34 protein-coding genes are annotated in these 49,786 nt (G+C 69.4%); 23 read left to right on the plus strand and 11 right to left on the minus strand.

Annotated features, from left to right (window positions below; genetic code table 11):
- Positions 1 to 161 precede the first annotated feature (161 nt).
- Together J2850_RS30150 and norR are read right to left on the minus strand one after the other, a co-directional pair.
- Positions 162 to 431: a hypothetical protein gene (locus J2850_RS30150; protein WP_209990886.1), complete on the minus strand. Its 270-nt coding sequence runs from the start codon at positions 429 to 431 to the stop codon at positions 162 to 164.
- Positions 428 to 2,059 carry a nitric oxide reductase transcriptional regulator NorR gene (gene norR, locus J2850_RS30155; RefSeq protein ID WP_209990888.1) on the minus strand — a complete coding sequence of 544 codons (1,632 nt, stop codon included), beginning with the start codon at positions 2,057 to 2,059 and terminating at the stop codon, positions 428 to 430. The genes J2850_RS30150 and norR overlap by 4 nt, the downstream gene beginning before the upstream one ends.
- Before the next feature lie 133 nt (positions 2,060 to 2,192).
- Here norR and hmpA point away from each other — a divergent pair, with 133 nt between their 5' ends.
- From hmpA to J2850_RS30175, 4 genes are all read left to right on the plus strand, one after another.
- On the plus strand, positions 2,193 to 3,368 hold the full coding sequence (gene hmpA / locus J2850_RS30160) for an NO-inducible flavohemoprotein (protein WP_209990890.1): 1,176 nt from the start codon (positions 2,193 to 2,195) through the stop codon (positions 3,366 to 3,368).
- Between the two features lie 575 nt (positions 3,369 to 3,943).
- The gene (locus tag J2850_RS30165; RefSeq protein ID WP_209990892.1) at positions 3,944 to 6,148 is read left to right on the plus strand and encodes a methyl-accepting chemotaxis protein; all 2,205 of its coding nucleotides are present in this window, start codon (positions 3,944 to 3,946) and stop codon (positions 6,146 to 6,148) included.
- A 172-nt stretch (positions 6,149 to 6,320) separates the two neighbouring features.
- A complete protein-coding gene (locus tag J2850_RS30170; protein WP_209990894.1) occupies positions 6,321 to 7,226 on the plus strand; it encodes a MurR/RpiR family transcriptional regulator in 906 nt (301 codons plus the stop codon).
- Positions 7,226 to 7,879 carry a bifunctional 4-hydroxy-2-oxoglutarate aldolase/2-dehydro-3-deoxy-phosphogluconate aldolase gene (locus J2850_RS30175; RefSeq protein WP_209990897.1) on the plus strand — a complete coding sequence of 218 codons (654 nt, stop codon included), beginning with the start codon at positions 7,226 to 7,228 and terminating at the stop codon, positions 7,877 to 7,879. The genes J2850_RS30170 and J2850_RS30175 overlap by 1 nt, the downstream gene beginning before the upstream one ends.
- A 77-nt stretch (positions 7,880 to 7,956) precedes the next feature.
- On the opposite strand, the gene J2850_RS30180 is transcribed toward J2850_RS30175, so the two are convergent.
- Positions 7,957 to 11,439: an ATP-binding protein gene (locus tag J2850_RS30180; RefSeq protein ID WP_209990899.1), complete on the minus strand. Its 3,483-nt coding sequence runs from the start codon at positions 11,437 to 11,439 to the stop codon at positions 7,957 to 7,959.
- Between the two features lie 126 nt (positions 11,440 to 11,565).
- On the opposite strand from J2850_RS30180, the gene J2850_RS30185 reads away from it, so the two are divergent.
- From J2850_RS30185 to J2850_RS30195, 3 genes are all read left to right on the plus strand, one after another.
- Positions 11,566 to 12,645, plus strand: coding sequence for a transporter substrate-binding domain-containing protein (locus J2850_RS30185; RefSeq protein ID WP_246513761.1), 1,080 nt, complete (start codon positions 11,566 to 11,568; stop codon positions 12,643 to 12,645).
- A 235-nt stretch (positions 12,646 to 12,880) separates the two neighbouring features.
- Positions 12,881 to 14,599: an MFS transporter gene (locus tag J2850_RS30190; RefSeq protein WP_209990902.1), complete on the plus strand. Its 1,719-nt coding sequence runs from the start codon at positions 12,881 to 12,883 to the stop codon at positions 14,597 to 14,599.
- A 181-nt stretch (positions 14,600 to 14,780) separates the two neighbouring features.
- Positions 14,781 to 18,275 (plus strand): hybrid sensor histidine kinase/response regulator, encoded by a 3,495-nt coding sequence (locus J2850_RS30195; RefSeq protein WP_209990904.1) that lies wholly within the window; start codon positions 14,781 to 14,783, stop codon positions 18,273 to 18,275.
- Between the two features lie 142 nt (positions 18,276 to 18,417).
- On the opposite strand, the gene J2850_RS30200 is transcribed toward J2850_RS30195, so the two are convergent.
- The 3 genes from J2850_RS30200 to gltA form a co-directional block, all read right to left on the minus strand.
- Positions 18,418 to 19,068 carry a response regulator gene (locus tag J2850_RS30200; protein ID WP_209990907.1) on the minus strand — a complete coding sequence of 217 codons (651 nt, stop codon included), beginning with the start codon at positions 19,066 to 19,068 and terminating at the stop codon, positions 18,418 to 18,420.
- Between the two features lie 127 nt (positions 19,069 to 19,195).
- Positions 19,196 to 20,209, minus strand: coding sequence for an NUDIX hydrolase (locus J2850_RS30205; RefSeq protein ID WP_209990909.1), 1,014 nt, complete (start codon positions 20,207 to 20,209; stop codon positions 19,196 to 19,198).
- A 169-nt stretch (positions 20,210 to 20,378) separates the two neighbouring features.
- Complete coding sequence (gene gltA / locus J2850_RS30210) at positions 20,379 to 21,710, minus strand: citrate synthase (RefSeq protein WP_209990911.1); 1,332 nt, start codon at positions 21,708 to 21,710, stop codon at positions 20,379 to 20,381.
- Between the two features lie 217 nt (positions 21,711 to 21,927).
- On the opposite strand from gltA, the gene J2850_RS30215 reads away from it, so the two are divergent.
- On the plus strand, positions 21,928 to 22,179 hold the full coding sequence (locus tag J2850_RS30215) for a hypothetical protein (RefSeq protein ID WP_209990912.1): 252 nt from the start codon (positions 21,928 to 21,930) through the stop codon (positions 22,177 to 22,179).
- Positions 22,180 to 22,241: 62 nt separating this feature from the next.
- Here J2850_RS30215 and J2850_RS30220 read toward each other — a convergent pair whose 3' ends face one another.
- Together J2850_RS30220 and J2850_RS30225 are read right to left on the minus strand one after the other, a co-directional pair.
- Positions 22,242 to 25,706, minus strand: coding sequence for a response regulator (locus J2850_RS30220; protein ID WP_209990914.1), 3,465 nt, complete (start codon positions 25,704 to 25,706; stop codon positions 22,242 to 22,244).
- Complete coding sequence (locus J2850_RS30225; RefSeq protein WP_209990916.1) at positions 25,703 to 27,172, minus strand: sigma-54-dependent transcriptional regulator; 1,470 nt, start codon at positions 27,170 to 27,172, stop codon at positions 25,703 to 25,705. Before J2850_RS30225 ends, J2850_RS30220 begins: the two co-directional genes overlap by 4 nt.
- A 295-nt stretch (positions 27,173 to 27,467) precedes the next feature.
- Between J2850_RS30225 and J2850_RS30230 the strand changes: the two genes are divergently transcribed.
- The 4 genes from J2850_RS30230 (at position 27,468) to J2850_RS30245 (ending at position 32,756) form a co-directional block, all read left to right on the plus strand.
- The gene (locus tag J2850_RS30230) at positions 27,468 to 27,638 is read left to right on the plus strand and encodes a hypothetical protein (RefSeq protein WP_209990918.1); all 171 of its coding nucleotides are present in this window, start codon (positions 27,468 to 27,470) and stop codon (positions 27,636 to 27,638) included.
- 190 nt (positions 27,639 to 27,828) lie between these two features.
- Entirely contained in the window at positions 27,829 to 29,178 is a 1,350-nt protein-coding gene (locus J2850_RS30235; protein WP_209990920.1) for a radical SAM/SPASM domain-containing protein, read from the plus strand.
- Between the two features lie 65 nt (positions 29,179 to 29,243).
- On the plus strand, positions 29,244 to 30,854 hold the full coding sequence (locus J2850_RS30240) for a S53 family peptidase (protein WP_209990922.1): 1,611 nt from the start codon (positions 29,244 to 29,246) through the stop codon (positions 30,852 to 30,854).
- 114 nt (positions 30,855 to 30,968) lie between these two features.
- Positions 30,969 to 32,756, plus strand: coding sequence for a RiPP maturation radical SAM C-methyltransferase (locus J2850_RS30245; RefSeq protein ID WP_209990924.1), 1,788 nt, complete (start codon positions 30,969 to 30,971; stop codon positions 32,754 to 32,756).
- A gap of 75 nt (positions 32,757 to 32,831) precedes the next feature.
- Here J2850_RS30245 and J2850_RS30250 read toward each other — a convergent pair whose 3' ends face one another.
- Entirely contained in the window at positions 32,832 to 33,602 is a 771-nt protein-coding gene (locus tag J2850_RS30250) for an FCD domain-containing protein (protein WP_209990926.1), read from the minus strand.
- A gap of 490 nt (positions 33,603 to 34,092) precedes the next feature.
- On the opposite strand from J2850_RS30250, the gene J2850_RS30255 reads away from it, so the two are divergent.
- The 6 genes from J2850_RS30255 (at position 34,093) to J2850_RS30285 (ending at position 42,052) form a co-directional block, all read left to right on the plus strand.
- Positions 34,093 to 35,769 carry an L-lactate permease gene (locus J2850_RS30255; RefSeq protein ID WP_209990928.1) on the plus strand — a complete coding sequence of 559 codons (1,677 nt, stop codon included), beginning with the start codon at positions 34,093 to 34,095 and terminating at the stop codon, positions 35,767 to 35,769.
- 104 nt (positions 35,770 to 35,873) lie between these two features.
- Complete coding sequence (locus tag J2850_RS30260; RefSeq protein ID WP_209990930.1) at positions 35,874 to 38,732, plus strand: FAD-binding and (Fe-S)-binding domain-containing protein; 2,859 nt, start codon at positions 35,874 to 35,876, stop codon at positions 38,730 to 38,732.
- Between the two features lie 76 nt (positions 38,733 to 38,808).
- Positions 38,809 to 39,567, plus strand: a complete 759-nt coding sequence (locus J2850_RS30265; RefSeq protein ID WP_209990931.1) for a (Fe-S)-binding protein — start codon at positions 38,809 to 38,811, stop codon at positions 39,565 to 39,567.
- Positions 39,557 to 40,981: a LutB/LldF family L-lactate oxidation iron-sulfur protein gene (locus J2850_RS30270; RefSeq protein WP_209990934.1), complete on the plus strand. Its 1,425-nt coding sequence runs from the start codon at positions 39,557 to 39,559 to the stop codon at positions 40,979 to 40,981. The genes J2850_RS30265 and J2850_RS30270 overlap by 11 nt, the downstream gene beginning before the upstream one ends.
- Positions 40,974 to 41,798, plus strand: coding sequence for a LutC/YkgG family protein (locus J2850_RS31955; RefSeq protein WP_246513762.1), 825 nt, complete (start codon positions 40,974 to 40,976; stop codon positions 41,796 to 41,798). The genes J2850_RS30270 and J2850_RS31955 overlap by 8 nt, the downstream gene beginning before the upstream one ends.
- Positions 41,795 to 42,052 carry a hypothetical protein gene (locus tag J2850_RS30285; RefSeq protein WP_209990936.1) on the plus strand — a complete coding sequence of 86 codons (258 nt, stop codon included), beginning with the start codon at positions 41,795 to 41,797 and terminating at the stop codon, positions 42,050 to 42,052. Before J2850_RS31955 ends, J2850_RS30285 begins: the two co-directional genes overlap by 4 nt.
- On the opposite strand, the gene J2850_RS30290 is transcribed toward J2850_RS30285, so the two are convergent.
- Complete coding sequence (locus tag J2850_RS30290) at positions 41,995 to 43,296, minus strand: D-amino acid dehydrogenase (RefSeq protein ID WP_209990939.1); 1,302 nt, start codon at positions 43,294 to 43,296, stop codon at positions 41,995 to 41,997. The two genes, J2850_RS30285 and J2850_RS30290, sit on opposite strands and share 58 nt — an antisense overlap.
- 288 nt (positions 43,297 to 43,584) lie before the next feature.
- On the opposite strand from J2850_RS30290, the gene J2850_RS30295 reads away from it, so the two are divergent.
- Together J2850_RS30295 and J2850_RS30300 are read left to right on the plus strand one after the other, a co-directional pair.
- A complete protein-coding gene (locus tag J2850_RS30295; RefSeq protein ID WP_209990941.1) occupies positions 43,585 to 45,126 on the plus strand; it encodes a sigma 54-interacting transcriptional regulator in 1,542 nt (513 codons plus the stop codon).
- A gap of 129 nt (positions 45,127 to 45,255) precedes the next feature.
- Complete coding sequence (locus J2850_RS30300; protein ID WP_209990943.1) at positions 45,256 to 46,131, plus strand: 3-hydroxybutyryl-CoA dehydrogenase; 876 nt, start codon at positions 45,256 to 45,258, stop codon at positions 46,129 to 46,131.
- On the opposite strand, the gene J2850_RS30305 is transcribed toward J2850_RS30300, so the two are convergent.
- Positions 46,110 to 46,307 (minus strand): hypothetical protein, encoded by a 198-nt coding sequence (locus J2850_RS30305; protein WP_209990944.1) that lies wholly within the window; start codon positions 46,305 to 46,307, stop codon positions 46,110 to 46,112. The genes J2850_RS30300 and J2850_RS30305 overlap by 22 nt on opposite strands.
- A gap of 352 nt (positions 46,308 to 46,659) precedes the next feature.
- Here J2850_RS30305 and J2850_RS31960 point away from each other — a divergent pair, with 352 nt between their 5' ends.
- From J2850_RS31960 to J2850_RS30315, 3 genes are all read left to right on the plus strand, one after another.
- Positions 46,660 to 46,806: a cation transporting ATPase C-terminal domain-containing protein gene (locus tag J2850_RS31960; RefSeq protein ID WP_246513763.1), complete on the plus strand. Its 147-nt coding sequence runs from the start codon at positions 46,660 to 46,662 to the stop codon at positions 46,804 to 46,806.
- A gap of 9 nt (positions 46,807 to 46,815) precedes the next feature.
- Entirely contained in the window at positions 46,816 to 47,268 is a 453-nt protein-coding gene (locus tag J2850_RS30310) for a cation transporting ATPase C-terminal domain-containing protein (RefSeq protein ID WP_246513764.1), read from the plus strand.
- 251 nt (positions 47,269 to 47,519) lie between these two features.
- Positions 47,520 to 49,214 carry a methyl-accepting chemotaxis protein gene (locus J2850_RS30315; protein WP_209990947.1) on the plus strand — a complete coding sequence of 565 codons (1,695 nt, stop codon included), beginning with the start codon at positions 47,520 to 47,522 and terminating at the stop codon, positions 49,212 to 49,214.
- Positions 49,215 to 49,786: the final 572 nt, after the last annotated feature.

The following is a 49,786-nucleotide window of genomic DNA, read 5'->3' on the forward strand; positions in this document are numbered from 1 at the left end:
GTGGTTGGGGCGCCGTGGTGCGGGCGCGGGGGTTGTGGCTGGGGGGGGGGCGCGCCCCCCCCGGGGGGGGGGGGGCGGGGGGGGGGGGGGGGGGCGGGGGGCGGCGGGCGGGGGGGGGGGGGGGGGGGGGGGGGCGGGGCCCCCCCCCCCCCCACCGCACGCTAACCGCAGGCCCGCTCCACGTCGCGGCTGGTCAGGTGCAGGCTGTCCCCGGCATCCAGGCCCCGCCGCCTGATCTTCTCCGCCGCCGCGCGGTCGAAGGCGTCGCGCCGGGCAACGGCATGCGCGAGGCAGTCTTCCGGCGCCGGATCCCGCCGCCCCAGCAGGGCACGGAACGCCAGGCGGTGAACCGCACACCAGCCGCCGTGCCCGGCCGGGCGGAAGACCAGCGCGTCGATATCGGACCGCCAGACCGGGCCGTCCGCCGTCATTCCCGCAGCCCCAGCCGCCGGGCGAGGCGGAACAGGTTGCTGCGGTCGAGCCCGAGCGAACGGGCCGCCTGCGCCCAGTTGCCGCCATGGCGCTGCAGCCGGTCCTGGATCAGCCGCCGCTGCACCTCCTCCGTCGCCTCGCGCAGAGGCAGCACGCCGGGCAACGGCACCAGCGGCGGCGGCTCCGCAGCCGGGGTTGCCACGGCAGCCTCCCCGTCTTCGAGGCCGAGGTCGACCGGCGTCAGGGTCAGGACGCCGCCGTCGGGCGGGCGGGCGACGCGGGCACGGATGGCGCCACGGCCGATGGCGTGCTCCAATTCGCGCACGTTGCCCGGCCAGGGATAGACGAGCATGCACCGCTCCGCCCCGGCCGAAAGACGCAGGTTGCGCAGGCCCAGCCTGGCGCGGTTCCGCTCCAGGAACAGGCCGGCCAGCCGCAGGACATCGGCACCGCGGTCGCGCAGCGGCGGCACGCGCAACGGATAGACGCTGAGCCGGTGATAGACGTCGGCACGGAAGCGTCCCTCCCGGACCTCCGTCGCCAGGTCGCGGTTGGTCGCGGCGACGACCCGCACGTCGACGGTGATGTTGCGGTCGGAGCCGACCCGCTGGATTTCGCCGTTCTGCAGGGCACGCAGCATCTTGGCCTGGGCCGCGGCCGGCAATTCGCCGACCTCGTCCAGGAACAGGGTGCCGCCGTCGGCCAGTTCGAACTTGCCGCGCCGGTCGGCCAGCGCGCCGGAGAAGGCGCCGCGCACATGCCCGAACAGCTCGCTCTCCACCAAGGCCTCGGGCAGGGCGGCGCAGTTCACCTGTACCAGCGGCCCGGCCGAACGCCCCGACCGGGCATGCAGCCGGTGCGCCACCAGTTCCTTGCCGACCCCCGTCTCGCCCAGCACCAGCACGACGAGATCGCTGGCGGCCACCGTATCGATCTCGGCCAGCAGGGCCGCCATCGCCGGGCTCGCGCCGGGAGGGGCGAGCATGTCCGCCCCCGCCCGGGGATCGGCCGGCTGCTGCTCCGCCTGATGGTCGAAGGCCGGTGGCCGCATCGTCGCCTGCCGCACCGCCGCCGCCCGGCTTTCCACCGTGGCGGCCAGCGCCTCGGCCAGCCGTGCCCACGCGGCGATCGCCTCCTCCCAGCCGTCGAAGCGGCCAGCGTTCAGCGCGTCCAGCGTCAGGACCCCCCAGGGCCGGCCGTCCACCGCCAGCGGCGCCCCGATGCAGTCATGGACATGCAGGCGGTCGCCCTGGTCGGGGATCAGCCCGTCATAGGGATCGGGCAGGTCGCAGTCCGCCGGAAAGCGCAACGGACCGGCTGCCCCCCCGGCGATTGCCCGCAGGCGCGGGTGGTCATCCAGGGGGAAACGACGGCCGAGCGTGTCGGGGCTCAATCCCCGCGTGGCAAGCGGCACCAGGAGCGCCTCGTCCCCTCCTCCGGCCCCCTCCTGCCCTCCACCCGCTCCGCCCTCGTGCCGCAGCAGGGCGCAGGCGTCGCAGGGCAGATGCCGCACCATCAGGTCGAGCAGCAGCGGCCACAGCCGCGCCGGCTCCTCCAGCGCCCGCAGCAACGTCGCCGCCTCGTCCGGCGCAAGCGCCGTTGTCGGAATGACCGCACCGTTGTCCATCCGACATCATACCCCTGGCGGTCATTCCGACAACAGCATCGTCGGCCATCGCGGAATTGCGCGCTGCGTCGCTTTGGCACAGGGCTTGCCATCCCGTTGCGACATCATGACGCGCAAAAGGAATGTTCCCTTCATGCTGACGCCCAACCAGATCGCCGTCATCAAGGCCACCGCCCCGGCGGTCGCCGCCAATGCCAACCGGATCACCGGGACCTTCTACCCCCTGATGTTCGAGCGCTTCCCCGAAGTCCGTTCCGTCTTCAACCAGAGCCACCAGCGCAGCAGCGCCCAGCCCGAGGCCCTCGCCAACGCCATCATCGCCTACGCCTCCAACATCGACCGGCTGGAGGTCCTCGGCCCGGCGGTGGAGGGCATCGTGCAGAAGCATGTTTCCCTCAACATCACCCCCGACCAATACGAGATCGTCGGGACCTGCCTGATGGAGGCCATCGGCAAGGTCCTGGGCGAGGCGGTGACGGCCGAGGTGGCGGATGCCTGGGGAGCCGCCTACTGGCAGCTCGCCCGCCTGCTGATCGCCGCGGAAGAGCAGGAATACGCCCGCAAGGCGGCGCTGAGCGGAGGCTGGCGCGGCGCGCGGCGCTTCAAGATCGTCGAGAAGACGCCGGAAAGCACCGTCATCACCTCGTTCCGGCTGGCGCCGGTCGACGGCGGACCGGTGATGGACTTCCTGCCGGGCCAGTATCTCGGCCTGCGCCTCGCCGTCGGCGGCGAGACGGTGCACCGCAACTACAGCCTGTCGGCATCACCCAACGGCCGCGACTACCGCATCTCGGTGAAGCGCGAGCCGCATGGGCTGGTCTCGGCCTTCCTGCACGACAGCGTCCAGGTCGGTGACATGCTCGATGCCTACCCGCCGGCCGGCGAGTTCGTCCTGCGCGACGGTACCGGCCCGCTCCTGCTGGTCACCGGCGGCGTCGGCCAGACCCCGGCGCTGCCGCTGGCCGAACAGGCGCTGGCAGCCGGCCGGACGGTCATCTATGTCCACGCCGCGCTGAACGGCTCGGTCCATGCCTTCCGCGGGCAGGTCGACCGGCTGGCGGCTCTCCACCAGTCGTTCAAACCGGTCTACTGCTATGCCGATCCGCAACCCGGCGACCGCCCGCACATGACGGGCCTGCTGGATCGGGACCGGCTGGCGGCACTGCTGCCCGACGAAGACGGGCTGCACGCCTACGTGGTGGGGCCGAAGCCTTTCATGGCTGCCGTCATCCAGGCGCTGACCGCCCTCGGCCTGCCGCCGTCCTCCATCGTCCACGAGTTCTTCGGCCCGCGCGAAGCCTTGGCCTGAGCCCCTGCCGCGTCCCCGTTACCGCCCGCCTGGCCGGTCCGCTCGTCGGGCCGGCCCGGTGCTCTGCTACCGGTGGTCGTCGATGATGTCCCCAGCATCGGTGCGGCAGGTGCGGAAACGGCGCGAGTCGATCATATCCTTGCACCTAGGGGTGCGGAATGCGCTGGGATTTCGCAATCAAGGAGAGAATCCTTAACATACGGCATAGGCCGTACAGTTTGGATGCCGGCCATCCGCCTTGTCTTTCGGATGAGCCTGGAACCGGCAGCCGGCGTGACGCTGTGAGATCTGCCGCCTCACGGGAAAATTGCGGAATGCCCTTATTTCTTTCTTAGCAAATTCTGCGCTTACCTGACCATGGGTCTGTAACAATATTTACAATTTTCCGCTTTTTATCGGCGATCCGCCCGACTTCGGTCGCGCGGCGGCCGGTCGGAAGGAGTCCCGGCCGCAAGGCCCGGGGGGCGTTGATCGAACCACGTCTGCGGCGAGAGCCGGAAGGGCCGGCCGCACGGGCGTGCAAGGCTGTGGCATTGGGCGCGGACCGCCTGGTCCATGCGCATGGGGAGGACGGGATGTTTGACAGGAACCACGGGAAGCCCTCGTCGACAGGCAACGGCACGGCGGGCAACGGCACGGCGGGACGGCCGGCAAGCGCATGGTATTCGGGCCTGCGCGGAAAGCTGATGATCGCCGTCGGCATCGTGCTGTCCGGCACCCTGGTGGCGGCCATCGTGGCGCTGACGGGATACGCCAACGTCCGCAAGACGATCGACGTGATCGTCGGCCAAGCGGTGCCGGCCATGACCGAAGCGATGGGCGTGGCGCAGCAGGCCGAGCGGCTGGTGGCGCTCGCCCCGGCCCTGACCTCCGCCGACACCGCCGAGGCGCGCGAGGCGGTGTCGGCCCGCATCGGCGCCGCGAAGGACGAGTTCAATGCCCGCCTCGCCAAGCTGAGGGCGGGCGGATCGGCCGGCGCCGGGCTCGCCGCCATCGAGGAGGCGTCCCAGGGGCTGCTCGGCAGCCTCGTCGAGCTGGACAAGGCGGCGGCCGAGAAGGTCGAGCTGGCGTCCCGCCGCCGGGCGATGATACCGAAGGTGATGGCGGCGGAGGCCGAGATCCAGAAATTTACCTCGCCCTGGCGGTCCGTCATGAACAACGAGGAGCAGCAGGCGCTTGCCACCCTCACCGAGCCGGACACCACAGAGGCCGCCATGCGCGAGGCCGGGGCGACGCTGGTCCGCACGCTCGCCCAGAAGAAGCCGCTGAACACCGTCGTCGACGAGGCGGCGAACCTCCGCAACATGCTGATGGAGGCGGCGGAGTCGGCGGACGACCAGAAGCTGACGGTCATCGAGACCCGCAGTTCGGTCGCGCTGGCCAACCTGACCTCCGCGGTCCAGGTGCTGCCCGAACGTCTGGCCGCGGTCGCCGGCCAGCAGGCCACGCTGCTGGCCACCCTGTCCGGCGGCGACGATTCGCTGGTCGGCATCCGCCAGAGGGAGCTGACGATCCAGGCGCATTTCGCGACGCTGCTGGAAGGCAACCATGCGCTGGCCGCCAAGCTGTCGACCGAGATCGCGGCCCTGGTCGATGCGCAGAAGGGCGGCATCGCCGAGGCCAGCAAGGCCACGGCGAGCATGCTCGACAACAGCCGCCTCACCCAGATCGTCGTCGCGGGGGCCAGCATCCTGGTGTCGATCCTGGTCGTCTGGCTCTATATCGGCCGGGTCGTCATCGGCCGGATGATGGCCTTGAAGACCGGCATGGGCAGGATCGCCGCCGGCGACCTCGACGCCGACATCGCGCTGGACGGCCGCGACGAGATCGCGGAGATGGGAGCGGCGCTGCGTGTCTTCCGCGACACCGCCCGCGAGGTGGAGAGCGCCCGCGCCGCGGCCGAGGAGGAACGCCAGCGCGCCGCCGGCGAGCGCCGGCAAGCCATGCTGTCCCTGGCCGACCAGTTCGAGAACGGCGTCAAGACGGTGGTGGAAACCGTGTCCGCCGCGGCCACCCAGATGCACCAGACCGCGGCCGGCATGGTGACGACCGCCGACGATACCTCGCGCCAGGCCGGCAGCGCCGCGGAGGCGGCCGAGATCGCCTCCGTCAACGTCGACGGGGCAGCCTCGGCGGCACATGAGCTGTCGCAGTCGATCGGCGAGATCTCGCGCCAGGTGACCGAGTCGGCGACCATCGCCGCCAAGGCCGCCGGAGAGGCCGAGCGGACCGATGGCACCATGCGCGACCTGAACGAAGCCGCGAGCCGGATCGGCGCGGTGCTCGACCTGATCTCCGACATCGCCGGCCAGACCAACCTGCTGGCGCTCAATGCCACCATCGAGGCGGCGCGCGCCGGCGAGGCCGGCAAGGGCTTCGCCGTGGTGGCGCAGGAGGTCAAGCAGTTGGCCAGCCAGACCGCCAAGGCGACCGACCAGATCGCCGGCCAGATCGGCGCGATGCAGACCGCCACCAACGAGGCGGTCGGCGCCATCCGCTCGATCGGCCTGACCATCGGCCGGCTGAACGACATCTCCGCCAGCATCGCCGCCGCGGTGGAACAGCAGGGCGCCGCCACCTCGGAGATCGCCCGCAACGTCCAGCAGGCGGCAGGCGGCACCGCTCAGGCCTCGCAGAACATCGGACAGGTCCGCACCGCCGCCGGCCAGACCGGCCGGTCGGCACAGGAGGTGCTGTCCGTCGCCCAGGAGGTCTCCAGCCAGGCCAGCCACCTCCAGGAGCAGATCGACCGCTTCCTGCGCCAAGTGCGGACCGCCTAGGCGCGGACTGCCTGATCCCGGCCCCGCTCCCCCGGCTCCGGGCCCCTGCCCGGGGCCGGGGTGTGGGCCGCCGCCTTGCCCCTTCATGTAGTCCCGCTCCACTTGTCCTCTCGACATGCGTCCCGAAATGTAGTAAAACTACAAAAATTCGGAACCTATCCGTCAAGCCGACATGCTGGACACGATCGCCTCCTCCCTGGACCGGCTGCGCCGCGCCGAAGCGGCGGTGGCGCGCACGGTTTTGGCCGACCCCGAGGCCACGGTGCGCGACAGCCTGGCGCAGCTCGCCGCACGGGCCGGCGTCAGCGAACCGTCGGTTCTGCGCTTCTGCCGGTCGTCCGGCTTCGACGGCTTCCAGGATTTCAAGATCGGCCTCGCCAGGCATCTGGCGGCATCGGCGGTGCTGGAGCAGGCGGCCGAGCGGCCGGCCCCCCTGGTGCGCGACCTGGCGCCGGGCGACAGCGTCGCCAGCGCCACGGAAAAGGTGCTGAACCGCGCGATCGACGCTCTGGTGCGCCTGCGCAGCCGGCTTGACGCCACGACGCTCGAACGGGCCGCAGCGGCCCTGGCACACGCGGCGCGCGTGCAGATCGTCGGTGCCGGCGCATCCGGCGCCGTGGCACTCGACGCCCATCACAAGCTGTTCCGCCTTCTGCCGCAGGTCGCCGCCAGTTCCGACGCGCATCTGCAGGCGATGGCGGCGGCGACGCTGGGGCCGGGCGACGTCCTGCTGGCGATCTCCAAGACCGGCACCAGCGCCGAGATCCTCGATGCCGCGGCCATCGCCCGCGACGGCGGGGCGACGGTGATCGCCATCACCGCCTCCGCGACCCCGCTCGCCGAGCGTGCCGACATCCGCCTGACCGTCGACGTCGACGAGGACACCGCCGTCCATACGCCGATGGCGTCACGCCTCGCGCAGTTGGCGCTGGTCGACGCGCTGACCGTCGCGGTCGGGCTGCAGGCGCCCCCCGGCCTCGACCGCCGGCTTTCCCGCATCAAGGCCGTTCTTGCCGGCCATCACCGCGCGCCGGTCCGTCCGGCCGCCGCTTCCACCTTGGTTCCAGAGGAATCCTGATGTCTGCCGCTCAATCCCCCGCCGAAGTCCTCGACCAGCTCGTCGCCTACGGCGTCGTCCCGGTCATCCGCAACAGCTCCGCCGATCTGGCGCGCACCGCCGTCGGCTGGCTGCGCGAAGCCGGCTATGGCACCTTCGAGATCACCATGACCACCCCCGGCGCCGTCGGCCTGATCGAGGAGCTGACGGCGGAGGGCGGCGCCCTGATCGGCGCCGGCACCGTGCTCACCGCCTCGGCGGTCGCCGACGTCGTGAAGGCGGGCGCCCGCTACGTCGTGTCGCCCTGCGTCGTGCCGAAGGTCGCCGCCGCCTGCCGCGACCATGGCGTCGCCTGCCTGATGGGCGCGCTGACCCCGACCGAGGTGCATGCCGCCATCTCCGCCGGTGCCGATGCCATCAAGATCTTCCCGGCCTCCACCGTCGGCCCGGCCCACATCAAGGCGCTGAGGTCGGTGTTCCCCGGCGTCCGCTTCGTGCCCACCGGCGGCATCGACGCCTCGACCGTCGCGTCCTACGTCGCGGCGGGCGTGGCCTGCGTCGGCGCCGGCGGCAAGCTGGTGGACGAGACCCTGGTCAAGAAGGGCGACCGCGAGGCCATCCTGGCCGCCGGCCGCCAGTTGATGGACGCCTACCGCGCCGCCAAGGCGGGCTGAGACGGCGTGGCGCCCTGGCGCGAGCCGGGGCGCCGCACGCCCGACCGGTCCGCAGCCAAGCGCTACACACCCAGGCGCTACACTCCGGCCAGCGCCGCCTGCACCGCGTCCATCGCCGCCACCCCGCGGGCGAAGGCAGTCTGCGCGGTGCAGGCGAGATCCTGCGCCTCCGCCCGCCGGCCCTCGCGCATGCCGTCCTCCACCGCGCGCATCAGGCCGACGAAGGCGGTCAGCCCGAAATGGCTGGCCGCCCCGGCCAGCCGGTGGGCGATGTCCTCGATGTCCTCGTCGGGGGTGTCGGCGGCGGCCAGCCGCGGCAGGCCATCCTCCGCCGATTCCAGCAGCAGCCCGCGGATGGTGGAGAAGCGCTGGGGGCCGAGCGACCGGATGTAGCGTTCCAGGATCTCCTCGTTCACGTCCTCCTCGACCACCGGCGGACGGGCGGGCGGGGCGGCGGCCTCCTCGTCCTCGGTCTCGATACCGTCCGTTCCCGTCCGGGCCGCGATGGTGTTGGACAGCAGGTGCATCAGCCGCTCCGGAAAGATGGGCTTCTCGATCACCGCGTCGATGCCGGCGGTGAGGTAGCGGGCACGGTCGGCGGCGAAGACGTTCGCGGTCACCGCGACGATCGGCACGGCGGCGCGATCGGGATCGGCGAGCACGCGGATGCGGCGCGCCACCTCCGGACCGTCGATGTCGGGCAGGCGGATGTCCAGCAGCACCGCGTCGAAGCGCCGCCTGGCCGCCAGCTCGACCGCCTTCTCGCCGGTTTCCGCCACGGTGATGCGGTGGCCGGCATCCGACAGCAGGCCCAGCGCCACCTCGCGGTTGATGGCGTCGTCCTCGACCAGAAGAAGGGCCAGCGACCGCACGCGGCTGATCGGCAGCAGCCATCCCGGCCGGGCCGGCAGGGCCGGCTGCTCCACCCGCTCCAGCGGAATGGTGACGGTGAAGACGCTGCCCAGACCCACCGCGCTGTCGACGCGGATGCTGCCGGTCATGGCGTCCAGCAGGTGGCGGACGATGGCCAGCCCGAGCCCGCTCCCGCCGAAGCGCCGTGCGATGGTGGCATCGGCCTGCTCCAGCTTCTCGAAGATCGCCGCACGGCGCTCCGGCGGCACGCCGATGCCGGTGTCGCGCACGGCCAGCCGCAGCATCTCTCCGGACGCGGACTGTTCCGGAGCCGCTTCGATGTCGACGCGCAGGTCGACGCCGCCACGCTCGGTGAACTTCACGGCATTGCCGATCAGGTTCACCAGGATCTGGCGCAGCCGCTGGCGGTCGATCACCACCTGCTCCGGAACGTCGGGGGCGATGGCGAGATCGAGGGCGATGCCCTTCTCGTTCGCCAGCCCCTCGACCGTCGCCAGAACCTCCTCCAGCACCGGCAGCAGGGCGCAGGGCGCAGGGTCGAGGTCGAGCTTGCCGTCCTCGATCTTGCGCAGGTCGAGGATGTCGTTGACCTGGTCGAGCAGCCCGTGGCCGCATCGCATGATCGACTGGGCGTAGCGCCGCTCGCCGGCCTCGAGCCGGCCGGTCAGCAGCAGCCGGCACAGGCCGAGGATGCCGTTCAGCGGCGTGCGCATCTCGTGGCTGACGGTGGCGAGGAACTCGGTCTTGGCGGCGTCGGCCCGCTCCGCCCGCTCCTTCGCCTGGCGCAGCTCCTCGCGGGCGCGGCGCGACGCGGTGACGTCGTTGGCGACGCAGATGATGCGGCAGCGGCCGTCGCCGGACCATTCGAAGGGGTGGCGCTGCAGGGCGAACACCGCGGTTTCGCCATTGCGGGTCAGCGCCAGTTCCTCCACCCCGAGCGAGCGCATGGCACCCGGATCGCCGCCGGCCAGCGCCCGTCCGGCCTCCGGCCCCAGCACCTCGGCCAGCGGCCGGTCCTCGATGTCGGCGCGCCGAGTGCCGAAACGATCCTCGGCCGCGCGGTTCCACAGCACCACCCGCCCGCTGTCGCCCTCCAGCACGTAGAGCACGCTCGGCACATTGTCGATGACGGCATCCAGGAAAGCCCGGGTCCGGCGCAGCAGATCCTCCGCCTCGCGGCGGCGCGTAATGTCGACGACCGAGCTCAGCAGCACCTCCTCGCCCTGGAACTCGAACGAGATGCCGGACAGCAGGCCCCACAGGCGCCGGCCGGATTCGGTGACCAGCTCCGTCTCGACGTCGAGGGCCAGGCCGCTGCCGAAGACGTCGCGCACGAACGCCTCGCGCGCCGCCGGGGCATGCCAGACGCTGGCGGCGGGCCGTCCCAGCAGGTCCGCGGCATCGGCCACCTCGAAGAGGTCGGCGGCCCGCCGGTTGACGAAGCGGATCTGCCCGTCGGCGCGGCCGGAGATGACCAGCGGCACCGGCGCGGCCTCCAGCACCGTGCGCAGCCACTGCTCGTTGCGGCTGAGCGCCGCGCTCTTGTCCTCGGTCTCCTGGATGTAGAAACGCAGCGCCCTGGCCAGTTCACCGATCTCGTCGGCACCGGTGGCGGGCACCTCGGCGCGGCCGCCGCCGGTGCGGTCGCGGATCGCCTCGCTCACCGCCCACAACCGCGCCAGCACCTTGCGCCTGACATACAGCACCGACAGCACGATCCCCAGCACCACCACCCCGGACGAGGCGAAGAACAGGCGGGTGTAGATGGTGGACACCTCAATCACCTGCTGGCGGCTCTCCTCCGCCGCCTTCGTCTGTTCGACGAAGATGCCGGTGTTGAGGCCGGTGTTGACCAGCGACACCTGGTTGGCGCGGTCCACCAGTCCGGTCAGCGCCTCCGACGCCTGCAGGTCGGCCTGGCGCTGTCCGAAGACGGAACGGTCGCCCTCCACCACCGCCCGCATGCCCTCGGTCAATCGGGCCAGCCGCTCCGCCACCTCCTCTCCGGCGGCGCTACCGCCGGGAAGCGTTTCCGCCAGGGTCTGGAGCTGCGCCGCCGCCGCCTCGGCCAGCCGCGTCAGGGCGAAGCTGTTTTCCACCTGATGGACCGAGGCGACCAGGAACAGCAGCCGCTCCGCCCGTGCGAGCCAGCGCTGGATGGACGCATCCTCCACCGCGCGCAGGCCCGTCTCGCCCAGCGCATCGGCCATCCGGCGGACGTCACGGTCGCGGTCCGCCAGCGCGCGGCGGGCGGCGATGCGGACGGAAACCGTGCGGTCGATGGCATCGCGCAGCCGCAGGATCTCGTCGCGCTGCTGCTTCAGCCCGACGATCCTGGGCGCTTGGCGCCCGTCGGAGACCTCCATCTCGGCCAGCAACCGGTCATAGCCGTTGAGCTGGTCGGATAGGCCCTGGTTGATCGTCTCGCGTCCGAAATTATCGTTGGACAGAGCCAGTTGTTCCAGGGTCCGCATGATGCGTTGGTGCTGGCGTTCCAGCTTGGCCGACGCGACGACCGCCGGAAACTGCTCGGACGTCACCTTGGTGATACCGGCATGCAGCCCGTCGAAGGCGATGTAGGCGCCGAGCCCGATCAGGCAGGCGACCAGCCCGTTGAAGGCCAGGGCGCCGAACAGCCGGGCACCGACGCCGATCCTCACCACGCCCGCCCTGTTGCCGCCAGCCATTCCGCTTCCGTACCTCGCCGATCCGGTTCCCGGCCGTTTGCGGGACACCGTGCACAGCGTATCATAGCGCCGCCGCCGGATAAGGGGCGGGATAAGGTCGGGGCGGGGAAAGGTGCGGGTATGGGAATGAAGCCGGTCGTCGCCGGATTGGCGCTGCTGCTGGTCCTGGGCGGGACCGTGCCGGTGGTGCATGCCGACATGGTGACGGCAGCCGAACCGGCGTCCGACCGCCCGGTCCTGTCGGAGATCGAGCGGCGGGGCGTCGTGCGCTGCGGCGTGTCCTTCAATCCCGGCTTCGCCGCCAACGACGATGCCGGCCGGCCCGTGGGCTTCATGGTCGACCTGTGCCGGGCGCTGGCCGCCGCGGTGCTGGGCAAGGCCGACGCCATCGAGATCCGCCGCCTGTCGAAACCGCAGGAGTTCGCGGCCGTCGCCGCCGGCGAAGTCGACGTCTCCTTCGCCCAAACCTCCTGGACGATGACGCGCGATGCCGCCTACGCCGTCGATTTCGGGCCCCCGGTGTTCCACGACGTCCAGGGCATCGCCGCGTGGCGCCGTCCAGGCGGCGGCTCGGCGCTGGAGGGCGGAGAGCTGACGGTCTGCGTGCCGGCGGGAACGACCACCCAGACGACGATGGAGGCACTGGCCGGAGGCGGGAAGCGGATATGGCGGCTGCGGAGCTTTCCCGGCTGGCCCGACGCGCTGGAGGCTTTTCTCGGCCGTGACTGTAACGCCATCAGCGCCGACCGTGCCATGCTGACCACGGCGCTGCATGCGCTCGATGCGTCCCGCAACCCGCAGGGACAGTTTCCAGCCAATTCCCTGGAGATCACCGACGCGCCGGCGGCGGCGCGTGAACCGATCGCCCCGCTGACGCCCAACAGCGACCGGATGTGGATGGCGGCGGTGCGCTGGACCATCTATGCGCTGATCCTGGCCGACGACGCCGGCGTTACCGGCTCCAACGCCAATTTCCAGCGCATCACCGGCAGCAGCGAGATACGCCGCCTGCTGTCCGGCCTGCCCGACGTGGCGGCGAAAGCGGGCCTGCGCCCGGACTGGGCCTATCAGGCGATCGTCCAAGTCGGCAACTACGGCGAGATCTTCGAGCGCAACCTCGGCGCCCGTTCGCCCTACAAGCTGGACCGCGGTTCCAACCGGCCCTGGACGCAGGGCGGATTGCTGTACGTTCCGGTCTTCCAGTAGCCGACGGGCATCCCGGCGCCGGGCGCCGCCGAAACCCGCACAAAAGATTAGTGTACTTGGGTACCGTGGGCCTCGCGACCCCGACCATGGTCGGGGGTGACCAAAACAGTTTGTATAGCTCACAATCTGTTTCATAAATTATGAGCTGCGCCCGGTCACCTGTCCGACCGTCCGGCGCCGCTCGCCAAAAGATCCCCACCGGAAAATCGACCATTCACTTGGGAGGGTGAAGACAATGGCCTATGCGGCTTCGACGGCGGATGCCGTCCGACCGATGACGGGTGAGGAGAAGAAGGTCATCTTCGCATCGTCGCTCGGGACCGTGTTCGAGTGGTACGATTTCTATCTGTACGGTTCTCTCAGCGCCGTGATCGCCGCGCAGTTCTTCTCGGGCGTCAACCCGACGGCGGGCTTCATCTTCGCCCTGATGGCCTTCGCCGCCGGCTTCGCCGTCCGGCCGTTCGGCGCGCTGGTCTTCGGGCGGCTCGGCGACATGATCGGCCGCAAGTACACCTTCCTCGTCACCATCCTGATCATGGGCCTGTCGACCTTCATCGTCGGCATCCTTCCCAACTATGCGTCGATCGGCATCACCGCCCCGATCATCCTGATCGCCCTGCGCCTGCTGCAGGGACTGGCGCTGGGCGGCGAGTATGGCGGCGCCGCCACCTACGTGGCCGAGCATGCCCCGCATGGCCGGCGCGGCAACTACACGTCCTGGATCCAGACGACCGCGACGCTGGGCCTGTTCCTGTCGCTGCTGGTCATCCTGGGCTGCCGCGTGGCGCTGTCACCCGAAGCCTTCAACGACTGGGGCTGGCGCATCCCGTTCCTGATCTCCATCGTGCTGCTCGGCATCTCGGTCTGGATCCGGTTGATGCTCAACGAATCGCCGGCCTTCAAGCGCATGAAGGACGAGGGCAAGCATTCCAAGGCACCGCTGACCGAATCCTTCGGCGAGTGGAAGAACCTGAAGATCGTCCTGCTCGCCCTGTTCGGCCTCGTCGCCGGCCAGGCGGTGGTCTGGTACACCGGGCAGTTCTATTCGCTGTTCTTCCTGACCCAGACGCTGAAGGTGGATGCCCAGACGGCCAACCTGATGATCGCGGCGGCCCTGCTGATCGGCACCCCCTTCTTCGTGATCTTCGGTACGCTTGCCGACAGGATCGGCCGCAAGCCGATCATCATGGCCGGTCTGCTGCTGGCCTGCCTGACCTATTTCCCGCTGTTCAAGGGCATCACCCACTACGCCAACCCGGCGCTGGAGGAAGCCATCGCCACTGCCCCGGTGGTGGTGGTCGCCGATCCCAACGAGTGCTCGTTCCAGTTCAACCCGGTCGGCACCAGCCAGTTCACCAGCTCCTGCGACATCGCCAAGAGCGCCCTGGTGAAGCGCGGCATCCCCTACACCAACGAAGCCGCCCCCGCCGGCACCGTCGCCTCGATCAAGGTCGGCAGCACGGTCATCCCCGGCTATTCCGCGGCGCCGCAGGTCAATTCCACCGTGTCGCTGGGCCATGCCCCGGCCACCGCCCCCGCCACCCCGACCGACGCCAAGAGCGCCGGCGCCGCCTTCGACAAGGGGCTGGGCGATGCGCTGAAGACCGCCAACTATCCGGCCAAGGCCGATCCGGCCCGCATCGACACGGTGATGGTCGTCGCGCTGCTGACGGTGCTGGTCATCTACGTGACCATGGTCTACGGCCCGATCGCCGCCATGCTGGTGGAGATGTTCCCGACCCGCATCCGCTACACCTCGATGTCCCTGCCCTACCACATCGGCAACGGCTGGTTCGGCGGCTTCCTGCCGACCACCTCCTTCGCCATCGTGGCGGCGACCGGCGACATATACTCCGGCCTCTGGTACCCGATCGTCATCGCCGCCGCGACGCTGGTGATCGGCCTCCTGTTCGTCCGCGAAACTAAGGACGTGGACATCTACCAACACGATTGAGACGCGTATCGCTCGAGCGGCTGGGTCGCACATGATGGACGGGCGGAGAGGGCCAACCTCCTCCGCCCGCTTCGTATGGACCGGCTGCACACCGCCCAACGCGAACGGGCGGCATCCCCGTCTCTGTGGTAGGCTCGATCGCTCAGGCAGAGAAAATCAAGAACGGGATGCGGAAAGCCCCATGGAAAGCTGGTTCATCCTGGCCGCGTCACTTGCCTATCTGCTGTCGCTGTTCGCCATCGCATGGTACGGCGACCGCACCAACCCGCATGGAAGCGAACGCCGGACGCCCTGGCTCTACGCGCTGAGCTTCGGGGTCTACTGCACATCCTGGACCTTCTACGGCGCCGTCGGGCGGGCGGCGACCGGGGGCTTCTACTTCCTGCCGATCTACATCGGCCCGATCGTGATGATCGGGCTGGGATGGCCGATCCTGGCCCGCATCGTGCGCGTGGCCAAGTCGGAAAATGTCGTCTCCATTTCCGATTTCCTGTCGGCGCGCTACGGCAAGAGCCGCGGCCTGGCGGCACTCGTCACCATCGCCGCGGTGATCGGGCTGCTGCCCTACATCGCACTGCAGTTGAAGGCGATCAGCGTCAGCTTCGAGATCCTCGCCGGCTCTTCGATCGGCGCCGACGTCAACCAGATGCCGGGCGGAACGGCGCTGCTGGCGGCGCTGCTGATGGCCGCCTTCGCCATCCTGTTCGGCGTGCGCAGCGTGTCGGCCAACGAGCACCATCGCGGACTGATGATGGCGATCGCCGCCGAGTCGGTGGTGAAGCTCGCCGCGGCGCTGGGGGTCGGCGGCGTCATCGCCTTCGCCATTTTCGGCACCCCCGCCACCTTCTTCGACGCCGCCGCGCGGCATCCCGGCTTCCTGGAGCTGATCCGGCTGGACAGCATCGGTGCCGACTGGTGGGTGGCCTGCCTGCTCTCGGGACTGGCGATCCTCTGCCTGCCGCGCCAGTTCCACGTCGCGGTGGTGGAGAACACCCATAGCGGCGACGTGCGCTCCTCTGCCAGGCTGTTCCCGGCCTATCTGGTCGCCATCAACCTGTTCGTGCTGCCGGTGGCGCTGGCCGGGCTGCTGCTGTTCCCGGACGGCACGACCAACGCCGACACCTTCATGGTCTCCATCCCACTGACCCAGGGCTGGCCCTGGCTGGCGCTGGCCGCCTTCATCGGCGGGCTGTCGGCCGCCACCAGCATGATCCTGGTGGAGATGGTGGCGCTCAGCACCATGATCTGCAACGACATCGCCGTGCCGCTGCTGATGGCGCTGCGCCCCGGCGACCGGCGGCTGCGCGACGACCCGGCAGGGATCCTGCTGCTGGTGCGCCGGTCGGCGGTGATCGTCCTGGTCCTGCTGTCCTACGGCTGCTATCGGCTGATCGGCCCGGCCTTCCCGCTGGCGACCATCGGCATGATGAGCTTCACCGCGGTGGCACAGTTCGCACCGGCGCTGCTCGGCGGGCTGGTCTGGAGCCGCGCCAGCCGCAGCGGCGCCTTCGCCGGGATCTGCGCCGGCTTCATCGGCTGGGCCTACACCATGCTGCTGCCGTCCTTCGCCGACGCCGGCTGGCTGGCGCCCAGCGCCCTGCGCGAGGGACCCTTCGGCCTGACCGGCCTGAGCCCGATCGCGCTGGCCGGCATCGCCGGCATCGACCCGCTGACCAACGCCGCGCTGTGGAGCCTGGGACCGAACCTGCTGCTGTTCGTGCTGGTGTCGCTGCTGACCCGCCCGTCGACGCTGGAGCGCCAGCAGGCCGCCCGCTTCATGAGTCTGCGCCACGCCTCGGACGGCGAACCGCACGGGCCGCGCGGCGCGACGCTGGCCGACCTCCACGACCTGGCGGTGCGCTACGTCGGCCAGCCGCGTGCCGATGCCGCCTTCCGCCGCTTCACCGGGGTGGAGGACGGCGACCTGCAGACCGCCCTGCTGATCCGCACCGACGGCGAGGCGATCCAGTTGACCGAACGGCTGCTTGCCGGCGCCGTCGGTTCGGCGTCAGCCCGCGTGGTGGTGGCGGGCCTGCTGTCCGACCGCAGGCTGTCGCGCACCGATGCCCGCTCGATCATCGACGAGGCCTCGCGGGCCATCCTGAAACAGCACGAGCTGTTGCGCGCCACCATCGAGAATGTGCCGCAGGGCATCGCGGTGTTCGACGAGGATTGGCGGGTGGCCACCTGGAACAACCAGTTCCTGGTGCTGCTGGAGCTTCCCGACGGCTTCGTCCAGGTCGGCACCTCGCTGGAGGAGATCGTCGGCTTGATCGATCGCCGTGGCGAATACGGCCGCAACGGCGAGATCGAAACCCTGCTCGCCCGCCGCTCCGATCCGCGCCGGCGCAACAGGCCGGACGTCTACGAGCGGGTCCGTCCCGACGGCACGGTGCTGGAGATCGCCACCAACCCGATGCCCGGCCCGAAGCCGGGGGGCGGCGGTTTCGTCGCCGTCTACACCGACGTCACCGAGCGGCACCGTGCCGCCGCCGCCTTGCGCGAGGCCAACGAGTCGCTGGAACGCCGCATCGGCGAGCGGACCCGCGCCCTCTCCGAGGCCAAGGCCGAGGCCGAACGCGCCAACCGCGGCAAGACCCGTTTCCTGGCCGCCGCCAGCCACGACCTGCTGCAGCCGCTCCACGCCGCCCGCCTGTTCCTCTCGGCGCTGTCGGAGCGCAACGGCGACACCGCCATCCGGCAGATCGACGCCTCGTTGCGCTCGGTGGAGCAGATCCTCGGCGACCTGCTGGACGTCTCGAAGATCGACAGCGGTGTGGTCAAGCCGAACCCGGTGCCGATGCGCATCGACGAACTGCTGAAGCCGCTGGGCGAGGAGTTCACCGTGCTGGCAAGCCGACACGGGCTGGGGCTGCGGGTCGTGGAGTGTTCGGCGACGGTGCGCAGCGACCCGACCCTCCTTCGCCGCATCCTGCAGAACTATCTCGCCAACGCGGTGCGCTACACCCGCACCGGACGCATCCTGCTGGGCTGCCGGCGCCGCGGCGCCTTCCTGTCGATCGAGGTGTGGGACACCGGCCCCGGCATCCCCGAGCACAAGGTGCCGGAAATCTTCATGGAGTTCCGCCAGCTCGACAACGAGATCGACGAGCGCGGCAAGGGCCTCGGCCTCGGCCTCGCCATCGTCGAGCGCCTCGCCGGCATCCTCGGCCACACGGTCCAGGTGCGTTCGAAGGTCGGCCGGGGCAGCGCCTTCTCGGTGCTGGTGCCGCTGACCGACGAGCCGGTGGCCGCCCGTGCCGTGGTGGCACGCCCGCGCGGCCGCGACCTGCGCGGCGTGCTGGTGCTGTGCCTGGAGAACGAGCCGGCGATCGCCCGCGCGACCGAGGATCTGCTGTCGAGCTGGTCCTGCCGCGTCGTCACCGCGGTCGCGCCGGACCTCGCCCTGGCGAAGCTGGACGGCCGCACCCCCGACGTGATCCTGACGGACTACCACCTCGACCGCAGCCTGACCGGCGTGGAGGCGCTGCGAACCCTCCGGGCGACCCTGGGCAGCGACATCCCCGCCGCCGTGGTCACCGCCGACCGCGACATCTCCGTCCGCGAGGATATCGAGGCTGCCGGCTGCCGGCTGCTCTACAAGCCGGTGCGGCCGGGTGCGCTGCGTGCACTGCTGGGGCAACTGCTGGCGGAGGGCCAGCGGATGGCGGGGTGAGGTGCTTTGCCTCCACCCTGACCCTCCTCCACTCTCACGCTACGGCATGTACAGATGTTGCGTAGCAGCGGGAAAAACCCTCGCCCCCCTGGCGAGAGGGAGGGGACCCATGCGAAGCATGGGGAGGATGAGGGGGCCGCCGTCACTCCACCGGCGGCGGCGGGGCGGCGGACAGCGCGAGCTGGCTGGCCAGCACGGCGGCCTGCGTCCTGGTCAGCACGCCCAGCTTGCGCAGGATCGTCGTGACGTGCGCCTTCACCGTCGTCTCGGCGACACTCATCTCGTAGGCGATCTGCTTGTTCAGCTTGCCTTCGGCGATGCCGGCCAGGACGCGGAGCTGCTGCGGCGTCAGGGTGGCGGCCCGCTGGGCGGGGTCGGGGGCGTCGGTCTCCGGACCGCCATTGATCTCCGGAAGCCACAGCTCCCCATCCAGCACGGCATGGATCGCCTCGACGATCTGGCCGTTGGGGGCGGATTTCGGGACGAAACCGGACGCGCCATAGTCGATGGCGCGCTGGATCGTCACCGGATCCTCCGACGCCGACACCACGATCACCGGGATCGCCGGGTGCTCGGAGCGCAGCATCATCAGCCCGATCAGGCCGCTCATGCCCGGCATGTGCAGGTCCAGCAGGATGACGTCCGGCGGGTCCCCCGCGTCCAACTGCGGCTTGATCTGATCGAAGCGCGACGCCTCCAGGATGACGGCACCTGGAATCCCCTGCCCGATGGTCTGGGTCAGCGCGGTCCGCATCAGCGGGTGGTCGTCGGCAATCAGAATACGGTTGGACATGGACAATCCGGGTTTAAAACCATTCCTCCAGTATCCTCTTGCGGCCGCCCGTTGACAACTGCGCCCAATGCCGCGCGCCGATCTTTCTCAGGGGTAATACCAGTCATGCGAGCAGGCGGGGAGCCCCTCATCCGTCGGCGGACGGAAGGGCGCCGGCACTTGTCCGTTCGTGGATGGCTTGACGCCGGAAGCGGTAGAGTTCGGCCGGGCGCCCGCCGGTCTGGCTTTCGTACCGGCCGGTCGGTTCGACGAAGCCGCCGGAGATCATCAGGCGGCGGAAATTCTGCTTGTGCAGCCTTTCACCCGACAGCGCCTCCACCACGAGCTGGAGTTGATGCAGCGTGAAGGCCGGCGGCAGAAGCTCGAACACGATGGGACGGTAGCGCAGCTTGCCGCGAAGGCGCTCCAGCGCCGTCGCCAGGATGCGGCGGCCGTCGCGCGCCATCGGCCGGCCAAGCGCGCGCGGCATCGGCCCGCCGACCTGCGCCGCCGGATCCATCCGCGCGGCGAGGTCGCGGTCGCGGAAGGACTCCACCACCAGCCCGGCCTCGTAGAGCAGCTCATAGCGTTCCAGCACCCGCTCCATGTCCCAATCGGCGCCGTCGAGACCGAAGGCCATCCGGGCGCGCTCGGCCCGGCGCAGGCGCGTCCCCTCATCCGGCGACGAGGCGATCCACGCGGCGAGCGCCGGGGCGATCACGCCATCCAGCAGCGGCGGCCGGTGGTCGCGCCAGTCCTCCCATGGGAAATGCTCGTAAAGGTCGCGCCATTCGGCCGAGGCGTCGCCACCCAGCGGGCCGTCACGCACCAGGGCGAGATAGCCGACCACCACCGAGCGCGCCCCGCCGAACAGCTCATGCGGATCGCGATGGCGGTCGCCGAAGGTGTAGAGCTGCTCGACGTAACGCAAAGCCAAGCCGGACAGCCCCTCGGCCACCGCGCGGACGCCGTCCTGAAGGGTACGGAACCGCTCGGGATCGAAGGGCGCTCCGGGCAAGGCGTCGCGATGCGGCAGCGGCTCGTCGCCGCGTCGGTGCGCCTCCGGGACCGTGAAGCCGCTGCGCACCGTCACGACGCGTGGCGTCCCGCCGGCCACCGCCACGATGGCGACCGCCAGGCCGAGCTGGAGCGGCTGGGTCACGGCAGGCGCACGCTTCTCCCTCTCCCCCCCGGGGACGAGGTCGGGACGAGGGGGAAACGCAGCGGAGGCTTTGCAGGATTTTCGAGGTGTAGTCCCCTCACCCTGCCCCTCTCCCCGATGGGGAGAGGGGACTTGAGCGCCGGGAGAGGGGATGCCGCGATCCGTCCGCTCACCGCTTGTCGAGCGGGACGAACGAACGGGAGGCATGGCCGGTGAAGAGCTGGCGCGGGCGGCCGATCTTCTGTGCCGGATCCTCGATCATCTCCTTCCACTGGCTGATCCAGCCGACGGTGCGGGCCAGCGCGAACAGCACGGTGAACATGCTGGTCGGGAAGCCCATCGCCTTCAGGATGATGCCCGAGTAGAAATCGACGTTCGGATAGAGCTTCTTCTCGATGAAGTATTCGTCCGACAGGGCGATCTTCTCCAGCTCCATGGCGATTGCCAGGTGCGGTTCGTCCTTGATGCCCAGGCGGTCGAGAACCTGATAGCAGGTTTCGCGCATGATCTTGGCGCGCGGGTCGTAGTTCTTGTAGACCCGGTGGCCGAAGCCCATCAGGCGGAAGCTGTCGTTCTTGTCCTTGGCGCGGCGGACGAATTCGGGGATGTTCTCGACCGAGCCGATCTGGTCCAGCATCTTCAGCACGGCCTCGTTGGCGCCGCCATGGGCGGGACCCCACAATGCCGCGATGCCCGAGGCGATGCAGGCGAACGGGTTGGCGTGCGAGGAGCCGGCGAGGCGGACGGTGGAGGTCGAGGCGTTCTGCTCGTGGTCGGCGTGCAGGATGAAGATCTTGTCCATCGCTTCCGACAGGACCGGGTCGACCTTCCATTCCTCGCACGGCGTGCCGAACGTCATGTAGAGGAAGTTCTCCGCGTAGGACAGGTCGTTGCGCGGATACATGAAGGGTTCGCCGACGGTGTACTTGTACGCCATAGCCGCCAGCGTCGGCATCTTGGCGATCAGGCGGTGCGCGGCGATCTTGCGCTGCACCGGATCGAAGATGTCGGTGCTGTCGTGGTAGAAGGCCGACAGGGCGCCGACGACACCGCACATGATGGCCATCGGATGGGCGTCGCGGCGGAAGCCGCTGTAGAACTTGGTAAGCTGCTCGTGCACCATCGTGTGGTAGGTGATGGTGCGCTCGAAATCGGCCTTCTGCTGCGGGTTCGGCAGTTCGCCGTTCAGCAGCAGGTGGCAGACCTCCAGGAAGTCGCAGTTCTCCGCCAGGTCGGCGATGGCGTAGCCGCGGTGCAGCAGGATGCCTTCGTCGCCGTCGATGTAGGTGATGGCCGAATCGCAGGCGGCCGTCGAGGTGAAGCCCGGATCATAGGTGAAGTAGCCGGTCTCGGCGTAGAGCTTGCGGATGTCGATCACGTTGGGGCCGGTGGACCCGCCCAGCAGCGGCAGCTTCAGCGTCTTGCCGGTGGCGTCGTCGGTCAGCGTGACGGTGCCGACCTGGGTCACATCGCCGTGCGGCGTGTGCTTGCTCGATTCCATGACCTTCTCGCACTCCTTGCTGGCCGGATGGCGGGCGACGCGCGGCCTCCCGCTGCCGGACCTTGTGGTTGGCCCGTCGTTTTCTGCGGCCGTGGCGCCGATGGCATCCGGCCGTCTTCTCCCGGTCTCCGATAGGGCGGTTTCCGATAGGGCGGACCGCAGCGGAACACGCACCCGTCCGCGTCGTTGACTCTTGCGGAAGATAGCAGAGGACATCATGACCGACACGCCCCAAACACGCACCCCCTCCGAAGGAATGCCCTCTCCGGGGAAGGCGTCCGACGCCCCGGCGCCGGGTTCGGCCGACCATGACCGGACCTCGGCCGGACAGCGGTCCGACCGCGAGGATCTGCGCAAGACGCCGGGCGACGGCACCCTCCAGGATGCGACCCCCGCCGGCCTGTCGTCGAAAGAGCTGCGCGAGCGCGCCGAGGACACGGAAGGCTCCGCCCAGCCCGGTACCGGCTGAGGCGGGCATGGGCTGAGCCGGGCATGGGCTGAACCGGGACTGGCCTGAGCCCGCTCCGCGGCTCACACGGCCGGCCGGAGCCCGCCGACAGCCGAGCCGACGCGCTCGCGAAGGCAGTGCTCCAGCCGGCCGGCCTCGCGCACCAGCACCGGCAGCAGGCGGCCGGCCTGTGCCCGGTCGCCGTTGCGGCAGACCATCTCCATGCGCCATGCCAGGTGCATGACGCCCATGCCGCCGAAGCTTCCGGCCAGGCTGGAGAGGTCGTGGGCATCCGCCGCCAGCGCAGTCAGGTCGACCGCGTCCACCGGCGAGCCCCCATTCCCGGATCCCCCATCCCGGGATATGGCCGAAAGCCGGTCGAGCCTGCGCGACAGGTCGGCGAGGAAGCTGCCGACGATCGGCACCAGATTGTCGGCACCGATGGACGCCACCAGGTCGGCCATCACCGCCTCGTCCAGGATCTCACCGCCGGTGCCGCACGCCCCGTCGCCGTCGGCCGGCCCGGCGCCGATCCTGCCCGGCGTCTCCGGGCCGTCCACCCCCTGGCCTATCCAGCGGTCGAGGGCCGCCAACAGTCCGGCCCGGCTGATCGGCTTGGTCAGGTAATCGCTCATGCCGGCGCGCAGGCACAGCTCGCGCGTGCCCGGCATCGCATCCGCGGTCAGCGCGATGATCGGCAGCCTCGCCAGCCCGCCGCCGCGGGTGCTGCCGAGGGCGCGGATCGCCTGCGCCGCCTCAAGGCCGTCCATGCCCGGCATCTGGACGTCCATCAGGATCAGGTCGATGCCGCCGCGCGCGGCCGACGCCACCGCCTGCTCGCCGTCCTCCGCCAGCTCGACCTCGTATCCCAGCCGTCGCAGCAGCGTTGCGGCGAACAGTTGGTTGGTCCGGTTGTCCTCCGCCAGGAGGATCCGGCCGCTGCGCGGCGCCTCCCCGCGCCTGGCATCGATCGGTGCCGCCGGAACCGCCACCGCCGTATCGGACCCGAACAGCCGGACGAGGCAGGATTCCAGCGCGCTCTGGCGCAGGGGATGGACCAGGGTGGCATGGGCCAGGGCGCAAGCCCCCCCGCCTTCGGCCTTCGCCGCCGGTCCCAGCGCCGTGACCAGCACCCGCCGGGTGGCGGCCAGGACCGGGTTGCCGGCGATTGCCGCCACCAGCGTGTTGCCGCCCATGCCCGGCATCGTCTGGTCGACCAGCACGACGTCGAACGGCACCCCCGCCACCGCGGCACGCGTCAGCCGCTCCAGCGCATCGACGCCATTGTCGACCGCGTGGCATTGCGCCCCCAGGCTGTCCAGCATCGCCGCGACGACACGCCGGTTGACCGCCAGGTCGTCGACGACCAGGGCGCGCCGGCCCGACAGCGGCCGCTCGGCCGGCGGCTGGGCCTCGTCGGAGAGCTCCAGCGGCAGGTCGACCTGGAACCGGCTGCCGACGCCGGGCGTGCTCTCCACCGCGATGCTGCCGCCCATCAATTCCGAAAGCTGGCGGCAGATGGCCAGCCCCAGGCCGGTGCCGCCGAACTTGCGGGTGATCGACCCGTCCACCTGCTGGAACTTGTTGAACAGGCTGGGCAGGGCTTCGGCGGCGATGCCGATGCCGGTGTCGGTGACCGTCACCCGCAGCATCAGGTGCTCGTCGGTGCAGTCCAGCGCCTCGAGTTCCACGGCGACCGAACCGCGGTCGGTGAACTTCACGGCGTTGCCGACGAGGTTCACCAGGATCTGGCGGATTCGGGTCGGATCGCCCATCAGCGTGCGGCGCAGCAGCGGGTCGATATAGAAGCCGATCTCGATGCCCTTTTCATGGGCGCGCGGGGTCAGCAGCTCCACCACCCCTTCCACGAGGTCGGCGGGATCGAAGGGCAGGGTTTCGATGGAGACGCGCCCGGCCTCCAGCTTGGAGATGTCGAGGATGTCGTTGATGATGGTCAGCAGCGCATTGGAGGAGCTGCGGATCGCCCGGGCGAACTGCCGCTGCTCGTCGGTCAGCGGCGTGTCGAACAGCAGCTCCGTCATCCCCATGATGCCGTTCATCGGCGTGCGGATCTCATGGCTCATCGCCGCGAGGAATTCCGACTTGGCCTGGGTCGCGGCCTCCGCCTTGGCACGCAGCGCGTCGGCTTCCTCGCGCGCGGCATCCAGCCCCTCGGCCAGCGCGCACATGTCGGCGGCCTGGCGCTGCAGCTCCGCCTCGAATCTCTTCTGCTCGGTAATGTCGGTGCGGGTGCAGACCAGCGCGCCGCTGGAGGTCCGGTTCTCCACCACCAGGATCCAGCGCCCGTCCGGAAGCTCGCGCTCGAAGGGCGCACCGGGGTTGCGGTGCTGGGCCAGCTCGGCCTGGATCCAGGCCTCGTCGTTGCCGCCGTCGGGGTTGGCGCCGAACTCGCCGTTGGCGATCGCCGCGCGCAGGATCTCCTCGAAGGGACGGCCGGGGGTGAGCAGCGGTGCCGTCAGCGGGTGCGCCCGGCGGTAGCGCTGGTTGCACAGGATCAGGCGGTCGCCGGCGTCGAAATAGGCCAGCCCCTCGGGAACCGCCTCGATGGCGTCGTCGAGGGTCTGCTTGGCGAGGCGGAGCTCCGCCTCCTCGCGCTTGGCCTCGGTGATGTCCTGCACGACGCCGAGCAGGCCGGCGGGGTAACCGTCGCTGCCGGCTTCGGTCACGCCGCGCACGAAGACGTGGCGCAGTCCGCCATCGGGGCGGAGGATGCGCGCCTCGACCGAGAACCCCTCGCCCGTCTCCAGCGCCCGCTCGACCAGGGCGGCCATCATCGGCCGGTCGTCCGGATGGTAGATGCCGCGCGACAGTTCGGCGGTCGGCGGCGTCTTCTGCGGCGGCAGTCCGGCGATGCGGTAGACCTCGTCGGACCAGCGGCGCGCCCCGGTGACGAGATCCATGTACCAGTGGCCGAACTGCCCGACCTCCTCGGCGAGGTTGAGCAGGCGGGAACGGTCGTGAAGCTCGGCCTCCGCCCGCTCGCGCCTCGCCACCTCCCGCCGCAGCTCCAGTTCGTCCACCACGAGCTGGGCAAGCTGCGACAGGGTTTCCGCCTCGCGGGCGTCGAGGGCCGCGCGAGGCCGGTCGTCGATGACGCACAGGGTGCCGAGCTTGTGCCCGCCGACCACCAGCGGAGCGCCGGCATAGAAGCGGATGTTGGGATCGCCGGTGACCAGCGGGTTGCCGCTGAAGCGCGGGTCGAGCGTGGCGTCGGGCACCACCAGGATGCCGTCGTCGAGGATGGCGTGGGCGCAGAAGGCGAGGTCGCGGTGCGTCTCGGCGACATCGAGGCCGATGCGGCTCTTGAACCACTGCCGCTCACGGTCGATCAGCGAGACCAGCGCCATGCGCGTGCCGAAGAAATGCCGGGCCAGCTTGGCGATGTTGTCGAACCCGGGTTCCGGCGGGGTGTCGAGCACGCAGTAGGATTGGAGGACCGCCAGCCTCTCCCGCTCGTCCCCGGGGACCGCAGCCGGGGCCGGCCCCTTCCGGCCTCCGGCCGTCCCGACGTCCGGTCCCGCCTTCATGCCGGCCTCTCCTCGATGGCTTTGTCCGCCGCGGCATGCTCCCCGGCGGCCTTGTCGCCGGCGGCGCGCCACTGCTGGAGCTTGCGGTAGATGGTGGACGGGCTGATTTCCAGCATCAGCGCGGCCCGCGGAACATCGTCGCCGGCCAGCCGCAAAGCCTTGCGTATCATCTCCCTCTCCATCCGCCAAAGCGGCAGAACGGCATCGGCGTCATCCGCCTCCCCGGTCCCGCTGGCCGGGGAGGACGCCACCGGCGCATCGCCGGCCCCGGTGCCCGGGGAGGATGCCGCCGGCCCCATCGACGGCAGCATGTCCAGCGTGACCTGCGGGCCGTCGTTCAGCACCACCACGTTGCGGACCACGTTCTGGAGTTGCCGCACGTTGCCGGGCCAGTCATGGCCACGCAGCCGCGCCTCGACATCGGGGGCGAAGGAGGACAGGGCCTTGCCCTCCTCCCGTGCGTACTCGACCAGGAAGGCCCTGGCGATGTCGATCACGTCGTCGCCACGGTCGCGCAGCGGCGGCAGCGCCAGCGGGATGACGTGCAGGCGGTAGTAGAGATCCTCCCGGAAGCGGCCGGCCTGCACCTCGGCCAGCGGATCGCGGTTGGTCGCGGCGACGAAACGGACGTCCACCCGCTCCTCCCGGCCGCTGCCGACCGGCGTGACAGCACCGGTCTGCACGAAGCGCAGCAGCTTGCTCTGCAGTTCCACCGGCATCTCGCAGATCTCGTCCAGGAACAGGGTCCCGCCGTCGGCAAGCAGCGCCGCTCCCGGACGGTCGCCCGTGGCCCCGGTGAAGGCGCCCTTCACATGGCCGAAGATCTCCGACTCGAGCAGGTTCTTCGGTATGGCGGCGCAGTTCAGGGCGATGAAGGCGCGGTCGCGCCGCGGGCTGGCACGATGGATCGCCTGGGCCGCCACCTCCTTGCCGGTGCCGCTCTCGCCGGTGATGAAGACGTTGGCGCGGCTGGCCGCCACGCTCTCGATCATACGGTAGACCGCCTGCATCTCCGGCGAGCTGCCGATAAAGCCGTGGAAGCTTCCGCGGTCGAGATGCCTGCGGTATCCCTCCACCATCCGTGCAAGCGTCCGCCGCTCCAGCGCATTGCGCAGCGTCAGGTTCAGCCGGTCGGCGTTGAACGGCTTCACGATGAAGTCGAAGGCACCCAGCCTCATCGCCTCCACCGCCAGGTCGATCGAGCCGTGGGCGGTGATGATGACCACCGACACGCTGGAATCGCGGGCCTGCAGCGCCTGAAGGACCTCCAGCCCGTCCATGTCCGGCAGCTTCAGATCGAGGATCACCGCATCGGGCGGCTGCGCCGCCGCCGCGGCCAGCGCCTCGCCGCCACGGGTGCAGTGCACCACCTCATGGGCGTCGGCGCGCAGGAACTCGATATAGAGCTTGGCGAGCGGGACCGTGTCCTCGATCAGCAGGATGCGGCGCTTCTTGGGGACGGACACTGATCGGCACCCGGACGGTACGGAGGGACGGAAAGGGCCTTTCGCGGCGAACCGGCGTCGAGGCGGTTGGCCGCAAAGGATTGTACCCCGTAACGAACCATCCCGCCATAAGGCGGCGCCCCCGGGGGGCGAGCCGGCGGGACGGCACCGCTCCCCCTTCGAAGGAAAGGCGCGCATTTTGTCGCACCATTACTCCTTGTGCGGGCATTTATTATCAATGTACCTCTTATGAGCGTGTTAAAGACGAAGACACGCTCGTTGATTGCATCCAACGCGACAATCATGGAGAGAGACGATGAAGCTCGAGAAGCTCGACGCCCAGACCCTCAAGATCACGGCTCCCCAGGGCACCACGATCGGTGACGCCCTGACGCCGGAACAGCTCCTGGCCGATCTGGTCAAGTATGTCGGAAGCCCGACCGCGAAGGCGATCCAGCCCCGCTGCGCGGTGTGCATCGCCGACTGATCCGGCGAATGGGTCGTTCGGGTTGTCCGGCCCGAATGACCGGGAGTGCCTGCGAGGGGCAGCGTTCACCGACGCGCATCGCGCCGTCGCCCCGGTGGACGCTGTCCTCCCCGCCGGACCCAATGGCTTGCACGACCGCAGCGAAGCGGCATGCGCCATCGCCCTAGACCGCGAACCCGACAGGTGCAGGATGGGAATCAAGCTGTCGCGCTACAATCTGGAGGTTCCGGACGACGGCGGCGTCTTTCTTTTCAACACCTACCGCGGCACCTCGGTCCGCCTTTCCGCCGAACAGATGGCCCTGATGAAGGAGGTCGCCGGACGGATGGGCGCCGATGGTGCCGATGCCGGCGAATGGTCGGCCGTCGTCGGTTTCCTGGTGGAGAACGGCTTCGCCGTGCCGGGCGACGCCGACGAACTGGCCATGGCCGTCGAGAAGTACGACACGACCGTTTCCGATGCCTCGTCGCTGTCGCTGGTGATCGCGCCGAGCCTGAAATGCAACATGAAGTGCTACTACTGCTATGAGGACAAGAGCAGCGAAGGCGCGCTCGACGCGGAAGACCTCGACTCGCTGCTCGCCTTCATATCGTCGCGCCTGACCGCGAACGGCACCTTGGGCATCACCTGGTTCGGGGGCGAGCCCCTGCTGTCGAAGCCCTTCATCACCAGGGCCGCCGATGAAATCCGCAGGATCTGCGACGCCATGGGCGTCCGCTACGCGTTCCGCATGGTGTCGAACGGCTATTTCCTGGATGCGGCAACCGCGGCGGAGTTGGCCGCCTGCGGCATCACGTCGGTCCAGGTGACCTTCGACGGCAGCCGGCAGGAGCACAACCGTGTCCGCAGGTCGAGCCTGGACCACCGGCCGGGAGAGCCGTCGTTCGACCGGATCGTCGAGAACATCCGCTCCGCCAGCCGGCACCTCCGCATCCTGGTGCGCGTGAATGTCAGCCGGATCAACATCGACCAGGTCGATACCCTGCTGGAGCAACTCGCCGCTGCACAGCTTCAAGACCACATCTCGAATGTGTATTTCTACCCGGTGTTCAATTTCAATGTATCCGATGAATCGACGAACTACGTTCCAAAGGAAAAGATCCATTTCACCATGACGGATTTCGCCCGGATGGAGCGAAATCTGATCGACATGGCGACCGGGCGCGGCTTCAAGGTTTTCGTGCCGCTGATATTCGAAGCGGGCTATCTGGGCTGTTACGCGTCCGTCAGCAACGGCTTCGTCATCGACCATCGGGGACGCATCCTGAAATGCGACCATGAACTGGGTGGCGGCGGTGCGGCGCAGACCACCATCCGAGATTTCACCGGCATCGAGGACGACGACGAGCTGCGCAAGTGGAGCGCCAAGCGGCCGGAGAGCAATCCGTCCTGCCGGGACTGCGTCTTCCTGCCCCTGTGCTACGCCCATTGCCCGCACAGCAACCTGGCGCTGCCCGACCAGCCGCCGCGCTGCCCCAGCTACAAGTACAACTGGAAGGACGTGTTCCCGATCTATCTCCGCGACCGCACCCCGGCATAGCGCAGCCCTGCCGACACCACCGGCCACGACAACGCCCGCGACCGAGCGGGGGAGGAGGGAGGACCATGGAAAGCCGATACGCATTGTCCGGCAGCGAACAGCCGCGTGCGCAGGATGCCGCAAGGGTCGGCGCACCGGCGGCCGACGAGGTCGTCCACGTCACCGTCTATGTGCGCCAGCCCGCCCCCCTGCGCAGCCTGCTGTCCGGCCTTGCGGAAACGCCGCCCTCCGGCCGCCTGGCGCGCCGCGACTTCCTGGCGCGGTTCGCCGCCGACCCGCAGGACCTCGACAAGGTCGCCGCCTTCGCCCGAACGCACGGGCTGCAGGTGGACGGCGTCGATGCGGGCAAATGCCTCGTCAGGCTGTCAGGTCCGGCGTCGGCCGTCGGCGAGGCGTTCGGCGTCGAACTCGCCCTCTTCGCGAAGGGACGCTTGCGCTACCGCAGCCATGTCGGCGCGGTGCGGCTTCCCGAGGACCTGAAGGACATCGTCACCCTCGTCGCCGGGCTGGACAACCACCCGATCGCACGGCGCCTCGCCACCGTCTCGCCGTCCGATGCCGGCGCGCCGCAGCCGGGTTCCATCGCCCAGTACACCGCACCGGAACTCGCGGCGCTCTATAGGTTTCCGGACGGCGACGGCGAAGGGCGCTGCCTCGGCATCATCGAGCTGGCCGCCGGCTACCTCGAAACGGATCTGGACGCCTATTTCGCGGCGCTGGCCATTCCCAAGCCCGAGATCGTCGCCGTCGGTCCCAACGATCCCGGAAGCGTCGAAGCCCCCAGCCACGGTTACGGCGAGGTGGTGATGGACATCGAAGTCGCCGCCGCCGTCGTGCCGAAAGCCAGGACGGTGGTCTATTTCGCGACGGAGAATTCCCAAAAGGGATTCATGGAGGTGCTGCACGAGGCGATCCACGACGCGGCCAACGCTCCCGAAGCCATTTCCGTCAGTTGGGGCGAGCCGGAGAGCGAATGGAGCCGGGCCGCCGCCGACCAGATGCGGCGGATCATCGCCGAGGCGGCGCTGCTCGGCGTCACCATCTGCGTCGCCGCCGGCGACGAAGGGGCGTCCGACGGCACCGGCGACGGCCACCTTGCCGTCGACTTCCCCGGCTCGGTACCCGAGGCACTGTGCTGCGGCGGCACCCGGCTGGTCGCCCGGAACGGACGGATCGAGCAGGAGATCACCTGGAACGACCCCTGGTGGAAGCTGGCAACCGGCGGCGGCGTCAGCACGCTCTTCCCCATGCCGTCCTACCAGGCGCAGGCCGGGATCCGGCCGGTGCCGGCACCTCCCGCCGCGGTGCAGCCGACGGGCACCGCGGGGCGGGCGGTGCCCGACGTGGCGGCCAACGCCGATCCGATGACCGGCTACCGGCTGTACATCCTGGGAGACTGGCACGTCAGCGGCGGCACCAGCGCGGTGGCTCCGCTGTGGGCGGCCTTGGCCATTCGGCTGAACCAGGCGCTCGGCGGTCCCGTGGGCTTCCTCAACCCGATCCTCTACGGCCTGCCGAAACCGTCTGCGGCCGCCGCCTTCAACGACATCACCGAAGGGGACAACGGCTTCTACCAGGCCCAGCCGGGCTGGGACGCCTGCACCGGGCTCGGAAGCCCGGACGGCGCCGGCCTGCTGACCGCGATGGCGGGGAAGATGGCGGCGAAAGGGGCCTGATCGCCTTCGTATTCCCGTGGCCGAAACCCCCACCGCCAACGGCCCGGCACAATGGAAAATGTCCCCTCGACTGAAAATGTCCCCTCGACAGCCCCCAGGCACGAAGGTAACGCGATGAACGGCGAAAGCAATGTTCAGGTCCTGCTCATCGTTCCGCCATTCTATACCTATGGCCACCCCAGCCTCGGCACGGCGGTCCTGAAAAGCGCGCTGGCGCAGCGCGGCATCACCTCCCGGGTCCTGTATGCCAACGCGGCATACGCCCGGCAGATCGGCCTGGATTTCTACCGGGAGATCATGTCGGTGGTGTCCCCGGACGAACTTTATCAAGAGCAGATCTTCTCGCGAAGCGCGCATGGCGACTTCGCCCCGAGCCGGCCGGCCGAGACGCACGGCGGCAGCTTCTACAGCCGCTACTACCAGCTCTTCAGCCATAAGAAATCCAGGCTGACACCACAGGAACTGGCACAGGCGATCGACGGGGCGGAGGCCTTCCTCGACCAGGCGGTCGCCGAGATCGCCCAGTCGAGACCGGCGATCGTCGGGCTCAGCAGCCTGTATTCCCAGGTCAACGCATCGCTCGCGTTGGCCAAGGCGATCAAGCGCGCGCTCCCCGAAACGGTCGTGGTGATCGGGGGAAGCAACTGTTACGGGGAGATGGGCGAGGAACTGGCCCGCCAGCCTCACCTCGACTATGTGTTCGACGGCGAGGCCGACGTCGCCTTTCCGGACTTCTGCGAACGCCTCCTGCGGGACGGCGACCGTCCGGCAGAAAAGCTGATCCGCTGCCTTCCGGTCCAGACGCTGGAAGAGTTCGACATCCCCGACTATTCGGACTTCCTGGAGCAGTTCGCACCGGAAGAGCGCGACATCTTCCTCTATTTCGAAACCTCCCGGGGATGCTGGTGGGGCGTCAAGAACCGCTGCCGCTTCTGCGGCATCAGCTATGACGGCATGGCCTTCCGCACCAAGTCCGCCCGCAAGGCCGCATCGCACCTGAGCGAGATCAGGAAGAGATACCCGGAATACACCCTCTTCTACGGCTGCGATTCCGTTTTCCCGAACTCCTACTTCGACGACTTCTTCCAGGAACTCGGCGACAGGGGCTTCGATGGCACCGTGTTCTACCAGATCAAGCCGATGTTCGATTTCGACAAGCTGAGCAGGATGAAGGAGCAGGGAATCACCATCCTGGGCCCGGGCATCGAATCCCTCTCCACCAAGCACCTGAAGATGATGAAGAAGGGAACGACGGCAGCGAGAAACATCACGGTGCTGCGGAACTGCAAGGAGATCGGCATCGAGGCGAAATGGAACCACCTGGTGGCGCTGCCCAACGATTCCGCCGACGACTACCGGCAGATCGCCGACCTGATCCCGCTCCTGCAGCACCTCGATCCGCCGGTGATCACGCCGATCTACATCCAGCGCTTCAGCCCCTACTTCGACCAGCGGGAAGACCACGGGATCACCGACATCCGGCCGATGGAAGGATATCTGAAGTCATTCCCGCCCGGCATCGACCTGATGAAGCTGGCGTACAACTTCACCGGGGACATGGCGTCCGACATCCGCGGCCGGCCGGAACTGCTGGCCCGCTTCATGCTGGAGATCAGGAAATGGTATGACCGCTGGAGCGCCCGCCCGGCGGAACTCGTGGTCTATCGGGACGGCGGCCGGCTGCGCATCCGGGACACCCGCGACTGCGCCGTCGACGAGGTGGTGGACATCGACGAGGCGGATCTGGACCTTCTCCGCTCCTACCGCAGCTTCCGTCCGAAGGGAGACGCCGGACAGCAGGTCGATGCGCTGGTGAGGCGGGGGTTCATCGCCGAGATCGACGGCGGATTCCTGACCCTGGTCTGCGGCACCCACGGCATGGACGCGCCCGTCCTGCAATGAGCGGGGCGGCCGGCGCTGACCCGCCGGCAGGGACGGCGGGACGGCGGGACGGCGGAGGCGCCCCCTCCCCGGCCCTCACACCCCGTTGTCGATCAGGTCGGTCCGGCCGATCCGCCGCAGCGAGACCTGGACACGGGCGTTGTGCTCGCGGATCTCGCGCAGCGTGTGCAGCGTGAACTCCACATGAGCGTCCGCCGCCGCCTGCGCCGCGGCCGCGTCGCCGGCCAGCACGGCATCGGCGATGGCCAGATGCTGCTGCAGCAGCAGGTCGCGCACGCCCTGGCGGGAATACAGATCGGCGCGGTTGTAGAACACGTCGTTGCGCAGCAGGTCGGACAGCGTGCGCATGATGTGCAGCATGACGACGTTGTGCGCAGCCTCGTAGATCGCCAGGTGAAGGTCCGCGTCGGAATCCGCTTCCTCCGAGCTGTCGTCCTTGCCGTGGGCGGCCTGCATGCGGGTGACGATGGCGCGGATGGCGTCGCGGTCGACATCGGTCGCCCGCTGCGCCGCCAGCCTGGCCGCCTCCGCCTCGATCGAGCGGCGGAACTCCAGATAGTCGAAGGACGCGTCCGGCTTGTTCCGCATCAGCATCATCAGCGGATCGGTGATCTGCGACAGGAAGGTGGCGACATGGGTGCCGGTGCGGCCGGACACCAGCAGGCCGCGCTCCTCCAGCTTGGCGATGGCATCGCGCAGCGACGGGCGCGACACATCCAGCTTCGCCGCCAGTTCACGCTCGGCCAGCAGTTTCTCCCCCGGACGCAGGGCGCCTTCCAGGATCAGCCGCTCCAGATGCTCGGCAATGGCATCGGCCAGCTTGGCCGGTTTTATGGTTCCCTGCATCGGATCGGCGATCCCTCCCGCACGTCTTGGCGTCCCTTCAATACCGGTGACCGGCACACCCGTCCAGAGGCCGCGGCCCGGCCGTACCCCCGCCGGTGACACCCCCCTACCAAAGTTGGTGGCGCGGCAAACGATTCACCCATTGCACGATATGGTCAAATCTTTTATCCAACGCACACCGTATGGATAAGAGATGCCCACCGGCTGTCGTCTGGCAAAGGGAATTCCCCGGGACAGCCGCGCCGGGCAAGGGCATCCGCAAGTACCGGGAAAGGACGGACCAGCCCTGACCAAGGGCGCATCCGCGCCGCCGCCGGGGCCGAAGGCTCCCGGCGGCGGTGAACGCCGCTGCATTGCCGCTCGTCCGGCCGAACCCGTGCCGCCGCTCGATCGCGGCATGGAGGGCACGGATGCGCCGTCAGGATGCGGACAGCCGTCCCGGCACACCGTTCGGACCGACATCACGTCCCCCGAGAAGAGGTCCCCGAGGATGAGCTGGTCGCAAGTCTATGACCCGATGAACAACATCTGGCTGTCGACCGCGTTCGCGTCGCTGCCGGTGCTGGTGATGCTGGGCGGTCTCGGCATCTTTCACATGAAGGCGCACCGCGCGGCGCTGCTCGGACTGGCGACCGCGCTGCTGGTGGCCGTCGTCGTGTTCGGCATGCCGGTCGCGATGGCCGGCAAGACCGCGCTGCTGGGTGCCGCCTACGGCCTGCTGCCGATCGGCTGGATCGTCATCAACATCATCTTCCTCTACCACCTGACCGAACAGCGCGGGCAGTTCAAGATCCTGCAGGAGAGCATCACCGGCATCACCAACGACCGGCGGCTCCAGCTCCTGCTGATCGCCTTCTGCTTCGGCGCCTTCTTCGAGGGGGCGGCCGGCTTCGGCACCCCGGTCGCGGTGACGGGCGCCATGCTGATCGGGCTGGGCTTCACGCCGCTGGCCGCCTCGGGCCTGTCACTGATCGCCAACACCGCGCCGGTTGCCTATGGCGCGCTCGGCACGCCGGTGCTGGCGCTGGCGGCGGTCACCGGGCTGCCGCTGCTGGACCTGTCGGCGATGATCGGCCGCCAGCTTCCCTTCTTCTCGGTGCTGGTGCCCTTCTGGCTGATCGTCGCCTTCGCCGGCTGGCGCGGCATGATCCAGATCTGGCCGGCCATCCTGGTCGCCGGCGTCTCCTTCGCCGTCCCGCAGTACCTGGTGTCGAACTACCACGGCCCCTGGCTGGTCGACGTCGCCGCCGCCATCGTCTCGCTGGTCTGCGTCACCCTGTTCCTGAAGGTCTGGCACCCCAAGGCGATCTGGCACACCGCCGGCGGCGCGTCGGCCCTGACGCAGGGCGTCGGCGCCGCGGTGGTCGAGGGCGAGGCCCGCGGCAGCCACGGCTACAGCGCCGCCGAAGTGCGCCGCGCCTGGATGCCCTGGGCGATCCTCAGCGTCGTCGTCTTCCTGTGGGGCATCCCGGAGGTCAAGACCTTCCTCGACGGCCTGTCGATCTTCAAGTTCCCGGTCGACGGCCTGCACAACATGGTGATGCGCGTGCCGCCGGTGGTGGCGGCCCCCCATCCGGAAGCCGCGGTCTACACGCTGAACTGGCTGTCGGCCACCGGCACCGGCATCTTCATCGCCGCCGTCATCTCCGGCGTCCTGATGGGCTACTCGCCGCTGGAGATGGTGAAGACCTACGGCCGCACCCTCTACGCCATCCGCAACTCGCTGCTGACCATCTCGGCCATGTTGGCGCTGGGCTACACCACCCGCTATTCCGGGCTGGACACCACGCTGGGCCTCGCCTTCGCCAACTCCGGCTTCCTCTACCCGTTCTTCGGCACCTTCCTCGGCTGGCTGGGCGTGGCGCTGACCGGGTCGGACACGGCGTCCAACGTGCTGTTCGGCAGCCTGCAGAAGGTGTCGTCCGAGCAGCTCGGCCTGCCGCCGACGCTGATGGCCGCCGCCAACAGCTCGGGCGGCGTGATGGGCAAGATGATCGACGCCCAGAGCATCGTCGTCGCCGCCGTCGCCACCAAGTGGCACGGCCACGAGGGCAAGATCCTGCGCTTCGTCATCTGGCACTCGCTGGCGCTGACCGCGCTGGTCGGCCTGCTGGTGATGGCCCAGGCCTATCTTTGGCCCTTCACCGCGATGGTGATCGGCCGCTGAGGCGGCTCGTGGCCATCAACCGCTGAACAGCTCGCGGGACCGGTCGCCGAGGCCGGTCCCACCCGCTCCATCCTCCTTCCCCCCTCCAGCAGGAGCCGCCGCCGATGCTGCCCGCCCCCTACGACCGCGTCCTGGCCGAGCTTGCAGCCGTCCTTCCCGCCGCCCGGCTGGTCACCGACCCGCTGCGCACGCTGGCCTACGGCACCGATGCCAGCTTCTACCGGCTGATCCCGAAGATCGTGGCGCTGGTGGAGACGGAGGAGGAGGTGGTGCGGCTTCTGCGCATCACCCGTGGCCACAAGGTGCCGGTGACCTTCCGCGCCGCCGGCACCAGCCTGTCGGGACAGGCGGTCAGCGACAGCGTGCTGGTGGTGCTGGGCGACGGCTGGCGGGGATGCGCCATCTCCGCCGACGCCGCCACCGTCACCCTGCAGCCTGGAGTGATCGGGGCCGAGGCGAACCGGCGGCTGGCGCCGCTGGGCCGCAAGATCGGCCCCGACCCGGCCTCGATCGCCACCGCGAAGATCGGCGGCATCGCCGCCAACAACGCCAGCGGCATGTGCTGCGGCACCGCGCAGAACAGCTACCGCACGCTGGACTCGATGCGGCTGGTGCTGGGCGACGGCACGGTGCTCGACACCGCCGACCCGGCCAGCCGCAGCCGTTTTTCCGACAGCCATCGCACCCTGCTCGGCCGGCTGGCGGAGCTCGGCGCCCGCACCCGCGCCGACGAGGCGCTGACGGGCCGCATCCGCGACAAGTTCCGCATCAAGAACACCACCGGCTACAGCCTGAACGCGCTGGTCGATTACCAGGATCCGGTCGACATCCTCCAGCACCTGATGATCGGCTCGGAAGGAACGCTGGGCTTCATCTCGGCCATCACGCTGCGCACCGTGCCGGAGCATCCGCACAAGGCCAGCGCCCTGCTGTTCTTCCCCGACATCGCCGAGGCCTGCCGGGCGGTGGCGCTGCTGAAGGCGGCGCCGGTCGACGCGGCGGAACTGATGGACCGCGCCTCCCTGCGCTCCATCCAGGACAAGCCGGGCATGCCGCCGCAGATCAAGGGCTTCGGCCCCGACGTGGCGGCGGTGCTGGTGGAGACCCGTGCCGGAAGCGCCGCGGCGCTCGACGCCAACACGGCGCAGATCGCGGCGGTGCTGGCCGGCTGCGTCACCATCGGCGACACCGGCTTCACCACCGACGCCAAGGCCTGCGACGGCTTCTGGAAGATCCGCAAGGGACTGTTCCCGGCGGTCGGCGCCATCCGCCAGACCGGCACCACCGTCATCATCGAGGACGTCGCCTTTCCCCTGCCCCGGCTGGCCGAGGCGACGCGCGAGCTGCAGGCGCTGTTCGTCCGCCACGGCTACCACGAGGCCATCATCTTCGGCCACGCGCTGGAAGGGAACCTGCATTTCGTCTTCACCCAGGCCTTCGACACCCAGGCGGAGATCGACCGCTACCGTCGCTTCATGGACGACGTCGCCGTGCTGGTGGTCGACCGCTATGACGGTTCCCTGAAGGCCGAGCATGGCACCGGCCGCAACATGGCCCCCTTCGTCGAGATGGAGTGGGGGCCGCAGGCCTACGGCCTGATGAAGGAGATCAAGGCTCTCTTCGATCCCGAAGGGCTGCTCAATCCCGGCGTCATCCTGAACGGCGACCCGGAAGCCCACCTGAAGAACCTGAAGCCGCTTCCCGCCGCCGACCCGCTGGTCGACACCTGCATCGAATGCGGCTTCTGCGAGCCGACCTGCCCGTCGCACCGCCTGACCCTGTCACCGCGCCAGCGCATCGTCGGCCGCCGCGAGATGGCCCGGCTGGAGGCGGCCGGCGAGGATGCCGGGCGCCTTGCCACCTTGCGTGACGCTTACGATTACCAGGGCATCGACACCTGCGCCGCCTGCGGGCTGTGCGCCACCGCCTGCCCGGTCGGGATCGAGACCGGACTGCTGGTGAAGGCGCTGCGCGGTGAGCGCCGCGGCCCGCTGGCCCGCAAGGCCGGCGCCCTGGTCGCCGACCACATGGAAGGCACGCTCGGCCTCGCCCGCACCGGCCTGCGGCTCGCCGACCTCGCCCGCCGCTCCGTCGGCCGGGGGGTGGCCGAAACGACGGCCCGCGTCCTGAGCGGCGGCACCCTGCCGGCCCTGCCGCACAGCCTGCCCACCGCGGCGGCCTTCGCGCTGAAATCGGATCCGGCGGCGGGCGACGGCCGCCCGACGGTGGTCTATGCGCCGAGCTGCGTCAGCCGGACCATGGGGCCGGCGGCGACCGACCCGCAGAAGCGCCCGCTGCCCGAGGTGGTGGAGGCGGTGATGCGCAAGGCCGGTTTCCGCATCCTCTATCCGGAGGCCGCCGACAGCCAGTGCTGCGGCATGCCGCTGGAGAGCAAGGGGCTGATCGAAGCGGCCGACGCCAAGGCCGACGCCATGCTGGCCGCCCTGGCCAGGGCAAGCGACGGTGGCCGCCACCCGGTGGTGATGGACACCAGCCCCTGCACCCTGCGCCTGAAGAAGCGGCTGACCGACGGGGGGCTGCGCATCCTCGACGTCGCGGAATTCCTCAGCGAGTTCGCCCTGCCCCGCCTCGACATCGCGAAGACGGCGGAACCGGTGATGCTGCACCTGACCTGCTCCACCCGCCGGATGGGGCTGGACGGCGCGCTGACCGCGGTGGCGAAGGCCTGCGCCGAGACGGTGGTGGTGCCGCCGGACGTCGGTTGCTGCGGCTTCGCCGGCGACAAGGGCTTCACCACCCCGGAACTGAACGCCCACGCCCTGCGGCACCTGCCGGCCGCGGTGCCGGCGGGCTGCGCCTCGGGCTATTCCACCAGCCGCACCTGCGAGATCGGCCTGTCCGACAAGGCCGGCGTGCCCTACCGCTCGATCGTCTATCTGGTCGACGCCTGCGCCACGGCGAAGGCCCCGGTGAGCGGGCGGGTGGCGGAGCCGGCCTTTTAGGCCAAGCATTGCCCCCTCCCCAACGGAGGGGGCACCCGCAGCTCAGCCATAAGAAACGCCTTGTGAGGAACCGCCCATGGACCATCAGCCCGCGCCCACCAAACCCAGCCGCGTCTATTATTTCGGCACCTGCCTCGTCGACCTGTTCTTCCCCGACGCCGGGATGGCGGGGATCGATCTGCTGCAGTCCCAGGGGCTGACCGTCGTCTTCCCGCAGGGACAGAGCTGCTGCGGCCAGCCCGCCTACAATTCCGGTTACCGCGCCGAAGCGCTGAAGGTCGCGCGCGCGCAGCTCGACCTGTTCCCCGGCGAGGACCCCATCGTCGTGCCATCGGGCTCCTGCGCCGGCATGATGAGGAAGCACTGGCCCGACCTGTTCCGCGGCGAGCCGGACGAGGCCAAGGCGGTGCAGGTGGCGGCGCGCGTCTGGGAGCTGACGCAGTTCCTCGTCCATGTGCTGGACGTCCATTTGACCGACAGGGGCGAGCCGCTGCGCGTCACCTGGCACGCCTCCTGCCACGCCCAGCGCGAGATGGGGGTGGTCGAGGAACCGAAGGCGCTGCTGCGCCAACTCGCCAACGTCGAGCTGGTCGAGCTGAAGCGCGAGAAGGAATGCTGCGGCTTCGGCGGCACCTTCGCCGTCCGCCACCCGGAGATTTCCGCGGCGATGGTCGGCGACAAGCTGGCGGACATCGAGGGCACCGAGGCCGCCCGCGTGGTCTCCGGCGACTGCGGCTGCCTGCTGAACATCACCGGCGCCCTGGAAGCCGGCGGCAAGCCGGTGCGGGGCCAGCACATCGCCCAATTCCTGAAGGAACGTATCCATGGCGCATGAGCCGACGGACTTCGCCGCCGCCTCGCGGGCGGCGCTCGCCGACCCTCAGTTGCGCGGCAACTTCCGGCGCGCGATGGATGGGCTGACGGGCAAGCGCGCCGCCCAGTTCCCCGACCCGGCGGAATGGCACGGCGTCCGCGCGCTGGCCGCCAGCGTCCGGCTGCGCGCACTGGCCAAGCTGCCCGAACTGCTGGAGAAGCTGGAGGAGAACTGCACCCGCAACGGCATCACCGTCCATTGGGCAGCCACCACCGACGAGGCCAACGCCATCGCGCTCGACATCCTGCATCGGGTCGACGCCCGGCTGGTGGTCAAGGGCAAGTCGATGGTGACCGAGGAGATGCACCTGAACGCCGTCCTCGAAAAGAACGGCATCGAGGTGCTGGAAAGCGACCTCGGCGAATACATCGTGCAGCTCGACGGCACCATGCCGTCGCACATCATCATGCCGGCGATCCACCTGAACACGAAGCAGATCGCCCATCTGTTCAAGCGCAGGATCAAGGACGCCGAGAGCCGCGAGGACGCCGCCTACCTGACCGACCTCGCCCGCCGGGTGCTGCGCGCCAAGTTCGAGGCGGCGGACGTCGGCATGTCCGGCGTCAACGCCGCGGTGGCGGAGACCGGCACCCTCTGCCTGATCGAGAACGAGGGCAACGGCCGCATGTGCACCACGGTGCCGCCGGTCCACATCGCCTTCATGGGTCTGGAGAAGGTGGTGGAAAAGCTGGAGGACGTGCCGCCGGTCATCAGCCTTCTGCCGCGCTCCGCCACCGGCCAGCCGATCACCACCTACGTCAACATGATCTCCGGTCCGCGCAAGGCCGGAGAGAAGGATGGCCCGCGCGAGGTGCATCTGGTCATCCTCGACAACGGCCGCTCGTCGATCTACGCCGATCCGGAGCTGCGCGACACGCTGCGCTGCATCCGCTGCGGCGCCTGCATGAACCACTGCCCGGTCTATACGCAGGTCGGCGGCCATGCCTACGAGGCCCCCTATCCCGGACCGATCGGCAAGATCCTGGTGCCGCAGATCGAGGGGTTGGACAAGCGCGGCGCCCTGCCCCACGCCTGCACGATGTGCAACGCCTGCGTCGAGATCTGCCCGGTGAAGATCCCGATCGTCGAGATCATGGGCCGCCTGCGGGTCGAGGCGGTGAAGCCCGGCGGTGCGGTGAAGGACGCCGGCGCCAAGGCCAGCCGAACGGAGGCGATGGTGTGGAGCGGCTGGGCGGCGATGAACGCATCGCCCACCGCCTACCGCATCGCGACCGCGGCGATGGGCAAGCTCGGCAACGCCGCCCCCTCCTCGCTGCCGCTGCTGAAGGACTGGACCAGCGTCCGCAGCAAGCCCCGCTTCGCCGCCCGCACCCTGCACGACCTCGCCCGCGCCAAGGGGATCCCCGATGCCTGACGCCCGCAACTCGATCCTGGCGACCCTGCGCGCCAGCCGCGACGCCCATCCGCTCACCCCGCCGGCGTCGGACTTCGCACCGATCGACGCCAAGCGCTGGGCGCCCGAGGAGCGCCTCCCCCGCATCCGCCGCCTGATGGAGGCGGTGCATACCGAGTTCCTCGACGCGACCGAAGCCGACTGGCCGGCGGTGCTGCGCGGGTTCCTGGCGCGCGAGGGCGTCGGTACGCTGCTCTACGCGCCGGCAACGGACGCGGGGAAGAGGCTGGTCGAAGGGTGGGGGAAAGGCCCTCTCCCGCCCCGGGAGAGGGAGGGGACCCATGGCGCCAGCCATGGGGAGGGTGAGGGGCATGCCGGGCATGGATCGCCTGATCCTTGCGCCGCCCCTCACCCTTCCCAAGCTTCGCTTGGGCTCCTTCCCTCTCCCGGGACGGGAGAGGGAGAGATGGTGCGCCCCACCCTGATCCCCTACGACCGGCCGATCGAAGACCTCAAGCCCCGGCTCTTCGGGTCGATCGACGCCGGCCTGACCGACAGCCGCGGCGCCATCGCCGAGACCGGCAGCCTGATCCTGTGGCCGAGTGCCGAGGAGCCGCGCAGCCTGTCGCTGGTCCCGCACATCCATGTGGCGCTGCTGCGTGCCGACGCGCTCTACGACAGCTTCCGCCAGGCGATGAACGAGCAGCGCTGGGCCGACGGCATGCCGACCAACGCGCTGCTGGTGTCCGGCCCCAGCAAGACCGCCGACATCGAACAGACCCTGGCCTACGGCGTCCACGGCCCGAAGCGGCTGGTCGTCCTGGTGGTCCATCCATGACCGCGCGCCCGGCCATGGAGCCGGCGACCCGGCTCTACGAGGCGATCCTGCACCTGCGCCGCCTCGGCCACCGGGTGGAGAAATGCCAAGGGCGGCGCCGGCGTCACCGGCTCGATGGAGCCGAGATCACCGACGCCGCCCTGCTGGAGCTGGCGATGACCCGCGTCCGCCGGGCGGCGCGGGTTTCCCGCTACGATCAGGCGGGACGGACCGCGGCCGGACGCTGCACCGCCACCGACGCCTTGCGGCCGTAACGCTCGACGCTCAGCCCGTCCATGTCGATCTCCGTCCGGCGGCCGCTGACCAGGTCGGCCAGCACGCGGGCCGAGCCGGCCGACATCGTCCAGCCCAGCGTGCCGTGGCCGGTGTTGAGGTAGAGGTTGCGGACATGGGTCGGTCCGAGGATCGGCGTGCCGTCCGGGGTGTTCGGGCGCAGGCCGGTCCAGAACTCCGCCTTCGACAGGTCGCCGCCCTTCGGGAACAGGTCGCTGACCACATGGTCCAGCGCACCGCGGCGGCCCTGGCGCAGGGTGAGGTCGAAGCCGGCCAGTTCCGCCGTGCCGCCGACGCGGATGCGGTCGCCGAGCCGGGTCACGGCGATCTTGTGCGTCTCGTCCATCACCGTCGATTCCGGCGCACCGGCGGCATCGGTGATCGGCAGCGTCAGCGAATAGCCCTTCACCGGATAGACCGGCAGGTCGATGCCCAGCGGCTTCACCAGCTTGGGCGAATAGCTTCCCATGGCGACGATGTAGCTGTCGGCGGTCAGCGTGCCCTGGTCGGTGACGACGCCGGTGATCTTGCGGCCGTCGCTCTCCAGCCCATGGATCGACACGCCGTAGCGGAACGCGACGCCGAGCTTGGCGGCATGGTCGGCCAGCTTGTTGGTGAACTGGAAGCAGTCGCCGGTCTCATCGCCCGGCAGGTGCAGGGCGCCGACCAGCTTGTCCTTCACCAGCGCCAGCGCCGGCTCGACCGAGGTCAGGCCGTCGCGGTCGAACAGGCTGAAGGGTACGCCGTACTTCTCCAGCACCGCCATGTCGTAGCCGGCGGCGTCCATCTGCTTCTGGGTGCGGAAGACCTGCAACGTGCCCTGGGTGCGCTCGTCATAGGTGATGCCGGTTTCGGCGCGCAGCGCCTTCAGGCAGTCGCGGCTGTATTCGGCGACGCGCACCATGCGGCTCTTGTTGAGCTGGTAGCTCGCCTCGTTGGCGTTGGCCAGCAGCTTCAGGCACCAGGACCACATCGCCGGATCCAGCTTCGGCCGGATCACCAGCGGCGAATGCTTCATCATCATCCACTTGGCAGCCTTCAGCATCAGGCCCGGCGCCGCCCAGGGAGCGGAATAGCCCGGCGACACCTCGCCGGCATTGGCGTAGCTGGTCTCCAGCGCCGGCCCGGCTTGGCGGTCGACGACGGTCACCTCATGCCCGGCGCGGGCCAGATAGTAAGCCGTGGTGACGCCGATGACGCCGCTGCCCAGAACGATCACGCGCATGAGACTGGCCCCCGAGGGATGGATTCGCTTGCAAAGGGTTTCGCAAGGGACGTGCCAACCGCGGAAATGGCGGATTTGCTGCGCTGCGGGGTTTCGGGAGTGTGGCAGGGTGTACGCCAATGTTTACAGCAGGGTGGGTTCCCACCGAAAGATCGGCGCTATACGGAGGATTCCCAGCGATTTGATCGCATTGTAAAGAATTTGATACACCGTATCGATTTGTGTACAGTGCCGGCTTATGCCGCCACCCCCACCCCCCACCACCCCGCCCCCCATCAACCCCGCCCCATGCGCATCGAAGTCACCTTCGCCGACCGTGTCGGCATCGCCCATGAGATCCTCGCCGTGCTGGCGATCCGCCGCCTCAACGTGGTGGCGGTGGAGGTCGATCCGCCGCTGATCCACATCGATGCTCCCGGCCTCGATCCGGCGACGCTGCCGGCGCTGTCCGACGCGCTGCGGACCATCCCCGGGGTGCAGGCGGTGGCGGCAATCGACATGCTGCCGGGCACCCGGCGGCGGCTGCATCTGGATGCGTTGCTGGCCGCCCTCCCCGACCCGGTGCTGGCGGTCGACCGCGCCGGCCGGGTGGTGGTGGCCAGCACCGCCGCCGCCGAGGTCGCAGGCGTGGCGGAGGCGCGGCTGGCCGGCCTCGACATCGGCGAGCTGTTCGCCGTACCCGGCCTGACCCGCGAGTTGATCGACGGCGGCTTCCGCATGTCCGGGCGCGAGGTGACGCTGAGCGGCCAGCCCTTCCTGCTGGAGGTGACGCCGATCGTCGATATCGGGACAGCCGGCGCCGTCATCACCCTGTTCACCCCCTCCCGCCTCGGCGAACGGCTGGACGCCCTGCAGAATTTCGACGAGTTCGGCTCCGGTGGTGGCTTCGACCGCATCCTCGGCGAATCACAGCCGGTGCGGGCGCTGAAGGCGCGCGCCGTCCGCGTCGCGGCGATGGAGGCGCCCCTGCTGATCCTCGGCGAGACCGGCACCGGCAAGGAGCTGATCGCCCATGCCTGCCACCGTGCCAGCCCGCGCCGCGACAAGCCCTTCCTGGCGCTGAACTGCGCCGCCGTGCCGGAGAACCTGGCCGAGAGCGAGCTGTTCGGCTACGCCCCCGGCGCCTTCACCGGGGCGCAGCGCGGCGGCAAGCCGGGGCTTCTGGAGTTGGCCCACGGCGGCACCGTGTTCCTCGACGAGATCGGCGAGATGTCGGCCTACCTCCAGGCCAAGCTGCTGCGCTTCCTCAACGACGGCAGCTTCCGCCGGGTCGGCGGCGAACGCGAGCGCAAGGTCGACGTCCGCGTCGTCAGCGCCACCCACCGCTCGCTGGAGGCGATGGTCGCCGACCACAGCTTCCGCGAGGACCTGTTCTACCGCCTCAACGTGCTGTCGCTCAATGTGCCGCCGCTGCGCGAGCGCGGTGACGACATCCTGCTGCTGGCCCGCCACTTCATCGTCCGCGCCTGCGCCCAGGCCCGCCGCCCGCCCTGCCGCCTGACCCCGGCGGCGGCCTCCGCCCTGCTCGCCAACCGCTGGCCCGGCAACGTCCGCCAGCTTGAGAACGTCATCTTCCGCGCGGTGACGATGAGCGACGGCGGGGCGCTGGACGTCCCAGACCTCGAACTGGCCGGCGCCGGCATGCTGCCGGCCGATGTCCCGGCGGAGGAGGCGGCGAGCTGGGAAGAGGCGGTCGAGGGCTTCGAACGGACGCTGCTGCGCCGCCTCTATCCCCGCTTCCCGTCGAGCCGCAAGCTGGCGGCGCGGCTGGCGACCTCCCACACCATGATCGCCAACAAACTGCGGAAATACGGCATTCCCGAGCGGTGATGCGACAGGTCGCCGCGCCCGGATTCGCGCGGGGCTGACGCATGCGACAAGACATCGCGGTGCAACAGGAAACCGTGTAGAACATGTTGCACATGCGAACCATCGCACGAACAAAGGGGATAAGAGCCAATGGCCGAGAGCATGGGGATCGAAACGGTCGGCGTCATCGGTGCCGGCACCATGGGCAACGGAATTGCACAGGTCTGCGCCATCGCCGGGCTGACGGTGGTGATGACCGACATCTCCGAGGAGGCGGTGCAGCGCGGCCTGTCGACCGTCGGCGGCAGCCTCGACCGCTTGGTCAAGAAGGAGAAGATGACCGCCGCCGACCGCGAGGCGGCGCTCGGCCGCATCACCGCGACGACCGACAAATCCAAGCTCGCCACCTGCGACCTGGTGATCGAGGCGGCGACCGAGAACGAGGACCTCAAGGTCAAGATCCTGAAGGACCTCTGTGCCTCGCTGAAGCCGGAGGCGCTGGTCGCCACCAACACCTCGTCGATCTCCATCACCAAGCTGGCCGCCGCGACCAACCGTCCGGACCGCTTCATCGGCATGCACTTCTTCAACCCGGTGCCGCTGATGGCGCTGCTGGAGCTGATCCGCGGCATCCAGACCTCCGACGACACCCACGCCAAGGCCGAAGCCTTCGCCAAGCGCGTCGGCAAGGCGCCGATCACCGCCAGGAACAGCCCGGGCTTCGCGGTCAACCGCATCCTCTGCCCGATGATCAACGAGGCGATCTTCGCCCTTCAGGAGGGGCTGGCGACGGCGGAGGACATCGACGCCGGCATGAAGCTCGGCTGCAACCACCCGATCGGCCCGCTGGCCCTGGCCGACCTGATCGGGCTGGACACCATGCTGTTCATCATGGACGTCTTCTACGACGGCTTCAACGACCCGAAATACCGCCCCGCGCCGCTGCTGAAGGAGATGGTCGACGCCGGCTATCTCGGCCGCAAGTCCGGCCGCGGCTTCTTCGACTACAGCAAGCCGGCGAAGTGACGCCGGGCCGTGGAGGGCCGGGCATCGCCCCGCCCTCCACGGGTTTCCCGCGACGGCTCCGGCAATCCCGGACGTCGCGGCCCCGGGTTGCCGCGTTCCGCCACCACGAGGTCGCCATAGGGGCTGTGGGCGGCGAGGCGCTCGACCGGATCGCCGCGGTCCTCGATCCAGGCCATGGCCGGCGCCCCGGCCAAGCCCGCCGCCACGCACGTGCCCGGACGGCCGCCGCCATGTCCTCCACCGGACGGGTCGGCGCCCGCTCGGGCTTGGGAACGGCGCCCGCCGCCCAGGACGGTTCGTGCCAGGCGGAACCGTGAAGCGCGGTCGCTCCGGCCCCGACCATGCGACCGAGCGCCAGGGCCGTGGTGAGCGCCGGGTAGGAGGTGGGATCGTCGCCCACCGGCACGAGCATCGAACAAATGTCCATTCCCGCCTCCCGCCGGCATCGTGGCATCATCGCGGCACTTGGCCCGGAGCCTCCCGGCATGATCGGCGCCGGCGCGGCGAGGCGCCCTAACCCCGGTTAGGATGCCGGCCAACGGGACGATTGAGGCAGATTCCCTGGTCACGGTGCTGACCGGCACCACCCTACCGATCACCCCTGTCCAGATTCTCCGGGTGAACATGGTGACCGCGGTGACGCTCGGCCTGGCGCTGGCCTTCGAAGCGCCGTAACCGGGCGTGATGGGCCGCCCGCCGCACCCGCGCGGCGAGCCCATCCTGCCAGCGGCGCTGCTGCGGCGGATGCTGCTGGCCCTCGTCCTGCTGGTGGCGGCGAGCTTCGGCTTCTTCCACCTCCACCGCCTGCACGGCGACGCCCTGGCACGCACCATTGCGGTCAATGCGCTGGTGATCGGCGAGATCTTCTTCCTGCTGAACGTCCGCGGCCTGCATGCCGCCAGCTTGGCGGCGATCATGGCGGGCAGCCGGCCGGTCTGGCTGTCGATCGGTCTGATGGCTGTGCTGCAACTGGCCTTCACCTACGCCCTGCCCCTGCAGTCTCTGTTCGGCACCGCCGCGGTCGACGCCACCGGCTGGGTGGCGATGACGGCTGCCGGCGCCGCGCTGTTCCTGGCGGTCGAAGCCGAGACGCGAATTGCAGGCAAAGGGCGACTCGGGCGGCCAGGCACCCAGTGAGCCGTGCCACCTGTCGTGCATGGGCGTGTCCGCGCACCGACCATGCGGACATATAGTTTCCGGAACGCCGATGCGGATGCAATTCCCTTAAAGGTTTGGATTCGAACGTTTCTTTAACGCCTTACAATTATCTTCCGCCGGGAAATACCACGGGCGCACCGCTTCGCCGCGACCGCCGCTGCATCGACCGGAAGCAGCCGCGGCCACCGGATGCGCGGGCGGCCGGCCATTCAATTTTGAAAGCAAAGGCCATGAGGCTGCTTGAAAACCTGACGATTCGCGTGAAGCTGATCATCCTCGTCTCCGCCTCGCTGCTGGCGCCGCTGGCCATCATCGTGGTCAGCAGCGGATTCGCCCACCAGCGCATGGTCGACGACCGCATCGGGACCATCCGTGCGGTGGTCGAGATGGCGGTCGGTATGGCCAAGGGCCTGGATGCCGAGGTGCAGGCCAAGACGATCAGCCGCGACGACGCGATCGTGCGCTTCCGCAACGCCGTGCACGCGATGTCGTACAATGGCGGTGCCGACTACCTGTTCGCCTACGACCTCAAGGGCATCGCGGTCGCTAACCCGTCCAACCACAAGGCGGTCGGAACCGACCGCACCCAGTTGACGGACAAGGCCGGCAAGTTCTTCGTGCGCGAGATCATCGACACGATGCAGAAGCAGGACAACGCGATCATCGAGTATGCCTGGCCGAAGATGGGCTCGGACGTCCCCCTGGCGAAGACCAACTATGTGCAGCGCTATCTGCCGCTCGGCCTGATCGTCGGCTCCGGCGTCTACACCGACGACATCGATGCCGCCTATCAGACCTTCCTGGTCCGGCTTGGGTCGATCGCCGCGGCGCTGGTCTGCGCCCTCGTTCTGATCGCCATCCTGATCAACCGCGACATCGTGCGCTCGCTGCACACCCTGCGCGCCAAGATGACGTCGCTGGCCGCCGGCGATCTCGCCGTCACCTTCCCCGAAGCCGCCCGGCGCAACGAGATCGGCAGCATGGCCCAGGCCCTCCAGGTCTTCAAGGAGAACGCCGAGGCCAAGGCCGAGCTGGAAGCGCGGCAGTCGGAACTGGCCCGGCGCACCGAACTGGAGAAGCGGCAGGCAACCGCACAGCTTGCGGATCACTTCGAGAAGACGGTCGGCAACCTGATCCACGATGTCGCCCAGGAAGCCGAAGGGATCGAACTGCGCGCCCAGGACATGGCCCGTGCCGCCGACCAGACCGGCAACCTGGCAGGCGCCGCGGCGTCGGCAACCGAACAGACCTCGGCCAACGTGCAGACCGTCGCGGCGGCGACCGAGGAACTCAGCAGCTCCATCGGTGAAATCAGCAGGCAGGTGGCGGAGTCGGCGCAGATCGCCGGGGAAGCCGTGGCGAACACCGAACGCGCCAACAGCAAGGTCGAGGGGTTGGCAAACGCCGTCGAACGGATCGGCGCGGTGGTCGAGCTGATCAACTCGATCGCCAGCCAGACCAACCTGCTGGCGCTGAACGCGACCATCGAGGCGGCGCGCGCCGGGGAGGCCGGCAAGGGCTTCGCCGTGGTGGCCAGCGAGGTCAAGCAACTGGCGAGCCAGACCGCCAAGGCCACCGAGGACATCGCCACACAGGTTTCAGCCATCCAGAACGAGACCGCACAGGCGGTTCAGGAGATCAAGGGCGTCGCTGTGGTGATCGGCCGTGTCAACGAGGTCGCCGCGTCCATCGCGTCGGCGGTCGAGCAGCAGGGGGCGGCGACCCGCGAGATCAGCCGCAACGTTCAGCAGGCGGCGCAGGGAAGCCATGAAGTGTCGTCGAGCATCGTGGGCGTGAACGACGCCGCCAGCCACAGTGGCAAGACGGCGTACGAGATGCTGGAATCGATCCGCCAACTTTCCGTCCAGGCCGACGGGCTGCGCGGCGAGGTCAGCCGCTTCCTGTCCCAGGTGCGGGCCGGCTGATCCGGACGTCTAGAGTCTGTCTGGTGCCAGTTGAAGCACCAGACAGACTCCAAGCTTTTGGTTTTCCGTGTGAGTCACGGTTCAAGCGATACCGCCTGAAACGATCACACTCTAGGAACCGCCCGGAGCGCGATGCGTTCCGGGCCGGTGCCGGCCGCTCTTGCGGGATCTCCGGCACCGGTTCATCCGCAGCCCACCCGCCCCCGTCCGTCCGGACCACGACGCCGCCGACCCGGCAGCGGACCGACGATCTTGACCACGAGTGTCAAGGCGGGCTCCCCGCCACCGGGGACGGCCATCCACCGCTTTGCAGCCTGCCCCCCTTCCCGGTCCTGCGACCTTCCAGCGGCCCTGCTCGGCCCGGCTCGGCAATGACGGCGCAGCGATGAGGATGCCCGGAACGACGAACGCCCCGGCCATTTTGGGCCGGGGCGTTCGTCGTTGATCGAAGATGATTGCGCAGCGTGTATGGATTTTGGCGTCTCTTGTGCCTGAGTGACCTGGCGGCGACCTACTCTCCCACATCTTAAGATGCAGTACCATCGGCGCAGAGGCTTTTCACGGCCGAGTTC

This window comes from Azospirillum picis (genome assembly GCF_017876115.1).
GTDB lineage: Bacteria > Pseudomonadota > Alphaproteobacteria > Azospirillales > Azospirillaceae > Azospirillum > Azospirillum picis.

What these genes read in the sequence shown, in the direction of transcription:
- J2850_RS30310 (WP_246513764.1), top strand. Translation starts at nt 46,816, where the DNA reads ATGGGCCGCCCGCCGCACCCGCGCGGCGAGCCCATCCTGCCAGCGGCG.
- J2850_RS31955 (WP_246513762.1), top strand. Translation starts at nt 40,974, where the DNA reads ATGCCTGACGCCCGCAACTCGATCCTGGCGACCCTGCGCGCCAGCCGC.
- J2850_RS30165 (WP_209990892.1), top strand. Translation starts at nt 3,944, where the DNA reads ATGTTTGACAGGAACCACGGGAAGCCCTCGTCGACAGGCAACGGCACG.
- gltA (WP_209990911.1), bottom strand. Translation starts at nt 21,710, where the DNA reads ATGGAATCGAGCAAGCACACGCCGCACGGCGATGTGACCCAGGTCGGC.
- J2850_RS30285 (WP_209990936.1), top strand. Translation starts at nt 41,795, where the DNA reads ATGACCGCGCGCCCGGCCATGGAGCCGGCGACCCGGCTCTACGAGGCG.
- J2850_RS30200 (WP_209990907.1), bottom strand. Translation starts at nt 19,068, where the DNA reads ATGTCCAACCGTATTCTGATTGCCGACGACCACCCGCTGATGCGGACC.
- J2850_RS30295 (WP_209990941.1), top strand. Translation starts at nt 43,585, where the DNA reads ATGCGCATCGAAGTCACCTTCGCCGACCGTGTCGGCATCGCCCATGAG.
- J2850_RS30185 (WP_246513761.1), top strand. Translation starts at nt 11,566, where the DNA reads ATGAAGCCGGTCGTCGCCGGATTGGCGCTGCTGCTGGTCCTGGGCGGG.
- J2850_RS30195 (WP_209990904.1), top strand. Translation starts at nt 14,781, where the DNA reads ATGGAAAGCTGGTTCATCCTGGCCGCGTCACTTGCCTATCTGCTGTCG.
- J2850_RS30150 (WP_209990886.1), bottom strand. Translation starts at nt 431, where the DNA reads ATGACGGCGGACGGCCCGGTCTGGCGGTCCGATATCGACGCGCTGGTC.
- J2850_RS30215 (WP_209990912.1), top strand. Translation starts at nt 21,928, where the DNA reads ATGACCGACACGCCCCAAACACGCACCCCCTCCGAAGGAATGCCCTCT.
- J2850_RS30250 (WP_209990926.1), bottom strand. Translation starts at nt 33,602, where the DNA reads ATGCAGGGAACCATAAAACCGGCCAAGCTGGCCGATGCCATTGCCGAG.
- J2850_RS30230 (WP_209990918.1), top strand. Translation starts at nt 27,468, where the DNA reads ATGAAGCTCGAGAAGCTCGACGCCCAGACCCTCAAGATCACGGCTCCC.
- J2850_RS30315 (WP_209990947.1), top strand. Translation starts at nt 47,520, where the DNA reads ATGAGGCTGCTTGAAAACCTGACGATTCGCGTGAAGCTGATCATCCTC.
- J2850_RS30175 (WP_209990897.1), top strand. Translation starts at nt 7,226, where the DNA reads ATGTCTGCCGCTCAATCCCCCGCCGAAGTCCTCGACCAGCTCGTCGCC.
- J2850_RS30305 (WP_209990944.1), bottom strand. Translation starts at nt 46,307, where the DNA reads ATGGCCTGGATCGAGGACCGCGGCGATCCGGTCGAGCGCCTCGCCGCC.
- J2850_RS30190 (WP_209990902.1), top strand. Translation starts at nt 12,881, where the DNA reads ATGGCCTATGCGGCTTCGACGGCGGATGCCGTCCGACCGATGACGGGT.
- J2850_RS30270 (WP_209990934.1), top strand. Translation starts at nt 39,557, where the DNA reads ATGGCGCATGAGCCGACGGACTTCGCCGCCGCCTCGCGGGCGGCGCTC.
- J2850_RS30235 (WP_209990920.1), top strand. Translation starts at nt 27,829, where the DNA reads ATGGGAATCAAGCTGTCGCGCTACAATCTGGAGGTTCCGGACGACGGC.
- J2850_RS30180 (WP_209990899.1), bottom strand. Translation starts at nt 11,439, where the DNA reads ATGGCTGGCGGCAACAGGGCGGGCGTGGTGAGGATCGGCGTCGGTGCC.
- hmpA (WP_209990890.1), top strand. Translation starts at nt 2,193, where the DNA reads ATGCTGACGCCCAACCAGATCGCCGTCATCAAGGCCACCGCCCCGGCG.
- J2850_RS30170 (WP_209990894.1), top strand. Translation starts at nt 6,321, where the DNA reads ATGCTGGACACGATCGCCTCCTCCCTGGACCGGCTGCGCCGCGCCGAA.
- J2850_RS30220 (WP_209990914.1), bottom strand. Translation starts at nt 25,706, where the DNA reads ATGAAGGCGGGACCGGACGTCGGGACGGCCGGAGGCCGGAAGGGGCCG.
- J2850_RS30255 (WP_209990928.1), top strand. Translation starts at nt 34,093, where the DNA reads ATGAGCTGGTCGCAAGTCTATGACCCGATGAACAACATCTGGCTGTCG.
- J2850_RS30300 (WP_209990943.1), top strand. Translation starts at nt 45,256, where the DNA reads ATGGCCGAGAGCATGGGGATCGAAACGGTCGGCGTCATCGGTGCCGGC.
- J2850_RS30265 (WP_209990931.1), top strand. Translation starts at nt 38,809, where the DNA reads ATGGACCATCAGCCCGCGCCCACCAAACCCAGCCGCGTCTATTATTTC.
- J2850_RS30260 (WP_209990930.1), top strand. Translation starts at nt 35,874, where the DNA reads ATGCTGCCCGCCCCCTACGACCGCGTCCTGGCCGAGCTTGCAGCCGTC.
- J2850_RS31960 (WP_246513763.1), top strand. Translation starts at nt 46,660, where the DNA reads ATGCCGGCCAACGGGACGATTGAGGCAGATTCCCTGGTCACGGTGCTG.
- J2850_RS30290 (WP_209990939.1), bottom strand. Translation starts at nt 43,296, where the DNA reads ATGCGCGTGATCGTTCTGGGCAGCGGCGTCATCGGCGTCACCACGGCT.
- J2850_RS30240 (WP_209990922.1), top strand. Translation starts at nt 29,244, where the DNA reads ATGGAAAGCCGATACGCATTGTCCGGCAGCGAACAGCCGCGTGCGCAG.
- norR (WP_209990888.1), bottom strand. Translation starts at nt 2,059, where the DNA reads ATGGACAACGGTGCGGTCATTCCGACAACGGCGCTTGCGCCGGACGAG.
- J2850_RS30245 (WP_209990924.1), top strand. Translation starts at nt 30,969, where the DNA reads ATGAACGGCGAAAGCAATGTTCAGGTCCTGCTCATCGTTCCGCCATTC.